Here is a 57,671-nt window from a genome sequence, read left to right as displayed (position 1 = left end):
GCCCGTCCGGCCGCTCGATTTCGCGGCGGTCCAGGACCACGCCGCCCAGGCCCACGCGGGCCGCGACGAGGCGGTCGACGCCGACGCCGAAGGCGAGCACGTACACGCGCTGGGACCGTGCGCGCACCACGAGCGAGGGCCGGCCGCGCCCGCCCGTGTCGCGCGGCTGCTCCTCCAGGACGAGCCCCGCCTCGGTCAGGTCGGTCGTGAGCGCGCCGATGGTGCTGCGGTTGAGGCCCATGCCCGCGGTCAGTTGCGCACGGGATACCGGTCCGAACACGTGGACGCGCCGGAGCAGGGCGCCCAGGTTCTGTCTGCGGATGTCTTCTTGGGTCGGTGCTGCGCGCATGCGGCTGCGGTCCTGTCTCTTCCTGCCCGTCGCTCGGGCGTTCCCCCCGGGGTCACCGCAGACCCGTGGCCTCCGCCCGTTTCCGTGACAGCGCGTCGACGCCGGCCGCCAGGAGCAGCACGGATCCGGTGACAACGTACTTGACGCCCGCGCTGTATCCCATGAGCCCCATCCCGTTGTCGATCACGGCGACCACCGCGCCGCCGATCACCGCGTCGACGAGGCGGCCCTTGCCGCCGAAGAGGCTCGTGCCGCCGATCACCGCGGCGCCCACCGCGTAGAGCAGGACGTTGCTTCCGCCGGTGTTGGGATCGACGGAGTTGGCCCGGGATGCGGCGACGATCCCGCCGACCGCGGCCAGGGTGGAGCAGATGACGAACGCCGATATGCGGACCAGGTCGACGTTGATGCCGGCCCGGCGGGCGGCCTCGCGGTTGCCGCCGACGGCGTAGAGGCTGAGGCCGTACGCGGTGCGCCGCAGCACGAACGTGCCCACCACCAGCAGGACCGCGAGGATCGGCACCACGATCGGCACGCCCTTGAGCGAGACGATCGCGGCGTTGCGGCTGCGCTCCAGGTTGAGCACGTACACGCCGCCGCCCAGGATCGCCGCGAGGACCCCGATCCGGAACGCCGCGACGGCTGCCGGGACGGTGGCCAGGCCGCGCCGCACGCGGCCGCGCGCCCAGGCGAGTTGCACGGCGGCGTACGCGGCGACCGCGGCGCCGGCGATGAGCCACCCCAGCCACGGCGCGACGTTCTTGTTGGCGATCGCGAGGATCGTGCTGTCGCGCACCGGCACGTTCTTGCCGTTCTGCACGATCATCAGCAGGACGCCCTGGAAGGCCAGGAATCCGCCGAGGGTCACGACGAAGGACGGGATCCCGAGTTTCGCCACCAGCACGCCGATGGTGAGGCCGATGACCAGGCCGGTCAGCAGTGCCGCGCCGACCGCGAGGTACCAGGGCGTCCCGTGACGGTCCATCAGGGTGGCGCAGACCGCCGCGCACACGCCGCTGGCGAAGCCGGCCGAGAGGTCGATCTCGCCGAGCACCAGCACGAAGATGAGGCCCATGGCGATGACCGTCACGGCGGCGCCCTGGGTGAACAGGTTCGCGAAGTTCCCCGCGGTCAGGAACCGCGGGCGCATGATCGAGAAGGCGGTGCACAGTGCGAACAGGCCGAACAGCGCGGGCAGGACGCCCATGTCGCCGCCGCGCAGGCGCGCGAGGTAGTCCCGCACGTGCGCGGCGACGGGCGACGACGGTGCGGCCCCGGCACCGGCGGCCGTGCCCAGCGTGCTGGTCGTCATGCGAGGGCCCTACTTTCTCGACGGGGGCGGGTCGGAGTGTTTCGGGTCGGGGTGCCCCGGGTCGGCGCGCGGGGTGTCCGGGATGCCGCCGGGTTCGCCGGAGGGGTCGTGCAGCGAGGCGCCGCGTCCGGTGGTGATGAGCTCGACGACCTGCGAGTGCGTGACGTCGCAGGTGCGGACCTGGGCGGTCATGCGGCCGAGGTAGAGCACGGCGATGCGGTCCGCGACGGCGAACACGTCGTTCATGTTGTGCGACACGAGCAGCACCGCGAGGCCGTTGTCGGCGAGCCTGCGCACCAGTTCGAGCACCTGGGCGGTCTGTGCGACGCCGAGGGCCGCGGTGGGTTCGTCGAGGACGACGACCTTGCTGTTCCACAGGACGGCCTTGGCGATGGCGACGGTCTGGCGCTGCCCGCCGGACAGGCTCGCGACCCGTTGGCGGACCGAGGCGACCGTACGCACCGACAGGCCCGCCAGTGTCTCCGCGGCCATCTGCTCCATCGTGGCGTCGTCCAGCACCATGCGCCGGGTGATCTCGCGGCCCAGGAACATGTTCTGCACGATGTCGAGGTTGTCGCACAGCGCGAGGTCCTGGTAGACGATCTCGACGCCGAGCGCCGCGGCGTCTCTCGGGCTGTCGACCTTCACCTCGGATCCCTCGAAGAGGTAGGTCCCCGAGTCGGTGCCGTAGATGCCGCCGATGCACTTGACGAGGGTCGACTTGCCCGCGCCGTTGTCCCCGACGAGGGCGGTCACCTCCCCCGGCATGACGGTCAGGCCGACATCGCGCAGCACGTGCACCGGACCGAAGCTCTTGTTGACGCCGCGGAGTTCGAGGATCGGGAGCGGGGAGCCGGGTGGACCTGATGACACTGCTGACACAAGCGGATCCTCCTCGCGGGTTTCCGTCGGCCCGGTGCCGCGGGCGGGCACCATCCTGCGGCACCGGGCCGATGCCGTGGAACCGTCTTGCCGTTCACGGGGCTTCGTCGGACGTGGGGGCGTGGTGCGGTCAGGTGATGCCGGCTTCGGTGCACTTGGCGGCGAAGTCCCCTGCGGTGCACAGCTCCTGCTTGGTCACGAAGCCGTCGTCCACCACGTGCTTGACGTTCGCCTTGAAGATCGACTGCGGTTCCAGCAGCACGGACGGGACGTCGCGGTTGCCCTCGGGGTCGCGCACGGTGGCGGGGGCCGGGGGCTTCTCACCCTTGGCAAGGGCGATGGCCAACTGCGCGGCGGCGTCCGCCTCCTGCTTGATCGGCTTGTAGACGGTCATGCACTGGTCGCCCAGCAGGACGTTCTGCAGGCCCTGGGTGGTGGCGTCCTGCCCGGTGACCGGCACGCGGCCGTTGAGCTTCTGCTTCTTCAGGATGGAGATGGCGGAATTGGCGAGGCCGTCGTTGGCCGCGACGACGCCGCCGATGTCCGGGCGCTGCACGAGCATCTGCTCGAAGATGGTGACGGCCTCGGTGTTGCTCCAGCCGGGCACCGACTGGTCGGGGCCCTTGACGTACTCGCCGGCGTCGAACTTCGGCTTGAGGGCCGCGTCGTAGCCCTGCTTGAGCAGGGTGGCGTTGTTGTCGGTGGGCCCGCCGTGCAGTTGCGCGACGACCGGCTTGGCGGCGTTCATGTCGGTGAGGCACTTGACCAGGCCTTCGCCGAGCAGTGTGCCGACCTTCACGTTGTCGAAGCTCACGTAGTACTGCGCGCTGCCGCCCAGGGTGAGGCGGTCGTAGTCGATTGTCGCGACGCCCTGGGACTTGGCCTTGTCGAGCACGGCCTTGCCGGTGCCGCTGTCGAGGTTGACGATGACAAGGACGTCGACGCCGTTGGTGATCATCTGGTCGGCGATGGTCTGGAACTGGGCTTTATCGTCCTGGGCGTTCTGGATGTCGTAGTCGACACCCGCGGCCTCGAACGCCTCGCTCAGATAGCGCCGGTCGGCGGTCTCCCACCGGGCGGACGTCTTGCTGTCGGGCAGGATGACGCCGATCTTCGGTTTGTCGCTGCCGGAGTCCGAGTCGTCGCCGCACGCCGTCAGGACGGGTGCGGCGGTCAGGAGCAGCGCGGCGGCCAAGAGTCTTTTGCGCATCATGCAACGTCCCTTCTGGACGTGCCGGTTCGGCGCGGCACGGGTGAGGGTGGAACGTCGGACTGTGCGAAGCAGGCGTGGCGGCGTACTGCGTACGGGGGCCCGCAGGATCGGCCCGTCCGCCTTATGTTGCTTGCGACAACGTATTGGCTCCGGGCGTGAGAAACCAGCCCTCGCCACCCCACCCTGCGGTCAACTTGGCAACAATCAGGCAACGCTGGGTTGTTGGCGAGGACTGGCTCGGCAGGTCTCGGGCGACTCCTTTCCGGACGGTCGCGCAGGTGTTTACCGGTTATGTTGCTGGCCAGCCCAAATTAGGTACGCCGCAGCGGCGGTTCCGCGTCAGGCATCGCGTCGGGCACCGCGCCCGGCCCGGGCGGCCGCGTGGCGGCCCGCGAGGTAGCCGAAGGTCAGCGCCGGTCCGATGGTCGCGCCGCCGCCGGGGTACATGGGCCCGAAGACGTTCGCCGCCGCGTTGCCGGCCGCGTACAGGCCTTCGACGACCCCGCCGTCCCAGCGGCGTACGCGCGCGTCGGCGTCGACGAGCGGGCCGCCGTTGGTGCCGAGCACGCCGTCGTGGATCGGCAGTGCGTAGAACGGCCCCTTTCGCACCGGCCCGAGGTTGACGCGCGGGTTGCCGCCGCTGCCCATGAAGTTCTCCCACCACACCGTGCCGCGCGCGAAGTCCGGGTCGGCGCCCGCGTCCGCGTGCTCGTTGAAGCGCGCGACGGTCTCCTCCAGCGCGTCGGCGTCGATCCCGACGAGCTCCGCAAGTCCGCGCAGCGTCGGGGAGTTCGCGAGCCAGTCGGGCGTCTCCTGGCCCGGCATGACGGACAGGATCGGGGTGCGGTCGCGCAGCTTCTGGTCGAAGACCAGCCACGCGGGGCCCTGGTTCGGGTAGTCGATGGCGACCGGGTCGAAGGCCGCGAACGCCTTCGTCATGTCGTTGTACGTCACGCCCTCGTTGGTGAAGCGCCGCCCGTGCCGGTTCACCATCAGGGTCCCGGCCAGGTTGCGCAGCGTCTCGTACTGGTAGAGCTGACGGCCCTCGTAGACCACGCCGGGGTCGGTGACCGCCGGCTGGCCCCACACCTGGTTCATGTTGGCCATCCGCGCGCCGAGCGCCATTGCCATGCGGTGCCCGTCGCCCTCGTTGTACGGCGGGCTCAGCGGCACCACGTCCCGCCCCACGAACGCCCGCACCATGTCCGGGTTCCACTCGAAGCCGCCGCACGCCAGCACGACGCCGCCCCGGGCGCGGACGCGCAGCGGCCCGGCGGCCGTCTCGGCGACGACCCCGAGCACCGATCCGTCCGGCCCGGTGACCAGTTCGCGCGCCGGCGACCGGTCGAGCACCGGCACGCCGCGGTCGAGCAGGCCCTTGAAGAGCATCGCGACCAGTCCGGGGCCGAGCACCCGGATGTCCTTGGCCTCGCGTTCGGCGAGGATGGACAGGTCGGGCGCGTCCGGCGTGCCGAACTTGGCGCCTTCCGCCATGGTCAGCCGAGGCATGAACGGGCTGGTGCGCAACTTTGGTGCCCAGTCCCCCAGTTCGGTGCGCGCGTCGAACGGCTCCACCTCCAGCGACCGGCCGCGCCGCTTGCCGCCGACCTGGTCGGCGTAGTAGTCGGAGAAGGTCGGCGGCGCCGCGAAGCGGACCGGCGTGTGCGCTTCGAGGTACGCGACCATCTCGGCGGCGGTGTCGACGTACGTCTCCACGAGCGCCGGGTCCGACTCACGCCCCATCGTGAGGCGGCGGATGTACGCCAGCGCCTCGTCGCGCGAATCGGTCTCGTCGACGTCGGCGAGATGGTGGTTGCACGGCACCCAAGGCATGCCGCCGGAGACCCCGGTGGTGCCGCCGATCATCGCGGCCTTCTCCAGGACCAGCACCTGCGCTCCGCCGTCGGCCGCCAGGGTGGCCGCGGACAAGCCGGCGGCCCCGGTGCCCAGGACGACGACGTCGACGGTACGGTCCCAGCCTTCTTCCGGAGCCGGCGCGCCTCCCTGGATGCCGGCGGTGTCGGGGGTCTCGGGCGTTCCGGCTGCGGTGGATGCCATGACTTCCTCCTGAGGTCGGTCATGCGCATCAAAAGGGAGATCGCCGCAAGGTTCCAGAGGCACCGCACCTATTCCTTGACGCTGTCAATGACCACGCCTATCGTTCCGATGGCCGGTCCGACGGCCTGCCGGCCGATCCGCCGGCCGGGGATCGCCGGGGAGATTGCCGAGGAGGGCGTGATCACGTGACCGTGGGGACTATCGCCGACGCCGGGACGATTGGGACGCCCGACGGGCACCAGGTGCACGGCCAGGACATTCCCTGGCTGCTGCGGCACTGGGCCGAGCACCGGCCCGAGCACCCCGCGCTGGTGTGGGAGCCGGCCGAGGGTTCCGTGCGCAGCTGGACGTACGCCGAACTGCTGCGTGACACCCGGCGGGTCGCCGCCGGACTGGTCGGCCGCGGCATCGGGCGCGGCGACAAGGTCCTCGTGCACTCCGAGAACTGCCCCGAGATGGTCCTCGCGTGGCTTGCCTGCGCGACCGTCGGCGCGGTCGCGGTGACCACCAACACGCGGGCGACGCCGAGCGAGATCGCGTACTTCGCGGCGCAGACGGGCAGCGTGGCGGCGGTCACGCAGCCGCGCTTCACCGAGGCGCTGGCGGAGTCCGGCGCCGAACTGGCCTGGACCGCGGTGATCGGCGCCGAGCGCGACGGGGCGGAGGACGACGCGGCAGGCGGCAGCAACCGCACGCTGGCCTTCGACGCGCTGTACGGCGACGCCGACGCGCTGCCGGAGCGCCCGATCGAGCCGATGCTGCCGTTCGGGATCATGTTCACGTCCGGAACGACCAGCCGCCCCAAGGGTGTCGTGCACACGCACGCCAACGCCATCTGGGCCAGCCGGTCGGGCCCCCGCAGCATCGACCTCGGTCCGGACGACCGCTACCTGATCTACCTGCCGTTCTTCCACGTCAACGCGCAGAGCTGGTCGTTCTTCTCGGTCCTGGGCGTCGGCGCGACCGCGGTGCTCATGCCGAAGTGGTCCACCAGCCGCTTTTGGGACGTCGTGGTCCGCCACGAGATCACGCACATCTCACTGATGCCGTTCGCGATGGGCACGCTGGCCGCCAAGGACCGCCCGGCGTCGAAGCTGCGGGTCGGCGTCTTCGGCCAGGTGGCCGCCGCCCTCGACAGCATGCTCGGGGTGAAGGTGTACGCCGCCTTCGGCATGACCGAGACCGTCACCCACGCGGTCACCGGCAAACCGTCGGAGTATCTGCCGGCCAGGTCGATGGGCCGCCCGGCGCCCGGCTACGGGTTCGTCGTCGTCGACCCCGACACCGGCCGCGCCTGCGCGGAGGGCGAGGTCGGCGAGCTGTGGCTGCGCGGCGAGCGCGGCGTGCAGTTGTTCCTGGAGTACTACGGCAACGCCGAGGCCACCGAGAAGGCCTTCGTGGGCGACTGGTTCCGCACCGGCGACATGGTCGTGCTGGGCGCCGGCGGCAACATCTTCTACCGCGAGCGCGACAAGGACCTGCTCAAGGTCGGCGGCGAGAACGTCTCGGCGCGCGAGGTCGAGGACGTCGTCGGCACCGTGCCGGGTGTCGGATCCGTGGCGGTGGTCGGCAAGAAACACGACTTCCTCGACGAGGTCGTGGTCGCGTTCGTGATCCGGGCGGCGGGGGCGCCGGAGCCGGACGAGCTGGAGAAGAACATCCTGGAGCTGTGCCGTACGCGCCTGTCCGACTACAAGGTGCCGCGCGCGGTGTACTGCGTCGACGCGTTCCCGCTCGGCACGCTCGACAAGATCCTCAAGAAGCGGCTGCGGGAAATGGCCGACGAGCGTCCCCCGGTGTGAGCCGGGCGCTCGGGCACCACAAAGGGGCGCCACGAAGAGCACCACAAGGGGCACCACGAAGGGCGCCCCGAAAGGCGCCCACCAGGTGCCCCGCGAGGCGCACCGAAAATGAGGCGGGGCCGCGCGTCGGTCTCTGCTAGCGTGCGGAGCATGAAGCGCGCCGCATTGAGCACGACGACGCCGGAGAGTGTCCCGGCGCGCTGAATGACGACCATTCCGAAGCCCCGGGGCAAGTGCCCCGGGGCTTCGGCTTGTGGTCCCGGGGGTCCCGCGACTGCGAGGAGACCGCCGTGCACGACCACCGCCGACTCGGCCGCGAACTGGACCTGTTCGACACCGACCCCCTGATCGGCGCGGGGCTGCCGTACTGGCTGCCCGACGGCGCCGTGGTGCGCCACGCTCTCGAGGAGTACATCCGCGGCGAGGAGCGCCGGGCCGGCTACCGCCACGTGTACTCGCCGGTGCTCGGCAAACGCGAGCTGTACGAGATCTCGGGCCACTGGTCGCACTACAGCGACGACATGTTCCCACCCATGGACCTCGGCGGTGAGCAGGTCGTGCTGCGGCCGAGCCTGTGTCCGCATCACGCGCTCATCTACCGCTCCCGTGGCCGCAGTTACCGCGATCTGCCGCTGCGCATGGCCGAGCTCGGCGGCATGTACCGGGCGGAACTGTCGGGCGTGCTGGGCGGGTTGACCCGGGTCCGGGCCATCCAGCTGAACGACGCGCACATCTTCTGCACCATCGACCAGGTGGCCGACGAAGCGGCCGAAGCGCTGGCGATGATCGGCCGGGCGTACGAGGCGATGGGCATCGTCCCGGCACGCCACCGCCTTTCGCTGCCCGGGCCGGGTGGGAAGTACGTCGCGGCGCCCGAACTGTGGGACCGTTCGACCGCGTTGCTCACCGAGGTCCTGGAGCGTGCCGGACTGGAGTACGAACGGGCCGAGGGCGAGGCCGCGTTCTACGGCCCGAAGATCGACGTACAGGTGGCCGACGGCGCCGGGCGCGAGTCGACCCTGTCCACCGTGCAGGTCGACTTCCACCAGCCGGAGCAGTTCGGCCTCGAGTACGTCGGGCGCGACGGGGGCCGGCACCGGCCGGTCATGGTGCACCGCAGCATCATCGGCAGTGTCGAGCGCGCGGTGGCGTACCTCGTCGAGTGGCACGGCGGCGCCTTCCCGGCATGGCTGGCGCCGCGGCAGATCGCGGTGTTGCCCGTCTCCGACACCGAACTGCCTGTCGCCGAGGCGGTCGTCCGGCGCTGCGCGGAGCTGGGGCTGCGTGCCGAGGTCGCCGATCCGGTGCGCGGCAGCCTGGGCGCGCGGGTGCGCGAGGCGCGGCTCGTGCCGTACCAGGCCGTCGTCGGGCCGAAGGAGGCGGCGAACGGCGAAGTGGCCCTGCGGCTGCGCGACGGGCGCCGCCTCGACCCGCTGCCCGTCGACGAGGCCCTGTCGCGTATCGCGGCTTCCGTCGGTGCCTGTTGCACCGATCTGTGGGATTCTCACGGCGGTTCCTGAGCGACCGCGACGGATCCTGATCGCCCCGACTCCGAGGAGGACCGTATGGGCCGGGACATACTGCGAGTGGCCGCCGACAGTACGCCGGGGGTCGTGGTGGTGACGGTCGACAACCCGCCGCACCAACTCGTCGACGCGGTGTTCTTCGGTGCGCTCGTACGCCTCCTGGACCGCCTCGACGCGGATCGCGGCGTGCGCGCCGTCGTCTGGGAGAGCGCGGACCCGGACTTCTTCCTGATGCACGGCGACGTCGCGGCGCTGACCCGCGTCCCTGCGGGCGAGCGGCCCCCGGCCGGGCGCCCCAACGTCGCCGCGGCGGCGCTGGACCGGCTGCGCCGGGCGCGTTACGTCACCGTCGGCGCGCTCGACGGCGCGGCGCGCGGCGGCGGCGCGGAGTTCCTCACCGCCCTGGACCTGCGGTACGGCACCGGGCGGTCGGTGATCGGCTGGCCCGAAGTCGCGCTGGGCATCCTGCCGGGCTCGGGGGCGACGGCACGGCTGCCGCAGGTGCTCGGGCGCGCCCGGACGCTGGACATCCTGCTCACCGGCCGCGACGTGCGGGCGGCGGAGGCGTACGCGCTGGGCTGGCTCCAGGACGTCGTGGAGGCCGGCGAACTCGCCGAGCGGGTACGCGCGGTGGCCCGCCGTATCGCGGCGATGCCGCCCGCGTCCGTGGCCGCGGTGAAGCAGGTCGTGGAGGTGGCCGGGCGCGACCCCGAGGGCGCTCTGCTGGCCGAGACGCGCGCCCTGGACGCCTTGATGGGCGCAGGGGCGCACCTCGGGCCGATGGCGGCCTTCCTCGCGGCCGGCGGTCAGACGCGCGAGGCCGAGGCCGACCCGGAGCGGTGGGCCTCGGTCATCGACGCCGTCGTCCGTGCGGGCGGGGACGGCCCGGCTCCCGCGGGCGCCTGAACGGCAGCACCACGGCCCCGGAGGGCAGCGGCTCCGGCTCCGGCGACGGGTCCGGCCTCGGGTCCGGGGCCGGGTCCGGCAGCGGGCCGGGATGCGGGGGCGGCTGCGGCTCCGGGTCGGGCAGCACCGGGTCCGGGTCGGGCAGCGGCGAGGGTGCGGGCGGGCGGGTGTCCGGCTCGACGGGGTACGGGATCGTCATGGTCGTGCCTGCCTTCCTCCGGCCTCCGGCGGTCTCCCGACCTCTTGGAGGCAGCGTGCAGCGTCACGGGCGATCAACGCCCGTGACCGGCGGCTGCCCGGTTCCGGCGGTTTGACGCACATGAGTCCCGCCCGGATTGCGCGGGCCCCGAGCCCCGGTCAGATCGCATCCGACCCGGTGCCCGGAGCCCCCGATCCGCCGCCGCGGCGCCCCCGGTTCGCCGCGTCGCACAAGATGACACCACGGGCTACCTGCGGCCGCGCGGTTTATGGCCGACATGCCACCCTCCGCAGTGGACGCACTTGTACACATGCAGGCGGATACCCCCGGAGCGTCTGAGCGCCCATAAGTGGTCCTCCGCCGCGGCGCGGGTGGCGTGCCGCCTCTTACCCGTGCACCCCCGGTTCTTGCCGACGGCCCACCTCCCCAGCACCGGTTGCCCTGCGAACACGTTTCGTCCTGCTCGTCACGGTAAGGGTCGCCACAACGCGCGGTCAGGCGGATCGACGGTGAAATCAACGGTGGTATCAACGACGGAACCGACAGTGCGGGAGGCCCGATATGCGCCAGGCGACCCGGCGGCGGCTGCGGCTGTCCGGAGGCACCGAGTTGTCGTACATCACCGCCGGTGAACCGTCGGATCCGGCGCTGCTCTTGCTGCACGGATTCCCGACCTCCGCACGCACGTTCCGCGACGTCGTGCCCGAACTGGCCGAGGCCTCCTACGTCATCGCGCCCGACCTGCCCGGCTTCGGGGAGTCCGACGTCCTGCCGGACCCGTCGTTCACCGCCTTCGGCCACGCCGTTGCCGAGTTGCTGGACCGCCTCGGGGTCGGCCCCCGCCACATCTACCTCCACGACTTCGGCGCGCCGGTGGGGTTCCACCTCGCGATGCGGGAACCGGACCAGGTCCTCGGCCTCGTCGTCCAGAACGCCAACGCCCACCGAAGCGGCCTCGGTCCGGAATGGGCCGAGACGCAGGCCTTCTGGTCGCACCCCACCCCCGACAACGAGGCGGCGGCCACCGCGCATCTGACGTTGGAGGGCACGCGGGCTCAGTACGTCGCGAACGTGCCCCCGGACGTGGCCGCGCGCATCAAGGGCCGGGAGTGGGAGGAGGATTGGCGGGTGATGTGCCTGCCGGGACGGCTGGCGACCCAGCGGGCGCTCATCGCGGACTACGCCCACCACGTCGCGCGCTTCGACGCCATCGGCGAGCACCTCGCCGCCCGGCAGCCCCCGGCCCTGATGGTCTGGGGAAGGCACGACGCGTTCTTCGACATCGCCGAGACCCTGTCGTGGATGCGGGACCTGCCGCGTATGGAGTCCCACGTCTTCGACGGCGGCCACTTGCTGCTGGAGACACACGCCCCCGAAGTCGCCTCCCTCGTGCTCGACTTCATCCGGCGGACCGGGCGCGCGGAGCCGTGAGTGTCCGCACGGGTGGAGTCGGCGGCCGCGGCGCGTTCCTGCCCGGAGACGGCGAGGTGCGCACCCTAATGTCGTACCGGACGGTTCGGTTCGACGACGGGAGCGCGGCATGCAGCACAGGACACTCGGCACCCAGGGCCTGGAGGTCTCGGCGATCGGCTACGGGGCGATGGGCCTGACGATGGCGTACGGCCCCGGCGACGAGCAGGCGGGCCTGGCCGCCATCCGGCGCGCGTACGACCTGGGCGTCGACTTCTTCGACACCGCCGAGTTGTACGGCCTCGGCACCGGCTCCAACGAGATCCTGGTCGGGCGGGCCGTCAAGGACTTCCGCGACGACGTGGTGCTGGCGACCAAGTTCGGCTTCGACCTGTCGACCGGGCAGCTCGGTGCCTTCGACAGCCGCCCGGAGAACATCCGCAGGGTCGCCGAGAACAGCCTGCGCTACCTCGGTACCGACCACATCGACGTCCTCTACCAGCACCGCGTCGACCCCGACGTGCCGATCGAGGACGTCGCCGGGGCCGTCAAGGAGCTGATCGACGCGGGCAAGGTCAGGTACTTCGGCCTCAGCGAGGCCGGGCCGCAGACGATCCGGCGCGCCCACGCCGTCCAGCCGGTGTCCGTCCTGCAGACCGAGTACTCGCTGTTCGAGCGGGACGCCGAGCAGCTGTTCGCGACCCTGGACGAGCTGGGCGTCGGTTTCGTCGCGTACTCCCCTCTCGGGCGCGGCTTCATCACCGGCACCGCGAAGCCGGCCGGCGAGTACGACGCCACCGACATGCGCAACACGGACCCGCGCTGGCAGCCCGGCAACTTCGAGAGGAACGTCAAGGCCGTCGAGCGGCTGGGCGAGTTCGCCGCGGCCAAGGGCATCACCGTCCCCCAACTGGCCCTGTCCTGGCTGCTCGCGCAGAGCGAGCACATCGTCCCCATCCCCGGCACCCGCTCGGCGGCACGGATCGAGGAGAACGCAGCGGCGGCCGATGTCACGCTGACCGAGGCCGACCTCGCCGCGGTCCACGACATCCTCCCGGACGGCGGCTTCGGCGCGCGGTACGCCGGCGGGCACACGCCCACCTGGGTCTGACCCCCTTCATCCGCACCCCGCCCGGCGGGCACCCCCCGGAGCCGGTTTGGGCGCGGGGGCCCGGACCCTACTTCGCGATGCCGAAGCGCTCCAGGCCGAAGGCCTTGATCGCATTCCCGCGCAGGAACCGGTAGGTGTCGTCGGCGTCCATCCCCGCGTTCGCGCACAGTCGGTGCGCGACCTCGCGGGAGTGCGGCCATGTGCCGTCCGAGTGGGGGTAGTCCGTCTCGAAGACGATGTTGCCCATGCCGACGGCCTCGCGCGAGATCAGGCCGTGCTGGTCGTCGAACACGCATCCGTAGACGCGGCCGGGCACGTAGGTGCTCGGCGGCTGGGGCAGGTCGACGCCGCCGACACCGTCGCGCCATACGAGGTCGGCACGTTCGAGCAGGTAGGGCATCCAGCCGACCTGGCTCTCCGCGTAGGCGACGGTCAGCGCCGGGAAGCGCGCGAGCGTGCCGGAGAAGATCCAGTCCATCAGCGAGCCCTGCGCGTTCTGCGAGCTGAGCGCCATGCTGACCGCGAGCGGCGCGTCCGGGGACGTGCTCGGCATGTGCGACGACGAGCCGATGTGCATCGTGACGACGGTGCCGGTCTCCTGGCACGCCTCCCACAGCGGGTCCCACGCGCCCGAGTGCATGGACGCGAAGCCGAGGCGGCTGGGGTTCTCGGAGAACGCGATGGCGTACGAGCCCTTCGCCGCGCACCGCCGCACCTCGACGGCGGCCAGCTCCGGGTCCCACAGCGGTACCAGCGTCAGCGGGAGCAGACGGCCGCGGCCTGCGCCACCGGACCAGTCGTCGATCATCCAGTCGTTGTAGATGCGTATGCAGCGGTACGCGAGTTCCTTGTCGCCGCGCTCGGCGAAGCCCTGGCCGCAGAACCGCGGGAAGGTGTTGGGGAAGTTGACGGCGGCCTCGACGTGGTTGACGTCCATGTCGGCGAGGCGTGCGGCCTGGTCGTACACGCCGGGGCGGAAGTCCTCGTAGATGGCCGGGACGTTGGAGACCTCGTCCTCGGGGAAGCCGGCCGGGGCGTGCAGCAGTCCGGTGGGGAAGACGAGGTCGTCGTAGACCCACACGTCGCACCACCGGCCGTCGGGCACGTCGCGCTGGAACCCGTAGTTGCCGCCGGAAAACTCCAGCTTCACCTTTTCCCGCACCACGCGCGGGCCGCGCTCACGCACTCCGGCGGGCAGTTGGTCCCACCACAGGGTCCGGGGTTCGAGCACGTGGTCGTCGACGGAGATGATCAGCGGCATCTCCTCGAGCGCCGGGGTGGGACCGGCGGGGTTCGCCTGGGTCACGGTGCTGCCTCCTGTGCTCGGTGCCGGAGCCGGGCCTGTCCGGTCGCTCCGGCGCCACTCCGGCGTCGGTCCGCATTCCTCGCGCGCAAGTTACTTCGCACGAAGATGCCTTACAAGGGGCATGGCCGGGTAGCGCGTGCCGCAGCACCGGTCAGGCGCGCGGCCGTGAGCGGACCGCGCGGACGCGAGGGAGGGGCTGTGTCCGACCCAGCGAACCCGGCATCGACGCGGATGCCGCCGGCACCACGGACGCCACCGGAACCCCCGGCGAGTGCGGTGCCCGCGCCGATCGTCCCCGATGCGGTGGCCGACGGCGGCATCGGAGCCGCCGTGGTGGCCGATCCGCGCGGGACGGTGGACGTCCTGGTGCCGTACGTGACGGAGCGTCAGCCCGGGGACTTCGTCCGGCTGTTCTGGGGCGCTTCGGCCCGGCCGGTCGCGGAGGCGCTCGTCGAGGACGACGGCGACCTGCTCGTTCCGGTGCCGTGCAAGGCGGTCGTGGAGGCTGGCGAGGGCGAATTGACCGTCTTCTACGACCTGCGCGCGGCGAGCACCCAGGAATGGGTGAGGTCCGCGGAGACGTACGTGCGCGTCAAGTTCTCGGTGCCCGGCGAACCGCCGCCCGTGTCCGACGAACCGGAACTGAACTCCGAGCTGCCCGGCCCGCACGTGTCCTCGGGCATCGGCGGAGGGTGGCGCGCGGTGGGCGAGGGCGTCGAGGTGCGGATCGAGCCGTACGTCAACATGGCCGGCGGCGACACCATCACCCTCGCGTGGGGCTCCCGCGAACTCACCGGCACTCTCGGCCCCGACGAGGTCGGCCGCGCGATGGTCTTCCGCGTCGACGACGAGACCATCGCCGAAGCGGGCTACGGCGGCATTCCGGTCCGCTACAGCATCCGCGACCTCGCGGGCAACTGGTCGCTGTGGTCCACGCCCACAGTCGTCGCCGTCGACGCGCCCTGAGCCGACGACGGACGAAACCGAGACCAGAACGCAGACGACGGCAGAGACGACAGAGACGACGGCAGAACCGTGCCGCATGACGGCGCCCTTGTTTCCCGCGGCACCGACGGCAAGGTGGCGCAGGACGGCAAACTCATGTCTCGCTACGGTATGTCGTACGTCTTTTTCCGGCGCTGGTGCGGATTCGCGGAAGCGGAGTTCTCCGGAGTCTGCGTTTGTGCGACCGCACGGCCGTACCCCGTCTGTTTTTGCCGACGTCGGACCGGGTTTGTTTGAAACGGCGTGGTGGGACGGCAGACTTGGTCGCCTTGCCCGACCGATGAAGGCGTGTCGTCCGAGGGTGCGTCCCTGACCCTGCCGTAAGGAGCCGATCCGTGGTGCTGAAGGTCGCGCATCGGGGTGATCCGCTGCGACTGCGGGAGAACACCCTCCCGTCCCTCGAATCGGCGATCGAAGGCGGTGCGGACTGTGTCGAGGTGGACATCAGGCTCACCCGGGACGGTGTGGCGGTGCTTCTGCACGACGACACGCTGCGACGACTCTGGGGCGTGCGGCGGCCGCTTTCCTCGGTACGCGAGGACGAGTTGGAGCAGCTGGTCGGCCGCGGCGAGTGGCGTATCCCGACCCTCGGCGACGCCCTCGGTCTCGTCGTCGGACGCGGTGTCTCGCTCATGGTCGACGTGCGGGGCCGTCCGGAGGGCCGCGCGGCCGTCGAGGCGGTGCGGGCGCACGGGCACATCGGCAAGGTGCTGTTCACCGGCGATCCGATGGCCCTCGGCGAGATCCGGGCCGTCCTGCCCGACGCCCTCATTGCGATGACGTGGAAGAAGCCGTGGCCGCCCGGCTCCGACCTGGTCGACCACGTGCGCCCGCAGTATCTGAACCAGCGTCACGTCTGGGTGACCGCGCGCGGCGTACGCGCCGCGCACGCCTTGGGCCTCAAGGTGTGCGCCTGGACGGTCGACCGCCCCCGCAGGATGGCCGCGTTGGCGTCGTACGGCGTCGACGCGATCATCAGCAACGACATCCGCGCTCTCACCGCGACGCTGGCGAGTCGGGCCCCGGCGCCGTGAGCAGGAGTCCGGCCACCAGGGCGAGCGGCGGCCAGTCGCGGCGGCCATGCCGGGCGACCGCGTACGCCCGCAGTTCGACCGGCGGCGAGTCCAGTGGGAGCAGCCGGACGCCCGGCCGGGTCGGCTGCGAGACCGGCAGCAGCCCGACGCCGAGGCCCGCCGCGATGAGGTCCTGGACCAGGTCGAGGCTGTCGGCCTGGTGGGTGATCCGCGCCCGGAACCCGGCGATGGAGGCGAGCACGGCGATCACCCGCTCGTCGGCGGTGTTGCGGGAGTTGCCGATCCACGCGTGGGTGCGGTGGCGGGCGAAGACATCGGCGCTCGAACCGGTCGCGCTCGAACCGGTCGCTGCCGCCGGCGGCCCGTAGTCGTCCGGCACGCCGAGGCCCCAGCGCGAGGACCACAGCGACGTCGACCACAGAACGGGGTCGTCCTCTGCCGGGGCCAGGTTGTAGTCGTAGACCAGGCCGAGGTCCGCCTCGTCCGCGTTCAGCAGGGCGCGTACCTCGGCGGGCTCGTGCTCGCGGACCAGGACTCGTACGCGCGGATGGCTCACCGCGAGCGACGCGACCACCGGCAGCAGCGAGGTGCGGACGGCCGTCGCGAACCCGGCCACCCGCACCGAGCCGTTCGGCTCCGCATCCGGCCCCACGTCGAGCCGGGCCGCCTCGACGGCCGCGACGATCGCGGTCGCGTGCTCGGCCAGCCGCCGCCCTGCCGGAGTCAGGCGTACGCGGCGCCCGTCCGGCTCGATCAGCGGCGTGCCGGTCTCCTGGGCCAGCGCCGCGATCTGCTGCGACACCGTGGATGTCGTCGTGCCGAGGGTCTCCGCGACCGCGCGCATGGAACCGAGCCGCGACAACTCCGCGAGCATCTCCAGTCGCCGTGTCTCCATGAGGGCCATTGTTCAGGATTCCCGAACGGAACATCCAGGATTGGCAAGTGGACGCCAACGGTTGTCCGGGCGTCTACTGGGTCGCATGACCTTGGACGCCCCGTCGACGCAGCCGGCCCGGCACGCGCGCAGCACCGCCGAGACCGGTGCCGCGATGGCCCTCGCGGCGATGTTCTGCGTGCAGCTCGGCCTCGCCGTCTCCGTGCACATGTTCGACCGCCTCGGCCCGCTGGGTGCCGCCTGGATGCGGCTGTTCTGGGCCGCCGCGATCCTGCTCGTACTGGTCCGCCCGCGCCGCTCCGACTTCACCCGCCGTGACCTCGTGGCGTGCGGGCTCCTGGGCGTCGCGACCGCCGGCATGATGCTGCTGTTCATGAGCGCGGCCGCGCGCATCCCCCTCGGCACGGCCAGCGCGCTGGAGTTCCTGGGCCCGCTGGGCGTCGCGATGTACGCCGCCAGGGGCCGGCACCGGCTCTGGGCGCTGCCCGCCGCGCTCGGGGTGCTGCTGCTGACCGAGCCATGGCACGGCGGCGTGGACCTCCTCGGGGTGGCGTTCGCGCTCGCCGCGGCGGCGGGGTGGGCGGCGTACATCGTCCTGACCCAGCGGGTCGGCGACCAGGTCACCGGTCTGAAGGGGCTCGCGGTGTCGATGCCGGTCGCGGCGCTGGTCGCGACGGCCGTCGCGGCGCCCACCGAGGCCGGGAGCCTGTCGTGGCCGCTGCTGCTGGTCGGGCTCGGGCTCGCCGTGCTGCACCCGGTGCTGCCGTTCAGCCTGGAGTTCCTGGCCCTGCGCAGGCTCACCACAACGGCCTTCGGGGTGCTGATGAGCCTGGAGCCGGCCATCGCCCTGCTGATCGGGCTCGTCGTGCTCGGCCAGGTGCCGGGCCCGGCGTCGGCGATCGGCGTGGTGTGCGTCGTCGTCGCGGGTGTCGGAGCGACGCGGACCGGGGCACGGCTCCCGGAAGCGGAAGCCGAAGCAGAAGCCCCGCAGGACGAACGCGGGCTCCCCGACGATCGGCCGCTCCCGCAGGCAGCCGGACTCCCCGCGCGGCGTACCGGGAACGACGAGCCGGACCCGTCCGCGGAAAAGCGCGTCGGCACACCGTGCGCGACGGCGAATTCCCCGCGCTGAGTTGTGCGACATCCCGCCGGGAACAGCGGATCGGGAAAAAGGGGCACCGACACGCCCCCGCCCGGAGTAATTGGGTCGGCGGGAACTCCCGTCGGGATATTTCTTGGTGCAGGCAATGTCCCCGCGCCAAAAGGAGCCCTTATGAACATCCGCCGTATTTGCGCCGCCGCCGTGATTGCCGTCGCCGGCCTCGCCATCGCCGCGCCGGTCGCTTCGGCCGATGTGGTCGTCTACCACCACACGTCCGACCACGTGAGCGTGTGGCCGATCGAGGTCGACCACGAGACCCACTCCATCGTCCACGTCGACTGACCCACGGCGGCATTCCCGGGTGCGGTCACGGCCTTCGGGCCGTGGCCGCACCCTTGTGTCTCCGTCGAGGTGCCGCCGTCGAGTGTCTCGTTTGCGGCGCCTCCGTCGACGTGCTTCCGTCCACGTGTCCCGTCCGCGGGCCGTCAGCGTGTGCGCAGGTTGCGCGCCGATCCCCTCTCGAAGCGCGATGCCACGGGGAAGTACTCGGCGAGGAAGGCACAGCGTATGCGGGCCTGCTCCGCGTACGGCACATCGCCGACGGCCGAGGCCGCGCCGGCCAGGCAGAAGGCGTCGTACGCGCGCGAGGCCAGAAGCCGTGTCAGCAAGCGGTGTTGCGCACGATCGCCCAGGTCGACGTGCTCGTGCGCGATCTCCCCCGGCACCCCCTGCCCCGTGACGTACGCATACGCGGGGTGCAGCCACGTCGCAGCCGCCACGTCCGTGTGCGAACGCTCCGCGGCGCGTCCGGTCCCCGACACCTCCGCGGCGAACTCACGCTCGATCTCCCGGAGCACACCGCGCCGCAGCGCGTGCGGGGCCCGGCGGTAGAGCTGAGTAGCGGTGCGCCCGAAGCGCGCTTCCAGCAGCGCGCGCCCGTTCTTCGCCGCACGCACCTCGAACGGGTCGTCGGCGGACACCGGGGTCGGCGGCAACGCGTCCCGTGCCGCGAAGTGCCGGGTGATGCCGTTGGCGTGGAAGAACCGTCCCGGCCGGGACTCGCGGCCCAGGAACATGTCGTCCGTGAGATGCAGGAAGTGCTCGGCGAGGCCCGGCACTTGGTGCAGCCTCGTCTCGACCGCGAGCGGATTGCCCCGCGGCGGCGACGGCCACTCCGGCGCGGGGAACAGGTCGCCGTGCCGGACCACCGCGACGCGGCCGGTGTCGAGCCACGCCGGGGCCGGGCGGTCGGTGACGAGGTGGATCGTGCGCACCCAGGGGGCGTACATGTCGAGCGACCGCAGCGAGTACCGCAGCGCCTCGGAGTCGAGCGACTCGGATGAGCTCGGCGAGTCCGGCGAGTCCGGCGAGCTCGGCGAGCCCGGTGCGTCGGTCGCCTCGGTCTCGGACGCCGCCCCCGGCCACGTGTAGACCACGTCCACCGGGAAGTCGAAACCGCCCACCCGGGCCCGCTCGAACGGCGCCAGGGTGGTGACCTCTCGCCCGGCCACCCGCCTACGGACCGGTGTCATGGCACCGGCGGGCAACACCTGGCCGATCGTCGTACGCACCGGCAGTTCCAGGTCGCGGCCGTGCTCCGACTCGCGCCAGAACGAGACGTTCGCGCCGTGCGCACCGGCGAGCCGCGGCAGTCCGCCCGAGGTCACCACGGGCTGGAACACCCGGACCGTGTCCGGCGCGGCCACCAGCCCCCACGCCCCCAGGACCCCCGCGACGGCGGTCCTGGTCAGGATGCCCTCGGGTGAGACCACCGCGACGTAGACGGCGTCGTCGGCATAGGCGTCGGCGACCGCGTCGAGGAAGTCGGCGCGCCGGTCCGCCGCGACCACGACGGTGTGCCGGTGGACCACGTCGTCGGCGGCGGTGTCGTCCGGTGTGTCCACGTAGACGTACGGAATCCCGGCGCCTTCCAGCACGTCCACGACCAGGCCCAGGTTGCGGTCCGCGACGTCGGCCGGCGTCAGGTCGTCCGCGACCAGGCAGACCTGCCCGCCGCCGCGCCGCAGGCCGGGGTGCAGGGCCTCGATGCGGACCTCGTGGGCCTTGTGCGCGAGATCGGTGGCGACGCGCCGGCCAGGCGCTGCGGGCACTGTCAGGACCGCGTCGCCGCCCTGGGTGCGCGCCTCGTACTCGGCCACCCGGTCCGCCTTCGCGTCCGCCGCGCCCGGCCGCGCGGCGCCGGACCGCAGTTGCCCGAGCAGTTCCTCCCACATCGCGCCTGCCGGGTCCGCGACGGGCGAGCCGACGGCCTCCAGGGCGGCGTCCCCGAGACGGTTCCGCAGCGCCCCGTCGGCGAGCAGCTTGCCGAGCGCGGCGGTCAGCCCGTCGAGGTCGCCGGGGGTCACGAGGAAGCCGTCCACGCCGTCGCGGATCAGCGCGGAGGGGCCGTCGGGGCAGTCGAACGCCACACACGGCAGCGCGGCCGCCCGCGCCTCGGCCAGCACCAGCGGGTACGCCTCCGCGCGCGAGGTCAGCAGGCACACCGACGCGCGCGCCCACTCCTCGTCCATGCGCGGGGCCGCGCCCAGCAGGTGCACGTTGTCGTTGAGCTCCAACTCGTCGACCAGGGTGCGCAGTCGGGGCAGCTCGGGGCCGTCGCCGTAGACCCGCAACGTCCACTCCGGGTGCTCGTCGACCAGCCGGCCGAAGGCCCGGATCGCGTGGTCGACCTGCTTGTCCGGGACCAGCCGCGCGGCGACCGCGACAACCGGGTTGAGGCGTGCCGAGCGCGGCCGGAAACCGGTGGGGAGCGAGCGCGGGACGACGGCCAGGTACGGCCCAGAGGCGCCGAACGCGTCCGCGTACCAGGCGCGGGCGGCGTCGGTGCCGACCACCAGGGCGTCCAGGGCGGGGCCGTGGCGCAGCAGTGGTTCGGCGCCCAGGCCGCGCCGTTCGTCCGCGGCGTGCTCCTGATGCACCGTCACCACGCCGGCCGGCACGAGCTGTACGGCGAGCGCCGCGAGCACCGGGGACGACGTGACCACCACGTCCGCGTCCGTCCCGCGCAGGGCCCGGGCGAGTTCGAGGTCGGAGAGGCGGTGGAACGCGTCGTCCCAGGCGGGTTCGACGTACCGGCTCGGCTGCGCGGCCAGGACCCGGCAGACCTCGGCGGCCTGCGGGCGCCGGGCCGGGCGGGGCGAGGCCGGGTCGGTGGCATCGACAAGGTAGCGCGTCGACACCCCCTCGGGCACCGCGAAGAACGGCTCGGCGCGGGTGCGGAAGACGCTCACTACCTCGACCTCGTGGCGATGCGCCGCCGAGGCCGCCGAGGCCAGTACGGCTCGCTGCGTACCGCCCATTTCGTCGGCATGGGTGAGCAGGTACTTGATCTTCACGCGGTGACTCCGGGGCGGGCGTGGTGGACGGCGGTGCAGCCGAGACGGAATTGGCGGCGGGCGTTGTAGTGCGGTCGGACGCGGACCAGGGCACCCCCTTCGGTGGCCACCAGGCGCGTGCGCATCCGGAAGACACGGCGCGGCATGCGCGGGACGTCCAGTTCACGGCCCAGCGGGTGGCGGCTGCCGTCGCGCATGCGCACGACCATCTGCCAGTCCTGCTCGGGCCCTTCGGCCGGTCGGGCAGCCGTGCCGAGCACATGCCGCTCGGCCTGCTCGTCGCCCTCCGCCCGTACGAGCCCCTCCCCCGTCGCGGGCCGTTCCGCACCGGCGGCACCGGCGTGCGGGGCCTCCGCGCTGCCGACCGGGGACCCGACCGGGGACCCGACCGCGGACCGGAGCATTGCGTCGAACGGCACGGCGAACGCCAGGATGTCGCCGTCTCCCGCGGTCGGCACGACCTCCACCAGCCCGGAGCCGCAGGCGATTTCGACCGCCACCGGCCGCGCGCGCGTCACACCGACCATGCGGAACGCCACCACCGCACCCTCGGGGCGGAGTTCGAACCGCACCATCTCGGCGTGCGGCTGAGGCCGCCGGACGGTGATGCGGCACAGTCCCAGCGGCGTGACGCGTATCTGGTAGCGGAAGCCGGTGAGCGGGCTCGCGGGCGGGGTCTGGGTCGGCCCGCCCGCCGCGCTCGGGCCGAGCGGGCCCTCCAGGTCGAACAACCGCGCCGGGCGCCCGGCGGAGCCCAGCACGATGCGCAGGCCCCAGCGGCCGGGCTCCAGGTCGAGGCCACCGGGCAGCGGGCCGAGCGGCACGGTCGCGTCGGCGTGGAGTTCGGCCCGGCTGACGCGATTCAGTCGCACCGGTACGCGCTGCTGACGGCGGCCGCGTACAAAGCTCAGGAAGCCCTCGTCCCCGCCCGCGGCCTCGTCCGACGGGAGCACCGCGTGCAGGTTCAGCGTGTGGCCGTCGAGCAGCGAGGCGTGCAGGACGCGGGCACGCCCACCGACCGCGACCTGGCGCACGACACTGTCCACGACGGTGGTGCGCATCTGGGCGACGTGCGGGCGTACCCGACGGTCCAGGAACTGCTGGGACCTGACCGGAAGTACGTCCATGGCGATCCGGGCGGAGTCTCGTGTCACACGCAGCGCGTGCCGGGGTCTCACCTGGTCGTCCTCGCCGTTCTCGGGCCGGGTCGGATCCGCGTCGGATTCCGGCCAAACCGTGGGTTTGCGCGTGTGCCGTGTGCCACGCGCGTTGGGGAATATCCGGCCCCCGGACGCGCAACGGGCATGCGTGATTTCGGTCGCCTATAGGGGGTTTCCGCAGGTTTGCGAGGGCCGTGGAAGGCCGTCAACTAGTCCTTCGGTTGCGAGAGATGGTAAACAACGGATGGCTAATTGCGGAAGCCGGGCGACATGCGACGCAGCCGCCAGGGAAAGAGCCCGATTTGTCTTCGGCGCCGCGTAGTTGAGGCGCCACGCTAGGTGAGCCCGTTCGCGTTTAGGGAGTGGTGTCCTCTGTCCGGAGGATCAGCGGCGTCCGGAGGATCGGCGGTATTCGTCACCACACCGACTCCGGCGGAAGCCGGAGAGCGTGTCGTCGCCGATCTCACCGCGCTCGGCCTCACGATATCCGGCGGCGTCGCCGACGTGTCCCGGGCCGCCTCCGGTGGCGACAACACACGGGTTGCCCTCGTCGACGCACGCGTGGTGGCCCACCGCCACGCGCTCCGGCGCATCCTCGCGGACGACCGCTACGAGGCCTCGCATATACCCGGCGTGCTGAGCGTCCGCGGCGACGCCGCCCGGGCCCTGCACGACCTGCTCGCCGCCCGCCTCGCCGCGACCACGCCCGGCGCACCGGCCCCGACGCCCGACGAACTCGCGGGCGACCTGGCCGCCGCCGGCGTCCAGGTCCACCGCATCCCCCTCGGCGACCTGGTGGCCGTCGTCCCCGCCACCGCCGCCGAGCGCGCCGAGGCGGAGGCGGCGCTGCACACCGTCGACGAGGAGGGCATCCGCCTCAACTCGGCGGTGAAGGCGCGCGACGGCTTCTTCACGACCTTCTTCGTCAGCTCGTGGTCGCGGTACGTGGCCCGCTGGTGCGCCCGGCGTGGCCTGACGCCCAATCAGGTCACCGTCGCCTCCCTTTGTGTCGCACTCGCCGGCGCCGCGGCCGCGGCATCGGGCACCCGCGCCGGATACGTCGGCGCCGCCGTGGCGCTCTACCTGTCGTTCGTCCTCGACTGCGTCGACGGCCAGGTGGCCCGCTACACCGTCAACTACTCGCAGATCGGCGCGTGGCTCGACGCGACCTTCGACCGGGTCAAGGAGTACGCGGTCTACGCGGGCCTCGCACTCGGCGCGGCACGCTCGGGCGACGACGTGTGGCTGCTCGCCTCGATCGCGATGGCGGTCCAGATCGTGCGGCACCAGCTCGACTTCGCGTTCCACGAGTGCCACGAGGAGCAGGGCGGCGGCGGGTCGGGCAGCGCCCGCCTGTCGAACCGCCTCGACTCGGTGGGCTGGACCGTGTGGGCCCGCCGCATGATCATCCTGCCGATCGGCGAGCGCTGGGCGCTCATCGCCGTGCTGGCCGCGACCACCTCGCCCCGCACGACCTTTGTCGTGCTGCTCGCGGCCGGCGGCTTCGCGGGGTGCTACTCGCTCGCCGGACGCGTGCTGCGCTCGCTGCCGCACCGCGGCCGCGCCCGCGCGGGTGCCGCCGTACGGCTGCGCTCGCTGTGCGACGGCGGCGTGCTCGCGGACCTGATCGGCCGGCACTATCCGCGCGGCGCGGTCTGGGTCCTGGCCGTGCTCGCGCTGCCGATCGCGGCGGCCGTCGACGCGGCGCCGGGCGTGCTGGTCGGCTGCGCCGTCGCGTACGTCGCGGCGGCCGGGGCCGCGGCCCGGCTCACCGACGCCGGTCCGCTGATGTGGCTGGTGCCGCCGCTGTTCCGCGCGGCCGAGTACGCCACCGTGATCGCAGTGGTCGCACGGCACGGGGCGGACGCGCTCCCGGCGGCGTTCGGGCTGGTCGCGGCCGCCGCGTACCATCACTACGACATCGTGTACCGGCTACGCGGCGGGCATGCCGCGCCGCCGCGGTGGCTCACCTGGTCGCTCGGCGGTCACGACGGGCGCGTGCTGGTCCTGGCGGTCCTCGCGGCCGCGGGCCCGGACGTGCTCTCCGCCGGCACCGCCGCCCTCGCCGTCGCGGTGGCCCTCGTCGCGCTCGCCGAAAGCATCGGCTTCTGGGCGCGCGGGGCCCGCGTGGGCGACGACCTCGAGTCGGACACGGTGATCCACCCCCCTGCGGCTCCGCCCGTCGGTGCCGGCAACCCAGCGCGGATGCCCGAGGCATCCGTCACCACGCACGTCGGGCCCGCGCCCGTCGGCGCGCCGTCGAACGGAGAACAGCAATGATCGGGCTCGTGTTGGCCGCCGGAGCCGGACGCAGACTTCGGCCTTGGACCGACACCCTGCCCAAGGCCCTCGTGCCGGTCCGGGACGAGCGGTCGGTGCTGGACTTCACCCTCGAGAACTTCGCGAAGGCCGGCCTGACCGACGCGGCCGTGGTGATCGGGTACGCCGCCGAGGCCGTGCGCGAGCGGCGTGCCGACCTGGAGCGGGCGTACGGCGTCAAGCTCCACCTCGTCGACAACGACAAGGCCGAGGAGTGGAACAACGCGTACTCGCTGTGGTGCGCCCGCGACTTCCTCGACGAGGGCGTGCTGCTGGCGAACGGCGACACGCTGCACCCGCTGTCCGTGCAGGAGGCCATGCTCGACGGCGGCACCGGCGACCTCGACGTGGTGCTGGCGTTGGACGACGTGAAGCCGCTGGCCGAGGAGGAGATGAAGGTCCGCCTGGGTGCGGACGGCCTCCTCGCGCGCATCACCAAGCTCATGGAGCCGGCCGAGGCCGTCGGCGAGTACATCGGTGTGACGCTCGTCGCCCCGGGCGCCGGATCGGGCCTGGTCGCGGCCCTCGCCGCGACGTGGGAAGCCGACCCGCAGCAGTACTACGAGGACGCCTTCCAGCTCTACGCCGAGCGCGGCGGCCGGGTCGGCGTGCGGTCGATCGGCGGCGCCGAATGGACCGAGATCGACACGACCGAGGACCTGCTCAAGGCGAGGGACATAGCGTGCCGGTACTGACGCGCCTGGTCCCCGCGCCGCTCAGCGTGGAGGTCCGCGCCGGGGCCCTCGACCGACTCACCGACATCCTCGCCGAAGGCCGCATCTCCGCGAGCGGCAGCCTCGCCCTGGTGGTGAGCACCGGGACCGACGAGCGCCTGCGTGCCCGGGTGGCCCCGCAACTGCCCGGCGCCGACTGGTTCCCGGTCGAGGGCGGCACGCTCAACGCAGCGGTGGACCTCGCCGACCGGCTGCGTGCGGGGACGTACGACGCCGTGGTGGGGATCGGCGGCGGACGTACGCTCGACTCCACCAAGTACGCCGCGGCGCGCGTGGGCCTGCCGATGGTGGCGGTCGCGACCAATCTGGCGCACGACGGCATCGCGTCGCCGGTCAGCATCCTCGACAACGACGCGGGGCGCGGTTCGTACGGCGTGCCCGCCCCGATCGCCCTCGTGGTCGACCTCGACGTGATCCGGGGCGCCCCGGCCCGCTATGTGCGGGCCGGCATCGGCGAGGTCCTGTCGAACCTGTCCGCCCTCGCCGACTGGGAGTTGGCCGAGGCGGTCGCGGGTCAGCCGGTCGACGGTCTGTCCGCGGCGTTCGCCCGGACCGCCGCGGAGTCACTCCTGCACCGGCCCGGCGGCATCGCCGACGACGCGTTCCTGGTGGCGCTCGTCGACAGCCTCGTGATGTCCGGCCTCGCCATGACGGTGGCCGGCACGTCGCATCCGTGCAGCGGGGCTTGCCACGAGATCTCGCACGCCCTGGACCTGCTGTACCCGGAGCTGCGCGGCCTGCACGGCGAACAGGTCGGCGTCGGCGCGGTCTTCGCGTCGTTCCTGCGCGACGACCTGGTCACGGCCGAAACCCTGGCGACCAGCCTGCGCCGGCACGGGCTGCCCGTGGTACCCCCCGAACTCGGCATCAGCACGGCGCAGTTCAGGGCGGCCGTGGAGTACGCGCCGAGCACCCGGCCCGGCCGCTACACGATTCTCGAGCACCTCGCGTTCCCCCCGGCCCGACTCACAGACGCGGTGGAGAAATATGTCCATGCCTTCGGTGGCTGAGCTCCGGACGGTCGTCCATCCGGCCGGACTGCTTGACCGTCGCAGTGGGGAGCACTGGGCGGGCCGCCTGTACATGCGGCGCATATCCGTACGGATCACGCGCGTGCTGGTGGGCACCCGCATCAGCCCCAACCAACTCACGTACCTGATGATCCTCGCGGGGATCGCGGCCGGCGCGTCGCTGATGCTGCCCGGTCTGGCCGGCCCGGTCGTGGCGGTCGTCCTCGTGCAGGTGTACCTCCTGCTGGACTGCGTCGACGGCGAGGTGGCCCGCTGGCGGCGGCAGACCTCGGTGACCGGCGTCTACCTCGACCGGGTCGGGCACTACCTCAGCGAGGCGGCGCTGCTGACCGGGGCCGGCCTGCACGCCGCGGGCATCCTGGACGGTGGGCACCTCGACGGCTGGGCGTACCTCGGCGTCGTGGCGGCGCTGGGCGCGATTCTGATCAAGTCCGAGACCGACCTCGTGGACGGTGCCCGGGCCCGCGCGGGGCTGCCGATCGTCAACGACGGCGCCGCGGTGCCGCGGTCCTCGGGCGCGGCGTCGCTGCGCAAGGTCGCCGCGTCGCTCAAGTTCCACCGTCTGGTCGGCGCGGTCGAGGCGTCCTTGTTCCTGCTGGTCGCGGGTGTCGCCGACGCGGTGCGCGGCGAAGGTCTCGCGTTCAGCCGTGCGGCGGTGGCCGTCCTGGCCGCGATCGCGCTGCTGCAGACCGTTCTCCACCTGGTGAGCGTCCTGCTGTCGAGTCGACTGCGATGAGCATGATCCCCCGGCCTGTGCCCCCGCCTCGGACGACCACCGAGGGCCCCGTCCCCGCCGACGTGCGCATCGGCGCGGTCGTGCTCACCATGGGCGACCGCCCGATGGAGCTGACCGCGCTGCTCGACTCGGTGGCCGCCCAGTACGGCCCGCCGATCGAGGTCGTGCTCGTGGTGAACGGCGGCAAGTCCCCCACCGACCTGCCCGATTTCGTGCGGATCATCGAACTCGACGACAACATCGGCATCCCCGCGGGCCGCAACGTGGGCGCGGCGGCGCTGGACTGCGACGTCGTGATGTTCCTCGACGACGACGGCCTGATCCGCGACCCGGGCATCGCCAACCGGCTGCGCTCGGCCTTCGCGCACAACCCCGACCTCGGGATCGTGACGTTCCGGATCGTCGACCCGGTGACCAAGACCACGCAGCGGCGCCACGTGCCGCGGCTGGGCAGCGGCGCGCCGCTGCGGTCCGGTGCGGTGACCACCTTCCTGGGCGGCGCGTGCGCGATACGCGCCGAGGTCCTGCGCGAGGTCGGCGGCCTGCCGGACCAGTTCTTCTACGCCCATGAGGAGACCGACCTCGCCTGGCGCGCGCTCGACGCCGGCTGGACCGTCGACTACCGGGCGGACGTCGTCCTGGAGCACCCGGCCACCAGCCCGGCCCGGCACGCGCACTATCACCGCATGAACGCACGGAACCGCGTCTGGCTGGCGCGCCGCAACCTGCCCTGGCCGATCGTCCCGGCGTACCTGGCCTCGTGGGTGGTGATCACCGCGGCGCGGCGTCCGAACCGGGAGGGCTTCCAGGCGTGGACGCTAGGGTTTCGCGAAGGCTGGCACGAATCCTGCGGACCGCGGAACCCGATCTCGTGGCGCACCGTCTGGCATATGACAAGGCTCAGACGGCCCCCGCTGATCTGACGCCTCTCGACCTGTCCCCGCGTCCGGCTCCGTTCGTCGGACGCCGCTGTCCGGACGGCGTCCGTGCGACGCCGCCCGGACCGCCGTTTCCCGCACGTCCGCCCCTTTGTCAACCTCGACGGAAAGTCTCCCCGTGGTTCACAGCGCAACCGCCGGAACGGGCTCGCCCGCAGCCGCTCCGGCACCCCCCGGCAAGAGCGAGACGCTCGCCGAATACGCCGCCAGGCACCAGCTGAGCGTCAGCGGTGCCCGGCCCGGCTTGCGCGACTACCTGCGCCAGCTCTGGGGCCGCCGCCACTTCATCGTGGCGTTCGCCAACGCCAAGACCCGTGCCTCGTACAGCACGGCACGGCTCGGCCAGGTGTGGCAGGTCCTCACCCCGCTGCTCAACGCCGCGATCTACTATCTGATCTTCGGCATGATGCTGAAGACCGACCGGGGCATCGACAACTACGTCGCGTTCCTGGTCACCGGCATCTTCGTCTTCAGCTTCACGCAGACCGCCGTTCTGGCGGGCGCGCGCTCGATCAGCAGTCAGCTCAACCTCATCCGCGCGCTGCACTTCCCGCGCGCGAGCCTGCCCATCTCGTTCACCATCGTGCAGTTGCAGCAGCTGCTGATCTCGATGGTGGTGCTGTTCGCGATCGTGCTGGCGAAGGGCGAGCCGCTGACCCTGAAGTGGCTGCTGGTGGTCCCCGCACTCCTGTGCCAGTTCGTGTTCAACGTGGGTCTGAGCATGATCGTCGCGCGCTTCGGCGCCACGGTCACCGACATCAACCAGCTGATCCCGTTCCTGATGCGGACCTGGCTGTACGTCTCCGGCGTGTTCTACAGCATCGCGACCTTCACCGAGGACGCCCCGGCCTGGGTGCGGCACGCCCTGGAGTCGAATCCCGCGGCGGTCTACATCGAACTGATCCGCGACTCGCTGATCGAGAGCCATGTGACGATCCCCGCGCACACGTGGCTGCTCGGCGTGGGCTGGGCGCTCCTCGTCGGCATCGGCGGCTTCATCTACTTCTGGCGCGCGGAAGAGAGGTACGGCCGTGGCTGAGACCATCCCGGCGCAGGGCAACGCCGCACAGACCGGAACCGCGACGGACACGGCCGCGGCCGGCGCCGCGCCGACCGACCAGGCGGCAGTCGGCACGGCGGCAGCCAGCACGGCGACGGGCGGTGCGGCCGACGTGGCCGCGGAAGCCGCCCGGGTGCCGACGGTCGTCGTCGACAACGTCAAGCTCACGTACCGCGTACACGGCGCGGGCGCGGGCAAGGGCAACGCCACCTCGGCGCTGTCGCGCATCATCGCCCGCAAGGGCGCCGCGGGCGTCACCGAGGTGCATGCCGTCAAGGGCGTCAGCTTCGTGGCGTACAAGGGCGAGGCCATCGGGCTGATCGGACGCAACGGCTCCGGCAAGAGCACGCTGCTGCGCTGCGTCGCGGGGCTGCTGCCGCCCACCAGCGGCAAGATCTACACGCACGGCCAGCCGTCGCTGCTCGGCGTCAACGCGGCGATGATGAGCGAGCTGACCGGCGAGCGGAACATCATCCTCGGCTGCCTCGCGATGGGCATGACGCAGGCCGAGGCCCGGGCGAGCTACGAGTCGATCGCCGAGTTCTCCGGCCTGGAGAAGATGAGCAAGGGCATCCTGAACCGGCCCATGCGCACCTACTCGTCCGGCCAGGGGGCGCGCCTGCGGTTCGCCATCGCCGCGGCGCGCAGCCACGACGTGCTGATGATCGACGAGGCGCTGGCCACCGGCGACCGGGAGTTCCAGCAGCGCAGCGAGGCCCGGATCCGCGAGCTCCGCGAGGAGGCCGGCACGGTTTTCCTGGTGAGCCACAGCATGAAGTCGATCCGCGACACGTGTGAGCGGGTCATCTGGCTGCACGACGGGGTCATCCTGCAGGACGGCCCGACCGCGGAGGTCGTGGCGGCGTACGAGAAGGGCGCGTAACCCGTACGCAGTTGGTCCGTACATCCGTTCCGGAGGGGCCGGGGGCACACCGCCCCCGGCCCCTCCGGCATGCCGTCACGGGCCCGTTCGCGGGCCCGCGGTGCGCCCGTCGGCGCGGTCGCCTGCCGGGCCCGCAGTCGAACGGCGCTTCGACGGCTGCCACCACGAGGGTGAAAGTCCGCAACCATTCCGTCTCCCGAGGTGTTGGACAGGCTGCCGCGGCGGCACGTACCCCTCCAGCCCCAACACCTAAGGAACTTCTGATGGCGAACCTCCTCCAGCGCGTGTCGGCCTCTGCCGCGATCGCGACCTCGGTCTTCGGCCTCACCGCCGTCGCCGCGCCGCAGGCCGTCGCCGGCAACAACGACGACGGCAACGTCGCCCTCCAGGCCGGCAACGAGTCGGCCCAGGCCATCGCCAACTCGAGCAGCAACGGCTACATGAGCCCGAACATGGCGGTCATCCAGGGTGGCGTCATCAACTGCTTCGGCGTGAACAAGATCCCGCTCCAGGGCGCGGTCGGCGTCCTCGGCGCCGGCGTCGGTGTCCAGGACATCCTGACCGACCAGGTCAGCCAGGTCTGCAGCCCGAACGCGATGCAGCAGACCGGCGACGACCCGCTGGCGCACGTGCTGTCCAGCGTCCTGTCGGAGAACGGCTGACCCAACCCGCCGGGCCGGACCGCGCGGGGCCGCCTCCACCCCGCCTGACCGCCCCAGCGACCACCGGCGCGGTGCCGGCCCTCCCGGCCCCCCGGCGGCCCCCCGTATGCACGGGCAGCGCGCACTCGCGCGTTCGTCGGCGCCGATCGGTAACGTGACCGCGCATGACCACGGGACACGACTTCTTCTCGGACGCATTCGTACGGGCCGCAGGGCCGCATGGAGCCTGGGTCGGCGAGCAGTTGGAGGCGTTCAACGCCTTCATGCCGATGGGCGAGTGGAGCGTCAACCTCAACGACCGGGTGTACCGGCAGAGCGGCCGCGAGGTCGCCGTCTCGGTGCTCGGAAGTTTCTCGACCGGTGACGACTCCTGGCTCTGGGGCTGGGCGAACCCCTCCTGGGGCGATCCCGAGGTCACCTCGGCGGCGCGGGCGCTGCGCGCGATCGGAGAGCGCGACGGCATCCCCGAGTTCACCACCGACCTCGTGCCCCTGTCGGGCTTCGCCGACCCGCGCATGGCCGCGGAGACGATCGCGTTCGCGGCGATGGGCCTGCTCGGCTCCGACGGCTACATCGGCGTCACCGCGAACGCGACCGGACGCCTGTACATGGTCGTCGACGACAAGCAGGTGCCGCGCGCCCGCCCGGACGCGATCACCCTCCCCCGCATGCTCCTGACCGGCACCGGGTTCCTTCCGGTGCCGCACGAGGCCGTGGTGTCCGGGTACTTCGCCCACCACGGCCTGGCGACCCGGCGAGTGGGCGACGGCGTCCACGCGACGCTCGACAGCGGCGACACCGTCGAGGTGGACTTCGACTCCGCGGGCCGCGTCGGACAGGTGCGGATCTCGGCCGCGCCGCGCTCGGTGCCGTCCGGCGCCTGGTGGCACGTCGCGGGCGCGGGCGTGGCCCAGGCGCTGGAGCAGGACGGCGAGTTCACCGGGTTCGTCGGGCAGTTCCCGTACCAGGGCCACGATCTGACCCGACGGGTGCTGATTTGCGGGCCGCACGAGGTGCGCGTGCGGGTGCTGGGCACCGTCGATGCCGCGCGAACCCGTTGGACCTGGGACGCGGACACGCACGCTCGGCTCACCGCGCTGCCGGGCCTGGCCCAGGCACCCGAGGCGGACCGCGAGGTGGACGTGAGCGAATGCGCCGACACCGACGCCGTGCTCATGCTGCTCAGCCACGGGGCCGCCGGCCTGCTCGGCGGCGGCTGCGTGGTGGACTTCGCCGATCAGGACGGGCGCAACGCGTACGTGTGCGTCGACGACCCGGTCGTCCCACGCGCGACCTCGCCGGACGCGGTCGCCGAAGCGGTGCGCGGCGCGGCCGACATGACGGTCCGCCTGGTCCCGGAGCCCCGCCGCGGCACGGTCGCCGCCGCGCTCGTCGAGAACTACCTCGCGGCCCGCGGCGAGGTGGGCCGCGAGGACACCCCGCAGGGCACGACCTTGCGCGCCCGGGCGGCCGGTGCGGCGCTGACGGTCCGCGTCGACTCAGGGGGCGGCACTGTCGTCGACGTGGCCCGGTGACGGGGCCGTTGACCCGGGCCCGCGACGGGCCCGCGACGAGTCCCGCGACAGGGTGCGAGTACGCCGCCACGGGCGTTCCTGCGCGGAGCTGACGCGCCGCCAAGTCGGCTGTAGCGGCCGGGAGTTCAAGACGTCCGATGTCGGTAGGCAATGGAACAATGGTTGTCATGAGCCCCTGTTGCCCAATGGAACAGGGCAAATCGGCGTAGCCAGAAGCGGAGTTCGATATGACCCTGACTCGGAATCCCGCTCCCGTCCGCATGACGACCGCCCGCCGCGCGCTGGGCCGTATCTCGACCGGCGCGATCCGCACGCACGTCGGCGAGCGCGGTGGCGCCCCCGGCATCTCCGCCCGCACCCTGCACACCCTCGACACCCGCAACCTCGTCCGGTACGGCGACCCCGTCCCGGGCCTCGGCCGCCCGATCCGCCCCACCAGCGCGGGCGCCCGGGCGCTCATCGCGCGCGGGCCGGCGGGCACCGGCGCCTGGCGCTGGCTGCTCGACCAGGACCGGGTGTGGGTCGCCGCCGACGGCAGCACCATCGCGATCGCCGAGATGCCGCCCGCGTACTGCGGCAACGCCGCCGCGTGGCTCCAGCGCCACGCGTCGCTGATCCGCCGGTACGCCGCCCCGCGGCGCCGCACCGACGCGCTGACCTGGATCGACTCGACGCCGCTCATGCGCGCCCTGATGGAGTCCGCCGCCGACTGACGCGGTGCCCGAACGGCCCGCCGGCGCCCGGTTCCCGAAACACAGTTGCGGGAACCGGGCGCCGTCTGCGGATCATGGGCACATGGCCCCACCTGCGGAGAACGCTGCCGAGTCCCCCATCGAAACCACTCGCGGAGCCCTCGGCGCGAACCCCGCCGAGGGCTCCGCCCTCGTCCCGGCCGAGGTGTCTGCCGCGGTCGGCGCCGACGTCCCCGCCGTCGTCGCGGCGATCGCCGCCCGTTCCGCCGCGACGGACGTCGTGCCCGTGTGGCGCAACGAGCTGGGCGGCCTGACCTTCCGCCTGACCGGCGGGCCCGACGGCGTCCGCTATGCGAAGTGGGTGGCCGCGGGCACCCCCGAGATCGATCTGCCCGGCGAAGCCGTGCGCCTTGCCTGGGCGGGGCGTTGGGCCGCCGTACCGTCCGTCGTCGAGCACGGCAGCGACGCCGACGGAGCCTGGCTGGTGACCCGCGAAGTGGCCGGCGTCTCCGCGGTGGATCCCCGGTGGGCCGCGGCCCCGGCGGTCGCGGCGGCGGCCATCGGCCGGGGCCTGCGCCTGCTGCACGACGCCCTGCCGGTCGACGACTGCCCCTTCGACTGGAGCGTGGCGCGGCGCCTGGTACGCGCCGACGAGCGCATCGCCGAGGGCGAGGGCCAGGAGGAACGCTTCCCCGAGCACCGGCACCTGGCGACGGCCGAGGCACGCGCCCGGCTCGCCGATCCGCCGCCGGTGGACCGGCTCGTGGTGTGCCACGGCGACGCGTGCGTGCCCAACACCCTTGTCCACGACGACGGCACCTTCGCCGCGCACGTCGACCTCGGCTCGCTCGGTATTGCCGACCGGTGGGCGGATCTCGCGGTCGCCGCATGGAGTCTCACCGAGGACTTCGGCCCGGGCTTCGAGGACGTGCTGCTCGACGCGTACGGCGTCGTGCCGGACGCCGAACGCCTGGCGTACTACCGGCTGTTGTGGGACATGGCCTGACCGGCCGGGTCGTCCGGAGCGGTGTCGGCCTCGTGCCCCGGCCACCACATGCGTCGGCCGACCAGCGCGGTCAGGGCGGGCGTGAGCAGCATCGCCATGACGAACGCGGTCACCGCGATGCCGAAGGCGAGCGTGAACCCCAACTGCACGAGGGTGACGTTGCCGCCGAGCAGCAGCGTCGCGAAGGTGCCGGTGAGGATCAGCCCGGCCGAGGCGATCGCCGGTCCGCTCGCGGCCACCGCACCCGCGGTCGCCTCTCGCGGTGCGCGTCCCGCACGGCTCTCCTCGCGAAGCCGCGACACCATCAGGATGTTGTAGTCGGTGCCCAGTGCGACGACGAACAGGTACATGACGATGGGCAGCACGAAGACCAGCCCGGCCTGGTCGGCGAACTGCCGGAACGCGATGGTGCTCGCGCCGAGCGTCGCACCGAACCCGAGCGCGACGGAGAGCATGAGCAGCCAGGGCGCGACGAGGCTGTGCAGCAGGAGGCCGAGGATCACCAGGATGCAGGCGGCCGCGACCGGGAAGACGACGGCGTAGTCGTGGTCGACGGCCGAACTGGTGTCCACGCTCACCGCGGTGGCGCCGCCGACCAGGGCCTTGGTGCCAGGCGGCGCGGCCTGCCGGGCGGCGGGGCGCAGTTCGTCGCTCAGGACGTCCATCGCGGCGGCGGATGACGGCGCGTCGGCCTGCACGACGGCGAACTCGGCGGTCCGGCCGTTCCCGCTCACCCGGGGCTTCTCGACGGCGACGACCCCGGGGACCCGGAGCGCGTCGCCGTACGCGGCCAACTGCTCCGGCGTCGGAGCCGCGGCCCCGGTGGCCGTCAGGTAGACCTCGGTCGGCGCTGTGACGCCCGCCGGGAACCCCTCCTCGAGGTCGCGCGTCGCGACCTGCGAGGGCGCATCCGAGGGGGTCGCCATCCCGGCAAGGTCGAAGTCCGGTTTGTAGCCCAGGGAGCCGAGCGCGAGCAGCGCCATCAGCAGGGCCGACCCCGCCGCCCAGCGGGCCGGGCGGCGGGCGACGGCTTGCCCCAGACGGGTGAAGGCCCCGCCCTCGGCCGGCCGGTGCTGCGCCGAGCGCGACGGCCAGAACACCTTCGGCCCGAGCAGCGAGACGATCGCCGGGATCAGGGTGAGGCCGGCGAGGAGCATGACGAGGACCGCGAGGGCCAGTGCCGGACCGAGTGAACGCAGCAGTCCCAACGACGACAGCGTCAAGGCCGCGAAGGCGACGACGACGACTCCGGCGGCCGAGGCGATGGCTTCGCCCACCCGGGTGACGGCGTGGCGTACCGCGGTGTCCGAGTCGGCCCCGTCCCGCAGTGCCTCCCGGTAGCGGAAGAGCAGGAACAGCGTGTAGTCCGTGCCGACGCCGAACAGCACGACGGTGAGCAGTTCGGTGGTGATGGTGCCCGCGGTCAGGTCGAAGGCGTCGTCGACGGACGCGATCAGGCCTCGCGCGACGGGGTAGACGCCGGCGATCACGACCACCGGCAGGAGCGCGGCGACCGGACTGCGGAACACCAGCAGGAGCAGCGCCAGGATGATGACGACGGTCGCGACGGCCACCGTACGCGCGGCGTCCTCGTCGGCCTCGTCCTCGTCGACGGAGGTCGCGGACGGGCCCGCGACGCCCGCGGTGAGACCGGTTCCGCGGGCGGCGTCCGCCAGCGCGCCGCGCAGGCCCCTGATCGCGTCCTTGCTGCTCTCCGCGCCCGGATCCCCGGCCGTGGGGATCACGACCTTCGCGACCTGCACGAGGCGGTCGGGCGAGGTCGGGCCGGGCGTCATCGAGGCGATACCGGGGATGTGCGCCGCGGTCAGGTCACCCGAAATGCGCTGCACCGTCGCGTTGTCCGCGTCGGTCAGGAAGCCGCCGTCCGCGCGCTGGAAGACGACGACCGCGCCGCCGTGGTGGACGGGGAACGCGGAGCTCTGCAGGCGCTGGGCCTTGACCGACTCGTAGGAGCCGGGCAGGAAGTCGGCCTGGTTCGTGGTCGTCTTCAGACTCGGCGCGAACACCACGACGAGGGCCCCCGCCACCACCCAGAGCGCCACGACCCACCAGGCGCGCCGCACCACGAATCGGCCGATCGCCGCAAACATCGCCTGACCTCCGGTGGGGCGCTCCGGGCGGCCCCTGCCCCGGTGGACCGGGCCCTTCCGCCAGGATCGGCCCGCGCACCGCCGACCGCGACCGCAGTGGACCGGACGGCGGAGCGCGGTCCCCCGAGTGCATCGGCTTCGTAACAGCGGCGCGCTCGGACTCCGCCGCCAACTACCGTGCTCTGCGGGGCGCCTCGCGCGACACCTGCGCCAAATGGCCGGACCAGGGGGGTACGGCCGGCAGGGAGGGCGCGGCGCCGCACCACATCACACCGAAACTGGGGGGTTCACGGTGCGTTCCACCATGTCCCGGCGGGCGGCGAAGCATGCCGTCGTGCCCATGATCCTCGTCGCGCTCGCCGGTCTGACGACGGCCTGCCAGAAGGACGGCTCCGACTCGCTGCTCGGCGAGAAGCCGGGCTTCTCGGCCGAGGCTCAGCCCTCGGACAAGGCGCCCGACACATCATCCGACAAACCGTCGGGCAAGGCGTCCGACAAACCATCCGGCGGCGCGTCCGACGGTCCGGCCAAGGGCGACACGCCCCGCGGCGGGCTCGCGACCACCGAGCAGCTGACCGCGGTCCTGCTGGACGACGGCGAGATCGGCGGTGACTACAAGGTCGAGCGGACCAACCGACCGCTGGAGGAGGACAATTCGATCGGCAAGGCCGACGACCCACGGTGCCAGGTGCTCCTCGACCACCCGGTCGGCGACAAGCCGCCGCCCTTCGCGAGCCGCGAGTACACGCCGGATTCGCTCGCGACCGGGCCGCTGCCGGACATCACGTTCCTCCTGATGAGCAAGCCGCACGCCGAACACCTGCAGTGGCTCGCGGACCTGCAGGAGTCGTACCAGAAGTGCGAGCACTTCAACGCGCTCATCGAAGGGAAGACGTACGAGGTCGAGACGGGGATGGAGGACTACGAGATGTACGGCCTCGACAGCTTCGAGTACCGCATGACCATCACGACCGATGCCGGCAACGTCGAGGTCCTGTTCGTCTACATCATCGAAGGCGACACCATGATCGCGGTGAACGCGGTGAACGCCGCCGGGGCGGGCGAGCCCGAGGCGCCGATCGACCTCATCCAGGCCCAGATCGGCAACCTGCGGGAACTCGCCGACTGACGCGCGCCGTCCGGCCGGCGCAACACGCGCCCCGGGCCACCGAGCCCGCCGGCAGGCGAGCTGCCGGGCCCGCGAGTCCCCCTTCACCGGGCGGATCCGCGGGCTCGGCGGCGAGCTTGGCCGGCGTGGTCCGAACTACGGGTTCGATGCCGCGACCAGTTCCCTGGCCTCCTCCTCGGTCGCCACCGAAGGCGGCGAGCCCATCAGCGGTTTGCTCGCGGTCTCGTCCATCTTCCAGGCGGCCACGATGCCGACCGCCGCCGCGAGCATCATGTAGAACGCCGGCATGTAGTCGTTGCCGGTGCCGCTCACCAGCGCCTCGGCGACGAACGGTGTCGTACCGCCGAATGCCGACACCGAGATGTTGAACGAGACGGACAGCGCACCGGAGCGGACCTCGGTCGGGAACAGCGCGGGCAGCGCGGCCGACATGGTGGCGAGGAAGCAGACCAGCACCAGGCCGAGGATCATCAGGCCGAGGAAGATGGTCACCAGGCCGCCCGCCTGGATCAGGGCGAAGCATGGCAGCGGCAGCACGATGAACCCCGCGCACCCGCCGATGATGACCGGGCGCCGTCCGATGCGGTCGGTGAGCCCGCCGAGCGGGTGGATGAGGGCGAGCAGCACGACCATGACGACGACGATCTGCAGCAGGCCGTGCGTCTCGTCGTAGTCGAGCGTGTCCGAGAGGTACGTCGGCATGTAGGACAGCAGCATGTAGTCGTTGATGTTGTACGCCGCCACCAGCGCGATGCACAGGATCATCGGCGTGCGCTGCTCGGTGAAGATGCGGCGGAACTCGCGGAACGAGCCGGCCTCCGGGTTCTTGTCCGGCGTACCGTCCGATCCACCGCCGGATCTGCCGTTCGCCTTCCCGTCCGCGTTGCCGCCGCTGCCGCCTTCCCCGGCGCCGTCCGACTTCGCGCCGCTCGCCGCCTGCGCCTCCAGGACCTTGGTGAACGCCGGGGACTCCTCCAGCCGCAGCCGCAGGTACAGCCCGACGATGCCGATCGGGGCGGCGAGCAGGAAGGGGATGCGCCAGCCCCAACCCTCCATCTGGTTGTCGTCGAGCAGCGCGGTGAGCAGCGTGACCAGGCTCGCCGCGCTGATGTAGCCGATGAGCGTGCCGAATTCGAGGTAGCTGCCGTAGAAGCCGCGGCGCCGGTCGGGCGCGTACTCCGCGATGAAGGTGCTGGCGCCGCCGTATTCGCCGCCCGCCGAGAAGCCCTGGACCATCCGGAACAGCACCAGGAGGGTGGGCGCCGCGAAGCCGATCGTGGAGTAGCTCGGGATGAGGCCGATGCTCAGGGTCCCGCCGGCCATCATCAGCATGGTGGTGGCGAGCACCTTCTTGCGCCCGATGCGGTCGCCGAGCGGGCCGAAGAAGAAGCCGCCGAGCGGACGCACGACGAACGCGGCGGCGAACGTCGCGAAGGACGACAGCACTTGCGCGGTGTCGTTGCCGGACGGGAAGAACACGTGGCCGATGGTGACGGCCATGTAGGCGTAGATGCCGAAGTCGTACCACTCCATCGCGTTGCCGAGCATGGTGGCCCGGACCGCGGTGTCCACGGTCTTCGTGTCGACGACGGTGATGTCCTCCTGGCGCAGCGCGTCGGTGCCCACCGTTCTCCTCACGTCCGACGATCTCTTGACGTCGTATCGGACAAACAGGATGAATCTATACATCCCAACCAAGGCATGCTTGCAATGACGCTGTAATTACGGTGTTATTCATCCCCGGCGCGAGTCGTTGACCGAAGGGGGCAGGCATGGCGTGGGACTTCGAGACCGAACCGGAGTTCGAGGAACACCTCGTCTGGATGCGCGCGTTCGTCGACGACGAGCTGATCCCCCTGGAACCGGTGTTCGACGGACTCCCCGCCGACGAATGGCGTGTCGTACGCGAGCACCTCCGCGACCGCGTCAAGGCGCGCGGCCTGTGGGGGGCGTTCCTCGACCCCCGCCTGGGCGGGGCGGGCTTCGGGCAGCTCAAGCTCGCCCTCATGTCGGAGATCATCGGGCGCTGCATGATGTCGATGACTGTCTTCGGCGTCCAGGCCCCCGACAGCGGCAACATGGAACTGCTCGCCCACGGTGCGACGGACGCGCAGAAGGAGCGCTGGCTCTGGCCCAACCTGCGCGGCGAGATATCGAGCGCCTTCGCCCTGACCGAACCGTTCCTGGCCGGCGCCGACCCGACCGTCATCGGCACCACCGCGGTGCGCGACGGCGAGGACTGGGTCCTCAACGGCCGCAAGTGGTTCATCACCAACGCGTCGGTGGCCGACATCGTCCTGGTCTTCGCCGAGACGACGCCGGAGGGGCGCCCGCACCGGCACGCGTCGGTCTTCGTCGTCCCGGCCGGCACCCCGGGCATGGAGATCGTGCGCGACATCGGCACCATGGCGCATCCGGACGTCGCGTACGGCCGACCGGGCAACCACGCGGAAATCGTCTTCCGCGACTGCCGGGTGCCCGGCGACCACCTGATCGGCGCACCCGGCGACGGCTTCGTGCTGGCCCAACAGCGGCTCGGCGGGGGACGGATCCACCACGCGATGCGGTGGCTCGGGCAGGCACAGCGGGCGCTGGACATCATGTGCGAGCGCGCGGTCTCGCGTACCTCGCACGGCCAAATCCTCGGCCGCCACCAGATGGTCCAGGACTACATCGCGCTCTCCCACATGGAGATCCAGGCGGCCCGGCTGCTCACGTTCCAGACCGCATGGCGCATGGACCGGCACGGCCCCGGCCCGGTGCGCGCCGAACTCGGCATGGTCAAGGCCCACGTGTCCAAGGTCGTGCTGGCCGTGCTCGACCGCACGATCCAGGTCTGCGGCGCACTCGGCTACTCCTCGGACCTGCCCGTCGAGGCGTGGTACCGCTCGACGCGCTTCGGCCCCATCGGGGACGGCCCCGACGAGCTCCACAAGTCCGTCCTCGCCCGTACGCTGCTCGCCCGCCACACGCCCGTCGAGGGCTGGCCGTCCGAGCACATCCCGTCCCGCCGCCCGGCCGCCGAGCTCAAGTGGGCCGAACTCCGGGCGGCGGCAGGCATCGCGTGACGCCACGGCATCCACGGAGGCATCCGATGAGTGAACGCACGGACCCGCGGCAGTCCCCCGCGGTCGGCACTCCCCCGGCCGATTCCCCCGCCGCCGGTCCCCCGGCGGTCTGCCCTGCTCCCCCGGTGTTGTCGCTGGCCGGGCGCACGGCGCTGGTCACAGGCGGCGGTACGGGCATCGGCAAGGCAATCGCCGCCGCCCTCGCGGCGGCCGGGGCGCGCGTGACGATCTGCGGTCCCGACGCCGGCGTCCTGGACGCGGCATGCGCGGAACTTGCGGCGGCCGGACTCCCCGGAGTGCGGGCCGTGGACGCGGACGTCACCGACGAGTCGCGCATAGCGGCGGCGGCCGAGGCCGCCGCCGCGGAAGACGGCCATCTCGACATCGCGGTCGCGAACGCCGGTACCGCGATGCCGGGTTCGCTGCTGCACCTGACCACCGAGCACTGGATGGTGCCACTGGGTGTGAACGTGCTCGGCACGGCGCACACCGTCAAGCACGCCGCCCGCCTGATGCGTACCCGCGGCGGCGCGATCGTCACGGTGTCGTCGATCTCCGCCGCGCGCCCCGCCGCGTTCATGAACGGCTATTCGGTGTCGAAGGCCGCGGTGGACGAACTCACCCGGTGCGCGGCCGCCGAGTTGGGCCGCTTCGGGATCCGCGTCAACGGCGTACGCCCGGGCTGGATGGCCACCGAGTCCGCCGCGGCGGCCACCACGCCCGAGAACCTGGCCATCATGCGGGCGGGGACACCGCTGGCCGCCGGCGCGGACAGCCCGCTCGGCGACCCGGCCGACGTGGGCCGCGCCGTGGTGTTCCTCGCCTCGGACCAGGCTTCGTGGATCACCGGCCAACTGCTCGGCGTGTGCGGCGGCTCGTCATTGCCACCGCCTTCGGGCGACTTCGCGCACGCCGCCCGGTTCTTGTTCGCCGACGAGATGGACCGGGACTTCGGCCCGGCGGACGGTGGTGCTTCTCCCGATGCCTCTTCCGATGCCGCCACCGGTGCCCCGACGACCGGTGCCGCATCCGGAGTCGGGGCCGACAGCGTGTCGAGGGGGCAGTGATGCGCGCCTGGCAGGTCGTGTCCCACGGAGAGCCGGTCGACGCCTTGCGGCTGGTGACTGTCGACGAGCCGCGGCCCGGTCCCGGCCAGGTCCGGATCCGGGTCGCGGCGGCCGGCATCGGTCTGCCGGACGTCCTGATGTGCCGGGGCAGCTATCCCCTCACGCCCGCCCTGCCGTTCACCCCGGGGCAGGAGGTCGCCGGGACGGTCACCGCGGTCGGCACCGGTGTGGCGGTCCCGCTCGGCAGCCGGGTGATGGCGGTGACCGCGTTCACGGAGGGGTACGGGTCGTTCGCCGAGGAGTGCCTCGCCCCGGCGGGCTCGGTACTCCCGGTGCCGGACGGGCTCGGCGACGCCGACGCGGCCGGGTTCTGGATCCCGCACCTGACCGGCTGGACCGGCCTCGTGCACCGGGGCCGCGTCGCCGCCGGGGAGTGGCTCGTGGTGCTCGGCGCCGCGGGCGGCAGCGGCATCGCCGCCGTGCAGTTGGGTGCCGCCCTCGGCGCCCGGGTCGTCGCCGTGGTCGGGGACGCCGAACGCGCGGCGTACTGCCGTCGTCTGGGGGCCGAGGCGGCACTCGACCACCGGGCCGGGCCGATCGCCCCGGCGCTGCGCGAACTCACCGGCGGACACGGCGTCGACGCGGTCTACGACCCCGTCGGCGGTGCCCTGGCCGCGGATGCGGCGAGCGTGCTGGCCCGGGACGGCCGCCACCTCGCGGTCGGGTTCGCCGGCGGCTCCTGGGCGCAGATTCCGACCCACCAGCTCGTCGTCGCCAACGCCTCCCTGGTGGGGGTGTTCGCCGGCGGCTACACGCGCGCGGAACTGGAGGCCGTGCACGGCGAGTTGTCCGCGCTGCTCGGCGCCGGAAAGCTGCGGAGCGCGGTGACCGGCACCATACCCTTCGACGACCTCCCCGACGGCCTCCGGCGCGTCGCCGACCGGGGCGTCGTCGGCAAGCTCGTTCTCGGAGGCACCTGAACCATGGCGAAACCGTCCGACCTCGACCTCGACGCGGACCGCATCGTCGCGGCGGCGATCGAGATCCTCGGCGAGCAGGGCCTCGACGCGGTCAGCATGCGCAGTGTCTCGGCGCGCCTCGGGGTGTCGCCCGTGCCGCTCTACAGCCGGATCGGCAACAAGGAGGCGCTGGTGGAGGCGATCGCGGACCGGCTGCTGGCCGACGTGGCGCCGCAGGTGGCGGCCGACGAGCGGTGGGCCGCGTACGCGGTGCGCTGGGCCGCCGAACTCCGGGCCCGGCTCAGGCAGGTGCGCGACAGCCGGCTGATCGTGTCGCCGCGGCGGCAGGCGTACGTCGAGGCCTCCCGGCCTCTGGTCGAGGTGATGCGCCGCGACGGGCTGCCGGGCGACACCGCCGTTCGTGCCTGCCGGCTGATCATGTGGGCGACGGTCGGCTTCGTGGCCCTGGAGTCGGGCGCGTCGCCTCCGCCGGAAGGCCGTCCGCGCCGCGCGGCCCGGGCGGGAGGCGATCCGGGTGGCGTGTCGGCGGAGGACGCCGACATCCTCTTCGGCCTGCACATCCGCTACCTCGTCGAAGGCATCGACCGCGACGCGGGGGCGGACGGGCGGACGGGGCCGACCGGGACCGGGACGGACTCGCTCTCGACCGGCACGACAGCGACGGATGCCTCGGCCGAGTCGACTGACCCGACTGGCCTGACTGACCCGACCGGCCCGACCGGCCCGACCGGCCCGACAACTGGAGCGAATTGATGGACATCCCCACACTCCGCGCGGACGACAAGGTCGTCGTGGTCACCGGGGGCAGCAAGGGCCTCGGCCGTGCGATGGCTCTCGGCTTCGCGGCGGCCGGTGCGCATGTCGTGGTGGCGAGTCGCAAGCAGGAGGCGTGCGAGGAGGTCGCCGCCGAGGTACGCGCCCTGGGGCGCAAGGCCCTCGCCGTCGCGTGCCATGTGGGCGACTGGGCGCAGTGCGAAGCGCTGGTGGCGGCGGTGGTCGCGGAGTTCGGACGCATCGACGTCCTGGTCAACAACGCCGGCATCGCCCCCGTCCCGCCGTCGCTCGACGCGGTCACCGAGGACCTGTTCGACAAGACGATGGCCGTCAACCTGAAGGGGCCGCTGCGGCTGACCGCGCTCGCCGCCGCGCACATGCCGCGCGGCGGGTCGGTGGTGAACATCAGTTCCAAGGCGTCGCTGCACCCCTCGCCGTTCACCGTCGTGTACGCCGCCGCGAAGGCCGGGCAGAACGCGCTCACCAAGGCCGCCGCACAGGAGTTCGGCCCGCGCGGCATCCGCGTGAACAGCATCGTGTGCGGCATGTTCCACACCGACAGCCTGCACAAGTCGTTGCCGACCGAGCCGATGCAGGCGGACATGGCGGCGCGCGTCAGCCTGGGCCGGATCGCCTCGCCGGAGGAGATCGTGGGCACCGCGCTCTACCTCGCGAGCGACGCGTCGTCGTACCTGAACGGGGAGCTGATCACCCTCGACGGCGGCTGACCGGGGCAGCCGCGGCGGCGCTGCGGCCGGGTTCCGACGCTGCACACGTGCCCACCTGGCTCCCAAAGGCATCGCCTGATAGACCTGACGATCCGTCAGTGAGAGAGGACGTCCCGTGCCGGAGGCAAGTGTGCCCGTGCCCCACCCCTTCCCGGTCCGCCGCGTGGTCACCGGTCACCGGGACGGCCTGCCGGTCGTCGCGGCCGACGGCACGCCGCCGGTCACCGTGGCGTCGCCGACGGGCCACGGCCTTTCCGAACTGCTGTGGCTGACCGGGGCGCCGGGCACCGCGGACGACGGCGGGGAGCCCGATGCCGCGCTGCGCGGGTCGTTCCCCTCGGAAGGTGCGGTCGCGTGCCGCCTGATCCGCTTCCCGGCGGCCGCGCCGGGGACCCCGCTCGACGAGACGTGGCTGCGCGTTCCCGGCGACGATCCCGGGCAGCCGGGCATGCACCGGACCGAGACGCTCGACCTCATGGTGGTCCTCGACGGGCACATCGTCCTGGGCCTGGACGACGGCGAGCACGCCCTCGGCAGCGGTGACGCGGTCGTCCAGCGCGGCACCCGGCACCGCTGGCGGGTGGTCGGCGACAGGCCGTGCACCTTCCTGTCCGTACTTCTGTCGCCGAACCCCAAGGCCGCGGCGTCCGACCGGCCGACCGCGGACGCCCCCGCGGACGCCCACATCGCCCCCACGGCCGAGCCGCGCGACGGCGCGCCCCGACTCCTGGTCACCGGCGCGGACGCGGACGGGCGTTCTTTTGCCGCGCTGTCCGGCGCCGCGGCCCCCGCCTTCCCGCCCGCCGGCGTGGCGTTGTACGACCTGTGGCAGACCGGCGGCCCGCTCGGCAACCCTGGGCAGGGCTTCGCCGGGGTACCCGAGGGTGTGCCGTGGGCGCTCGAACCCCTCGGCGGCGGAGCGGCGTTCCGGAGGGTGGAGCTCGCGGCCGGGCACGATCCCGGCGAGGCGGGGTGGCACACGACCGAGACGATCGACGTCGGCGTGGTGGTGTCCGGTTCACTCGAACTGGCCCTGGGGGCCGAGGAATCCGACGCAACGTCCGCCGTCGTCCTGGGTGCGGGCGATACCGTGGTCCAGCGCGGCACCCGGCATCGCTGGCGCCCGGTCGGCGCCGAACCCGCCGTGCTGGTCTCGGTGATGCTCGCCGTCACGAGCGGGTGACACAGGCCGCGGGGTGACAGGGCCCGAGGGTGAGCAGCGGTCGCGCGCGGGCGGTCGTCCCGCGCGCGGCCCTCACCAGCGCATGTAGACGTCCTCGGCCCAGCCGAGCAGGTTGTCGACGACGACGTACTCGCCGTGGTCGGTGCGCACGCTGCCCGAGTAGCGGCCGAAGCACTGGTCGGTGCGGTTCGCGAACAGCCCGATCTCGGTACGCGCCCTACGGTCGTGGAACGGCGTGAACACCAGGTCGACCTGGTCGGATCCCGGAGTGCGGACAGTCCAAGGCGCCAAAAAGTCGGCCGTGGAGTACTGCCAGTCCAGTTCCTGGTCGATCTTCGTGACGCGGCCGTCCACGCACAGGGCGTTCTCGGTGGCGCCGGTACCGATGGTCCACTTGCCGCCGAGTTGGAGGCCGACCGTACGCCCGCCGCAACGCCCCGCCGCCGCACCCCAGTTCCATCCGACCCGGCGCGGCCAGCGGCCCCGGCCGTGGTCGAGCGTGCCCCACGCGTCGTCGCCGAACGCGTACACGTCGCGGCCCACCCGGACCTGGCCGGTCGCGGGCAGTGCCACGTGCTTCGAGGTGTACTGGAACCGCCGTGGGCTCCAGGGCACCACGACGCTCATCGTCTCGTGGCCTTCCGGGTGCGCGACCAGCAGGTCGGCTTCCAGCGGTTGCCGCTCCGGGGTGACGCACCGCGCCCGCAGCCGTGTTCCGGCCTCCTCGCGGCGGATCTCGATCCGCACCCGGCCGCCCGTCGGGCGCTCGGGGCCGACGACCACATCGGTGTCCTGTTGCAAGGCGTCGGGTGTCGCGCCGGGCGCTGCGTGCAACAGGGGTGCGCCGGCGATGGTCTCGGGCAGGCGGGCGGCTCCACCCACCGGCGGGACGACGTCGGTGCGCTCGATCTCGTACCCGCCGTAGGCCAGGAAGTGGACGGCATGCACGCGGAAGTAGTCCAGGTCGCCGACCGTGAGCGCGATCAGGTGCGTCGGTGTCGTGACGCACCAGTACTCCCAGCGCTTGGTGCGCCCCCAGCCGCGCAGGTTCGCGCGGTGCAGCGGCGTCCGGGACCAGCCCACGGCCCCGGGATTCAGCCGGCCGTCCGCCAGGCACAGGTCGACCGGGCCGGTGATCTCTCGTTCCCCCGATGTCATCGGGTCAGGCTACCCACCGGCATGTCGGGGGCAAGGCGCGGCACCGATCCGCCAGGGTGTCCCGGCTCCTGTCCTTCCCGCCGGACCGGATGGGACAGTTGGCCGTGCCGGGGCTCACCGGCCGGGGCTGCCACCTGCCGCTGCGCCGACCACCGCGCGGTACGCCGCCTCGACCTCCCGGGTGACCTCGTCCGCCGAACCCAGCTCCCGCAGACGCCGATGCCCCGAGCGGCCGAGCCGGGCCCGCTCGCAGCCGTCGGCGAGCAGGCCGTCCAGCGCCTCGGCGAGGGCACTGACGTCGCCCGGCGGCACCAGGATCCCGGCCCGGCCGCCGTCGAGCTGGTCGGGCACGGCACCGACCGCGCTGGCGATCACCGGCACTCCGGCGGCCATCGCCTCCAGGACCACGAGCGGCGCGCCTTCGGTGAGCGAGGGCACGCACAGGACGTCGGCGGCGGCCACCGCCCTGGCCCCGTCGGCGCGTTCCCCGTGGAAGCGCATCCGGCCGCCGAGTCCCAGCCCGGCCGCGAGGCCTTCGAGGCGGTGCCGCTGGTCGCCGTCGCCGACGACGCTGAAGGTCACGTCGGGGTGGGCGTCGGCGACGAGCGAGGCGGCGCGTACGAAGAACTCCACGCCCTTCTCCGGCCGCAGGCGCGCGACCACGCCGACCACCGGACCTCCGGGCCGCCCGGATGTGCACTCGGGTGTGCGCTCGGGGCCAGGGGCGGCGGCCCGCGCCGACCCGAACAGCGCCGTGCCCACGACGCGCACGCGGCCGCGCAGCACCCGGTCGCTCGTACACAGGCGGTTCCGGATCTGCGGCGACACGGCCAGCACCAGTGCGCATCTGCGGTACAGCAGGCGGCTGTACGCGCAGGCGATCCGGCCGCGCCACGACGCCATGCTGTGCTCGGTCACCACCACCGGGACCCCGACCAGCGGTCCGCCGAGCGCGGCCGCCATCGATGCGGCGTGCACATGGGCGTGCACCACGTCGAAGCCGCCCGCCCTCGCCATGCGCGCGATGCGCACCGCGAAGGAGACGCTCAGCCGTTTGGCGACATGACGCCGCCCCAGCACCACCACCGGCACGCCCGCCCGGGCGAGCCGTTCCGCGGACCGGCCCCCGCCTTCCGTGCAGGCCAGAACCACACGGTGGCCGCGTTCCGCCAAGGCCACCGCCAACCCCACCACTTGGTCCTGCGCGCCGCCGATCCGCAGATCGTCCACCGCGAGCAGAACGCGCAGCCGCGCTCGGTCGTGCACCCCACCCACCCCACCAACCTGTCAGACGCCCTCATGCTGCACGAGTCCCGGAGGGGGGACAGCGCCGGGCAGCGGACGCGCCCTCGATCGGATGGCCGCACTCCACCCGCGCGTGTGGTTCCACGTCGCGGTGGCGCCCTCCCCCCGGGGCGGCGTACGGCTCAAGGCTCGATGAGCCCGACACGGATTGCGTAGCGGGTCAGTTCGAGCCGGTCCTTGAGGCCGAGCTTCTGCAGCATGTTGGAGCGGTGCCGCTCGACGGTCTTGGCGCTGATGACCAGGAGTTCGGCGATCTCCTTGGAGGTGTGGCCCTCGGCGACGAGCTTGAGCACCTCCTCCTCGCGGTCGGTGATCGCGCGCTCGGGCAGCGCGCCGCCGTCTCCGCCGCGGTCGAGGTAGTGCCGGACCAGGGTGTTGAGCGCGCCCGGGTAGACGAACGGCTCGTCGCGCACGGCGGCCCGGCAGGCCTGGACGAGGTCGCGGTCGGCGACGGACTTGAGGACGTACCCGCTGGCGCCGACCTTGAGTGCCTCGAAGAAGTACTGCTCGTTGTCGTACATGGTCAGGAACAGCACGCGCGGCGCGGGTCGCAGCCGGGCCAGTTCGCGGGCCGCCTGGAGCCCCGTCTTGCGGGGCATGGCGATGTCCAGGACGGCCAGGTCGACGCCGCCGCCGCGGACCGCCGCGACGGCCTCGGCACCGTCCGCGGCCTCCGCGACCACCGTCAGATCCGGCTCGTTGTCGAGGATGAGCCGCACGCCACGGCGTACCAGCGCGTGGTCGTCGGCGAGGAGGATGCGAGTGGGCCGTTCCGTCACGCCCGGCTCCCGGCTGTACGCCCCGACGCGGCCCGCGCCCCCGCCGCGCGCAACTCCGCGGGCGGCGGCACCGACAGGCGCAGGACCGTCCCGCCCGAGGGCCGCGTCCCGACCCCGAGGCGGGCGCCGATGAGCAGCGCGCGCTCCCGCATGCCGCGCAGTCCCGCGCCCTCGGCCGCGCCGCCGGGTCCCCGCCCGTTGTCGCGGAGGACCAGGTCCACACCGCCGGAAGCGGTGCGCGCCAGCGCGAGCACCGCCTCGTCCGCCCCGGAGTGCCGAGCCACGTTCGTCAGTCCTTCCTGTGCCACGCGGTACAGCACGAGTTCGGCGTCGGCGCCCAGCGGGGGCATGTCGGCGCCGATCTCGTGCCGGATGACAAGGCCTTTCGTGGTGAAGTCGGCGGCCAGCGCCCGCAGCGCGCTGGGCAGCCCCAGTTCCTCCAGTACGCCCGGTCGCAGCCGCCGGGCGATCCGCCGGACCTCGTCGAGGCCGTCCCGGCAGGTCTCCTGGGCCACGACCAGGTCGCCGCGCGTCGCCTCGGGGGCGTGGTCCGCGGCGTGCTTCAGCTGGAGCAGCACCGCGGTGAGCGTCTGCCCGACCTCGTCGTGCAGCTCGCGCGCGATCCGGCGGCGCTCGTCCTCCAGCGCGGACAGCACGCGTGCGCTGCTGCCCGCCCGCTCCGCCTCCAGGCGGTCGAGCATGCTGTTGAAGGTAATGGTGAGATCGGCCATCTCGGCGGGGCCGGTCGCGGTGGGGCGGGCACCCGGGCGCAGGAGGTCGGCGGCCGTCATGGCGCGCGTCAGGCGGCGCATCGGGGCGAGCGCCATACGCAGGATGAGGGCGTTGGCCACCAGCATCGCGATCAGTCCGGCGACGATGACCAGGGCCTCGACCAGGTGCACCGGCGTCGAGACGGTCACCGGGCCGAGCAGCAGCAGGGCCGCGGTGACCAGGACCACGGCGTTGAGCAGGAAGATCCGCCAGAACAGCGACACGGTCTCGCCTTTCCCGGTGGTTCTCGGAAGGCCGCGGCCGACCTTGCGGGCGGGCCGTCCGGCCCGGCGTACGGGAGGCGCGGCCCGGCGCCGCGGACCGGCTCCGGTACGGACCCGGCCTGCGGGAACAGCGTCGCGACCATACCTCCCGGGGCATTTTTCCGGATCATCGGAGCAGGTGTCCATCCGTGCCGGCACCCATGTCCCCCGCACCTCGGCGGATGGCAGCATGACGCGTCGTCCACCCGGACGGCCACTCGGAGAGTAAGGAGAACATCCGTGCCTGCCCCGCGGATGAGCACCACGCCTTTGCCCGGCATCGGCGTTCAGTACGACCTCACCACGCGCGAACACCGGCACCTCTCGGTGGTGGCCCATCGGGACGGCGCTCGCACGGTGAGCGTGTACCGCGCGGACGACCCGGACGCGTGCGCGCAGTCGCTGCGCCTGACCGCCGCCGAGGCGGCGTCGCTGATCGACGCGCTGATGCCGGCCCACCACAGCCCGAACATGCTGCACACCACCGACCTCGGGCTGGTGGCCGAGCGGATCGAACTGTCGGGGCACAGCCACTGGAACGGCCGGACGCTCGGGGACACGCGGATGCGGACCGAGACCGGCGCGTCGATAGTCGCGGTATTGCGGCGTTCGGGGGCGGTGCCGTCCCCCACCCCGGACTTCCGGTTGGCCGGGGGCGACACCCTGATCGTGATCGGCACCCGCGAGGGCGTGGACACGGCGGCCTCGATCCTCGGACGGGAGTGACCCGGTGCATTCCGCGGTCTTCCTGATCGAGTTCGGAGCCATCATCCTCGCGCTCGGCCTGCTGGGCCGGGTCGCGGGCCGCCTCAAGTTCTCTCCCATCCCGCTGTACCTGCTCGCCGGACTGGCGTTCGGCGAGGGCGGCCTGCTCCCGCTGGGCGCCAGCGAGGAGTTCGTCGCCATCGGCGCCGAGATCGGCGTCATTCTGCTGCTGCTCATGCTCGGTCTGGAGTACACCGCCAGCGACCTGGTGTCGAACCTGCGGACGCAATACCCGGCAGGTCTGGTGGACTTCGCGCTCAACGCGATTCCGGGCGCGCTCGCCGCGTTCCTGCTGGGCTGGGGCCCGGTCGCGGCGGTGGTGCTCGCTGGCGTCACGTGGATCTCGTCGTCCGGCGTCATCGCCAAGGTGCTCGGTGACCTCGGCTGGGTCGGCAACCGCGAGACGCCGGTCATCCTGAGCATCCTGGTCCTGGAGGACCTGGCGATGGCGGTCTACCTGCCGATCGTCACCGCGCTGGTGGCCGGGGTCGGCATCGCGCAGGGCAGCCTGACCCTGGCGATCGCCCTCGGCGTGGCGGCCCTCGTGCTGTTCGTGGCCGTCCGGTACGGGCGGCTCATCTCGCGCTTCGTCTCCAGCGACGACCCGGAGAAGCTGCTCCTGGTGGTCCTCGGCCTGACGCTGCTGGTCGCGGGCGTCGCGCAGCAGCTCCAGGTGTCGGCCGCGGTCGGCGCGTTCCTGGTCGGCATCGCCCTGTCCGGCGAGGTGGCCGAGGGTACGCACACGCTGCTGAGCCCGCTGCGGGACCTGTTCGCCGCGGTGTTCTTCGTCTTCTTCGGCCTGCACACCGATCCGGCGAGCATTCCGCCGGTGCTGCTGCCCGCGCTCGCCCTGGCGCTGGTCACCGCGGCGACCAAGGTGGCGACCGGCTACTGGGCCGCGAAACGAGCCGGTGTCGGGGTCAAGGGGCGCTGGCGCGCGGGCGGCACGCTCGTCGCGCGCGGCGAGTTCTCGATCGTGATCGCCGGTCTCGCGGTCACCGCGGGCATCGAGCCGAAGCTCGGCCCGCTGGCCACCGCGTACGTACTGATCCTGGTGGTCATCGGCCCCCTGACGGCCCGTTACAGCGAGGTCGTCGGCACCAGGTTCGCGGACCGCACCGCAGAGAATCGTTCCGTCGTCGCCCCGCGCACCGCCCTCGACGACGTCCCGCCCACCCCGGTCTCCACGACCCCGGACCCGGACAAGGACGGCACCCAGGACTGATCCCCCGGTTCCGGCGCCGGCCACGCCACGTCGCCACAGCGCCCCCGTCGTCGGCCCCCCGGACGGCGGGCGAAGCCGTCGCGGCGCGGCCGCGAACTCGTGCCTACGGCGTCATCGACCGTGTCGACTGCTCCGGCACCGGAGTACGCGTGCACGCCCCATCACCATGTGCGGAGCGATCACGATCGTCCTGGCCGTCGCCTGTCACCGCCGTCGTCGGCAAGGCGCGACCGCAGGCCCCCGACCGACCGCCGTTCGGGTGCTCTCCGCGAGTCGTGCCGCCGGGCCCGTCCGGGCGCGTGGGTTGCGCGCGTGCACCTGGTCGTCGGCCTACAGTGTTGCCGGGGTGTGCAAAGTTCGACGCAAAAGCCTTGTGCGGTTCGGTCATTGGTCCCCGGTGAGCCGCGGCGGAGGATCGTGGCATGGATCTTCTGGACAGGCTCGTGGACAAGGGGACGCGCGGCGCTTCCGCGGACCGCGCCGACGCACTGGCCGTGCTGGCGACCGCGGACGACGAACTCCTGGACGTGGTGGCCGCCGCCGGGCGGGTCCGGCGCCGCTGGTTCGGGCGGCGGGTCAAGCTGAACTACCTGGTCAACCTGAAGTCGGGCCTGTGCCCGGAGGATTGCACGTACTGCTCGCAGCGCCTCGGCTCGGAGACCGGCATCCTCAAGTACACGTGGCTGAGCCCCGAGGAGGCGGCCGCCGCGGCCGCCGCGGGGACCGCCGGGGGCGCCAAGCGGGTGTGCCTGGTCGCGAGCGGCCGCGGGCCCACCGATCGGGACGTCGAGCGCGTCGCCTCGACCGTCGCCGCCATCAAGGCGCAGAGCCCGGGCGTGGAGGTGTGCGCGTGTCTGGGACTGCTGTCGGGCGGCCAGGCGGAGCGGCTGCGCGAGGCGGGCGTGCATGCGTACAACCACAACCTCAACACCTCGGAGGAGGTCTATTCCGACATCTGCTCCACCCACGGGTTCGCCGACCGCGTCGATACCGTGCGGCGCGCCCACGACGCGGGGCTGTCGGCCTGTTCGGGGCTGATCGCCGGTATGGGCGAGTCGGACGACGACCTGGCCGACGTGGCCTTCGCGCTGCGCGGGCTGGGCGTGGACTCGGTGCCGGTGAACTTCCTGATCCCGTTCGAGGGAACGCCGCAGGAGGGGCGCTGGGACCTGACCCCGCAGCGCTGCCTGCGGATCCTGGCGATGGTGCGCTTCGTGTGTCCCGACGTCGAGGTACGCCTCGCCGGCGGCCGCGAGATCCACCTGCGGACCCTTCAGCCGCTCGCGCTGCACATCGCCAACTCGATCTTCCTGGGCGACTACCTGACCAGCGAGGGCCAGTCGGGCCGGGCCGACCTCGACATGATCGCGGACGCCGGGTTCGAGGTGGAGGGGACGGGCGCCGCGACGCTCCCGGGACGTCGTGACGAGGACACGTCCGAGGCGGCGGGGCGCGCCGACCTCGTTGCGCTGCGACTGCGCGGTGCGGGAACCGAGGCACCGCCGAACGCGTGACCGCAAGCCGCGGGCCCGGCGGCGACACGGGCGCCGGCGGGCCGGGCGGCACCGGCGCCGTTCAGCAGCCGTGCCCGCTCAGCAGTGGTAGGGGTACGACGCCGCCTCCGCCGCCGCCCGCTCCGCGTCTCCCGCGTGGATCGCCTCGACCAGCCGCGTGTGGTCCATCGGTTCGTCGGTGGCCAGGTCCGTGCCCACGTCGTCGCGCAGCCAGTCGCGGAGCAGGGCGCCGAGGTCGGCGTACAGCTCGGTGAGGACGTCGTTGTGGCCTGCGGCGACGACGGCCATGTGCAGGCTCGCGTCCGCGGTGACGAACGCCTCGGCGTCGCCCGACGACCACGCGGTGGCCCGGCGGGCCAGCCAGGTGTCCAGTTGCCGGAGGTCCTTGTCGGTACGCCGGGTCGCGGCGAGCCGGGCCGCCGTCGACTCCAGCGTGGCGCGTACCTCGGCGACGTGGCGCGGATCGGCGTCGGCGAACCGCCTGTGCATGACGCCGGACAGCTCGCTGGTGGCGAGCACGTAGGTGCCCGACCCCTGCCGGATGTCCAGGAGCCCGGTGTGCGCGAGGGCCCGGACGGCCTCGCGGACCGTGTTGCGCGCGACGCCGAGTTGCTCCACGAGCTCCGGCTCGGTCGGGATGCGCGACCCGACCGGCCACTCGCCCGAGGTGATCTGCGCCCGCAACTGTGCCGCCACCTGGTCGGAGAGGGCCGCGCGTCGCGGTGAGGTCAGGGGCATGCCACTCCTTCGGTGCGACACCGAAGCAAGCCGGGGTCAACTGGACAGCCAATCATCCCATGATTCTATGATGGCAGTCATGTCCCACCACGAGAGCCCGTCGCCGCGCCGCGCCCAGGAGCCGGACGCGCGGGCGCGCCGGCCCGAGAGCATACGCACCGACCACGCTCCGGCAGACCTTCAGGACTCCGGCCCGGGCCCCGCCGCGGCCGCCTCCGTGCTGCCGCGCCAGGGCGGCGTACGGGCCCCGCAACCGCCCGGGACTTCCGCCAGGCCGCAAGACTCGCCGCTCCCCACCTGGTTCGCCGGGGTCCTCACCGTCGGCATCGTGCTCGCGGCCCTCAACCTGCGGCCCGCGATCACCAGCCTCGGCGCGCTCCTCGAGGAGACCCGCGACGGCCTCGGCATGAGCGGGACGGTCGCCGGTGTGCTGACTTCCGTGCCGCCGCTGTGCTTCGCGGTGTTCGGCATCACCGCGCCGCGCCTCGCCCGCCGCTTCGGCCCCGCCGCCGTGGTGTGCGCCGGCATGGTCGCGGTCACCGCCGGCATGGTGATCCGCCCCTTCGCGGGCGGCACGGTCGCATTCCTCGCCGCGAGCGCGTTGTCGCTGGCGGGCATCGCGCTCACCAACGTCCTGCTGCCGGTGATCGTCAAGCGCTGGTTCCCGGACCGGGTCGGCAGCATGACGGGCCTGTACTCGATGGCGCTGGCCATCGGCACCTCGGTGGCCGCCGCCGCGACGGTGCCCATGACCGATGCCCTCGGCGGCAGTTGGCGGGCCGGCCTGGGCGTGTGGGCGGCGCTCGCCGCCGTCGCGGTGGTGCCGTGGGTGCCCGTGGTACGCGCGGCCCGACGTGACCGCCGCGAAGCGCCCGCGCCCGCAACCGCTGCCGCATCCGGCACGACTCCCGCCGGCGCAACCACCTCCGGCGCCTCCGGCGACGGCAAATCCGTCGGCGGCAAATCCGTCGACGGCACGTCCACCGACGGCGACGCACCGGCGGAGCGGGCTCCCGGGGTCGCACGCAGCCGTACCGCGTGGGCGCTCGCCTGCTACTTCGGCTTCCAGGCCACCGCCGCCTACATCACGATGGGCTGGATGCCGCAGATCTTCCGGGACGCCGGGGTCTCGGCCGGTCAGGCGGGCGTACTGCTCGCGGTCACCATGGTCATGGGCGTACCGCTCGCGTTCGTCATCCCGCGTCTGGCAAGCCGCCTGCCCCACCAGGGAGTTCTGGTCGCCGCCCTGGGCGCGTTCGGGCTCGCGGGGTACGCCGGGCTCTACTTCGCCCCCGCCGGTGGCGCCTGGGCCTGGGCCGTCCTGCTCGGCATATCGAACTGCGCGTTCCCGCTGGCGATCACGATGATCGGCCTCCGGGCGCGGTCGGCGGCCGGCATGGTCGGGCTGTCGGCGTTCGCGCAGAGCGTCGGCTATCTCATCTCGATCCCGGGCCCGCTGCTGGTCGGCGTGCTCTACCAGCACACCGACTCGTGGGACCTGCCGATCGCGCTCATGGCGGCCCTGATGGTCCCTCAGATCCTCTTCGGCGTACGCGCCGGCCGCAACCGCCAGATCGAGGACGAACTGCGGCCGGTCGTGACCGCCTGACGGAGGGCGGCGAGGCCGCGGCCTACCGCAGGATGCCGGTCGGCCGCGGCAGTCCGGCGGCCTCGCAACTCTCGTAGTACGCGCGCAGGTTCGCGGCGGCGTCGGAGACCGCGACGACGTTGCCGTCCGCGTCCAGGTACTCGGTGATGCCGTGCACGATCGTCAGCGTCTCGGTGACCTCGGCGTTGTCGGCCGGCACGAAAAGCGTGTGCGTCGAGCCCGGCGGCTCGTACAGATAGGAGCCCGCGCGGTTGACGAAGCCGTGCTCGCGGTAGCCCCACGCCCCGGACAGCGTGAACATGTGCACGGCGCCGATGTGCCGGTGGGTGCCCACCTCCAAGCCGGCGGGCAGGCGTCCGGCCATGACGTATGTGCCCTCGGCCAAGTCCGCGCGCAGGAGCCGCATCATGGTCCCCGGGTACGCGACGTTCTCGACCCAGGGGACGTCCTCCACACCCACGTGTGCCGCTTCGGGTATCACCGTTAAGCCCCTCGTCTCCGCGCCGCCCCGCGTCCGACTCTAGAACGGCCGCACACGCGCCGGTTCAGCCGGTCCGGCCGACTCAGCCGACGCGGCCCTGTGCACCCGACGCGCCCGAGACGCCCGAGGCGCCCGACGCTCGCGGCGACGCCTGCGGGAGATGAGGTGCCAAGTGGTGCCCCGGTGCCGCGGAGAGGATCCCCGGCCAACGCCGCCGGGCGCCCTGTCTCGTGATGCGGCACGCGTTGCCCAACTGCGGGTACCCCGCGCCCGCGTCGGCGGCCAGCGCGGCGGCGTCCTGCATATGCTCCTCGACGGCACGCTGGATGTGCATCAGGACGCGGAGTTCGGCGAGCGCGTCGCGGCGGACCGCCTCGTCGTGCGGCGCGTCCGGGTCCCGGGGATCCCGGAAAGCGGACCGGGTCAGGCGGTGCGCCAGGTCGGCAACGGCCGCATGCGCCACCGCGGCGATCTCGTCCTCCGAAAGGACGGACATGAAGGGTGTGCCGGGCATAGCGAACACCATAGATCGGCCGCGTCGCGACAACAACGACACGAGGGCGCTCGGCGGTCCGCGCTTCGTCGTCCCCGCGGCGTGGCGCGCGACGCGGCGGCGAGGGGACGAATCGCCTTCAACCACGCAGGTATTCGTCCAGTTTCCGCAATGCGCCCTCTGGGGCTTGCGGTGCGCGCGTGACACGGAATAATCCGGTGCGCTGAGCGGACGGCCGTTTCCGGCCACGTTGCCACCCCCCGGACCCGCACCGGTGCGGCGTTCGCTCTTCGTCGAGCGCCCGCCGATCCCCGGAGTTTCCTGTGCGACGCAGCACTAAAAAGTACATATCGAGCGCGGCCGGCATCGGAGCCGTCGCCCTCGGCCTGCCGGTCGTCGCGACCGCCCCCGCCTACGCGACCGGCGAACACTGCGAGAAGGCCGCCGTCGAATACTCGCTCGACGGCGGAGACACCTGGACCAGCGACGGCCGCATAAACCGGGCCACCCCGGTCACCAAGATCCAGGTCCGCCTCAAGACCGAGGTCAAGAACTCCTGCGAGTACGCGGTTTCGCTCGCGTCCTACTCCGCCGAGGGCCCCACCTGGGCCACGTCCGGCACCCAGGCCTTCCTCGGCTGGGACACGACGACGCTGCGGAAGGGGAAGAAGCAGGCGGAGCTCGACGTCTCCAAGTACGCCCCGGAGTGCTTCGGCCAGATCGACCTGTACGGCAACGGCAAGAAGTACGACGGCGTCCAGGAGCCCCTGCCGCGCTACCCCCACGCCAAGTTCCCCAAGGACCTGATCACGGCGTGGAACGGCGGCGACAAGTGCGAGACGCCGCCGACCACTCCGCCCGCCACCACCCCGCCGGCCACCACGGCGCCGCCCGCCACCACGACGCCGCCGACCACCGCGCCGGCCACCACCACGCCGCCCGCGACGAGCAAGCCTCCGACCTCCGCGAGCGCTTCGCCGAGCACCTCGACCAGCAAGCCGCCGACGTCGACCGCTCCGGTGCCGACGACGACGGACACCGAGGCTCCGGTGGGTCAGCCCGAGGTTCCGCCGACGACCGAGACCGCCCCGCCCGCCCTCGCGGACACCGGCGGTGACAACAACGCCGCCGTCATGATCGGCGCGTCCGCCGGCGTCCTGCTCGTCGGTGGCGCGGGGGTCCTGTTCTGGAACCGTCGCCGCAACAACGGTGGTACGCCCGCCTGAACAGGCAACGCCCGGTGAACCGGCGGCGCGCGCGTGACGCGTGGCCGCCGGGACACCGCGTCGGCCCGGTCGGAATCACCCG

Annotated in this window: 50 protein-coding genes (1 of these 50 running past the window's edge); 32 read left to right on the top strand and 18 right to left on the bottom strand. The window is 72.6% G+C overall.

The features are described from left to right. From AB0C36_RS18150 to AB0C36_RS18130, 5 genes are all read right to left on the bottom strand, one after another. Window positions 1-349, bottom strand: the 5' end (the start) of a protein-coding gene (locus tag AB0C36_RS18150; RefSeq protein WP_358355169.1) for an ROK family protein. Its footprint begins 836 nt before the window's first position; the window shows 349 of its 1,185 coding nt (coding positions 1-349); its start codon is at window positions 347-349; its stop codon lies off the left edge, out of view. A gap of 52 nt (window positions 350-401) precedes the next feature. Continuing rightward, window positions 402-1,661 carry a sugar ABC transporter permease gene (locus tag AB0C36_RS18145; RefSeq protein WP_358355167.1) on the bottom strand — a complete coding sequence of 420 codons (1,260 nt, stop codon included), beginning with the start codon at window positions 1,659-1,661 and terminating at the stop codon, window positions 402-404. Between the two features lie 9 nt (window positions 1,662-1,670). Further along, window positions 1,671-2,543, bottom strand: a complete 873-nt coding sequence (locus AB0C36_RS18140) for an ATP-binding cassette domain-containing protein (RefSeq protein ID WP_358355165.1) — start codon at window positions 2,541-2,543, stop codon at window positions 1,671-1,673. Window positions 2,544-2,673: 130 nt separating this feature from the next. After that, window positions 2,674-3,756, bottom strand: a complete 1,083-nt coding sequence (locus tag AB0C36_RS18135; RefSeq protein WP_358355163.1) for a sugar ABC transporter substrate-binding protein — start codon at window positions 3,754-3,756, stop codon at window positions 2,674-2,676. 339 nt (window positions 3,757-4,095) lie between these two features. Next, entirely contained in the window at window positions 4,096-5,814 is a 1,719-nt protein-coding gene (locus AB0C36_RS18130) for an FAD-dependent oxidoreductase (RefSeq protein WP_358355161.1), read from the bottom strand. A 185-nt stretch (window positions 5,815-5,999) separates the two neighbouring features. Here AB0C36_RS18130 and AB0C36_RS18125 point away from each other — a divergent pair, with 185 nt between their 5' ends. The 5 genes from AB0C36_RS18125 (at window position 6,000) to AB0C36_RS18105 (ending at window position 12,768) form a co-directional block, all read left to right on the top strand. Next, entirely contained in the window at window positions 6,000-7,616 is a 1,617-nt protein-coding gene (locus AB0C36_RS18125; RefSeq protein WP_358355159.1) for a class I adenylate-forming enzyme family protein, read from the top strand. 233 nt (window positions 7,617-7,849) lie between these two features. Further along, entirely contained in the window at window positions 7,850-9,136 is a 1,287-nt protein-coding gene (thrS, locus tag AB0C36_RS18120) for a threonine--tRNA ligase (protein WP_435839066.1), read from the top strand. Window positions 9,137-9,181: 45 nt separating this feature from the next. Then, entirely contained in the window at window positions 9,182-10,048 is an 867-nt protein-coding gene (locus tag AB0C36_RS18115) for an enoyl-CoA hydratase/isomerase family protein (protein WP_358355157.1), read from the top strand. Window positions 10,049-10,808: 760 nt separating this feature from the next. Beyond that, complete coding sequence (locus tag AB0C36_RS18110) at window positions 10,809-11,678, top strand: alpha/beta fold hydrolase (RefSeq protein WP_358355156.1); 870 nt, start codon at window positions 10,809-10,811, stop codon at window positions 11,676-11,678. A gap of 109 nt (window positions 11,679-11,787) precedes the next feature. After that, complete coding sequence (locus AB0C36_RS18105; RefSeq protein WP_358355155.1) at window positions 11,788-12,768, top strand: aldo/keto reductase; 981 nt, start codon at window positions 11,788-11,790, stop codon at window positions 12,766-12,768. A gap of 67 nt (window positions 12,769-12,835) precedes the next feature. On the opposite strand, the gene AB0C36_RS18100 is transcribed toward AB0C36_RS18105, so the two are convergent. Further along, on the bottom strand, window positions 12,836-14,074 hold the full coding sequence (locus AB0C36_RS18100; protein ID WP_358355153.1) for an amidohydrolase family protein: 1,239 nt from the start codon (window positions 14,072-14,074) through the stop codon (window positions 12,836-12,838). 198 nt (window positions 14,075-14,272) lie between these two features. Between AB0C36_RS18100 and AB0C36_RS18095 the strand changes: the two genes are divergently transcribed. Then, window positions 14,273-15,040 (top strand): hypothetical protein, encoded by a 768-nt coding sequence (locus AB0C36_RS18095; RefSeq protein WP_358355151.1) that lies wholly within the window; start codon window positions 14,273-14,275, stop codon window positions 15,038-15,040. A gap of 374 nt (window positions 15,041-15,414) precedes the next feature. Further along, window positions 15,415-16,113: a glycerophosphodiester phosphodiesterase gene (locus tag AB0C36_RS18090; protein WP_358355150.1), complete on the top strand. Its 699-nt coding sequence runs from the start codon at window positions 15,415-15,417 to the stop codon at window positions 16,111-16,113. On the opposite strand, the gene AB0C36_RS18085 is transcribed toward AB0C36_RS18090, so the two are convergent. Continuing rightward, complete coding sequence (locus tag AB0C36_RS18085) at window positions 16,076-17,008, bottom strand: LysR family transcriptional regulator (protein WP_358355147.1); 933 nt, start codon at window positions 17,006-17,008, stop codon at window positions 16,076-16,078. The two genes, AB0C36_RS18090 and AB0C36_RS18085, sit on opposite strands and share 38 nt — an antisense overlap. An 85-nt stretch (window positions 17,009-17,093) precedes the next feature. On the opposite strand from AB0C36_RS18085, the gene AB0C36_RS18080 reads away from it, so the two are divergent. Beyond that, window positions 17,094-18,140, top strand: a complete 1,047-nt coding sequence (locus tag AB0C36_RS18080) for an EamA family transporter (RefSeq protein WP_358355145.1) — start codon at window positions 17,094-17,096, stop codon at window positions 18,138-18,140. Window positions 18,141-18,281: 141 nt separating this feature from the next. Next, the gene (locus tag AB0C36_RS18075; RefSeq protein WP_358355143.1) at window positions 18,282-18,452 is read left to right on the top strand and encodes a hypothetical protein; all 171 of its coding nucleotides are present in this window, start codon (window positions 18,282-18,284) and stop codon (window positions 18,450-18,452) included. A 143-nt stretch (window positions 18,453-18,595) separates the two neighbouring features. On the opposite strand, the gene AB0C36_RS18070 is transcribed toward AB0C36_RS18075, so the two are convergent. Next, entirely contained in the window at window positions 18,596-21,466 is a 2,871-nt protein-coding gene (locus AB0C36_RS18070) for a stealth conserved region 3 domain-containing protein (RefSeq protein ID WP_358355141.1), read from the bottom strand. Next, on the bottom strand, window positions 21,463-22,620 hold the full coding sequence (locus tag AB0C36_RS18065; protein ID WP_358355140.1) for a hypothetical protein: 1,158 nt from the start codon (window positions 22,618-22,620) through the stop codon (window positions 21,463-21,465). Before AB0C36_RS18065 ends, AB0C36_RS18070 begins: the two co-directional genes overlap by 4 nt. Window positions 22,621-23,190: 570 nt before the next feature. Between AB0C36_RS18065 and AB0C36_RS18060 the strand changes: the two genes are divergently transcribed. The 11 genes from AB0C36_RS18060 (at window position 23,191) to AB0C36_RS18010 (ending at window position 34,222) form a co-directional block, all read left to right on the top strand. Further along, complete coding sequence (locus tag AB0C36_RS18060; protein WP_358355138.1) at window positions 23,191-24,906, top strand: DUF5941 domain-containing protein; 1,716 nt, start codon at window positions 23,191-23,193, stop codon at window positions 24,904-24,906. After that, on the top strand, window positions 24,903-25,640 hold the full coding sequence (locus AB0C36_RS18055; RefSeq protein WP_358355136.1) for a phosphocholine cytidylyltransferase family protein: 738 nt from the start codon (window positions 24,903-24,905) through the stop codon (window positions 25,638-25,640). Before AB0C36_RS18060 ends, AB0C36_RS18055 begins: the two co-directional genes overlap by 4 nt. Continuing rightward, window positions 25,628-26,689: an iron-containing alcohol dehydrogenase family protein gene (locus AB0C36_RS18050; protein WP_358355134.1), complete on the top strand. Its 1,062-nt coding sequence runs from the start codon at window positions 25,628-25,630 to the stop codon at window positions 26,687-26,689. The genes AB0C36_RS18055 and AB0C36_RS18050 overlap by 13 nt, the downstream gene beginning before the upstream one ends. Beyond that, a complete protein-coding gene (locus AB0C36_RS18045) occupies window positions 26,667-27,446 on the top strand; it encodes a CDP-alcohol phosphatidyltransferase family protein (RefSeq protein WP_358355132.1) in 780 nt (259 codons plus the stop codon). The genes AB0C36_RS18050 and AB0C36_RS18045 overlap by 23 nt, the downstream gene beginning before the upstream one ends. 2 nt (window positions 27,447-27,448) lie before the next feature. Continuing rightward, a complete protein-coding gene (locus AB0C36_RS18040; protein ID WP_358355184.1) occupies window positions 27,449-28,369 on the top strand; it encodes a glycosyltransferase family 2 protein in 921 nt (306 codons plus the stop codon). Between the two features lie 133 nt (window positions 28,370-28,502). Beyond that, window positions 28,503-29,423, top strand: a complete 921-nt coding sequence (locus AB0C36_RS18035; protein WP_358355130.1) for an ABC transporter permease — start codon at window positions 28,503-28,505, stop codon at window positions 29,421-29,423. A 133-nt stretch (window positions 29,424-29,556) separates the two neighbouring features. Next, window positions 29,557-30,327 (top strand): ABC transporter ATP-binding protein, encoded by a 771-nt coding sequence (locus AB0C36_RS18030; protein ID WP_358355182.1) that lies wholly within the window; start codon window positions 29,557-29,559, stop codon window positions 30,325-30,327. 263 nt (window positions 30,328-30,590) lie between these two features. Then, the gene (locus AB0C36_RS18025; RefSeq protein ID WP_358355129.1) at window positions 30,591-30,989 is read left to right on the top strand and encodes a rodlin; all 399 of its coding nucleotides are present in this window, start codon (window positions 30,591-30,593) and stop codon (window positions 30,987-30,989) included. 164 nt (window positions 30,990-31,153) lie between these two features. Continuing rightward, window positions 31,154-32,524, top strand: coding sequence for a DUF6882 domain-containing protein (locus AB0C36_RS18020; RefSeq protein WP_358355127.1), 1,371 nt, complete (start codon window positions 31,154-31,156; stop codon window positions 32,522-32,524). 227 nt (window positions 32,525-32,751) lie between these two features. Further along, complete coding sequence (locus tag AB0C36_RS18015) at window positions 32,752-33,237, top strand: hypothetical protein (protein ID WP_358355126.1); 486 nt, start codon at window positions 32,752-32,754, stop codon at window positions 33,235-33,237. Between the two features lie 82 nt (window positions 33,238-33,319). Then, window positions 33,320-34,222, top strand: a complete 903-nt coding sequence (locus tag AB0C36_RS18010; RefSeq protein ID WP_358355124.1) for an aminoglycoside 3'-phosphotransferase — start codon at window positions 33,320-33,322, stop codon at window positions 34,220-34,222. Here AB0C36_RS18010 and AB0C36_RS18005 read toward each other — a convergent pair. Beyond that, window positions 34,195-36,333, bottom strand: a complete 2,139-nt coding sequence (locus AB0C36_RS18005) for an MMPL family transporter (protein ID WP_358355122.1) — start codon at window positions 36,331-36,333, stop codon at window positions 34,195-34,197. The genes AB0C36_RS18010 and AB0C36_RS18005 overlap by 28 nt on opposite strands. A 334-nt stretch (window positions 36,334-36,667) precedes the next feature. Between AB0C36_RS18005 and AB0C36_RS18000 the strand changes: the two genes are divergently transcribed. Continuing rightward, window positions 36,668-37,462 carry a hypothetical protein gene (locus tag AB0C36_RS18000; protein ID WP_358355121.1) on the top strand — a complete coding sequence of 265 codons (795 nt, stop codon included), beginning with the start codon at window positions 36,668-36,670 and terminating at the stop codon, window positions 37,460-37,462. Between the two features lie 135 nt (window positions 37,463-37,597). Here the strand turns inward: AB0C36_RS18000 and AB0C36_RS17995 are convergent, their stop codons facing one another. Further along, on the bottom strand, window positions 37,598-39,151 hold the full coding sequence (locus tag AB0C36_RS17995; RefSeq protein ID WP_435839065.1) for an MFS transporter: 1,554 nt from the start codon (window positions 39,149-39,151) through the stop codon (window positions 37,598-37,600). Between the two features lie 83 nt (window positions 39,152-39,234). On the opposite strand from AB0C36_RS17995, the gene AB0C36_RS17990 reads away from it, so the two are divergent. The 6 genes from AB0C36_RS17990 to AB0C36_RS17965 all read left to right on the top strand — a co-directional run bounded on the left by AB0C36_RS17990 (window position 39,235) and on the right by AB0C36_RS17965 (window position 45,262). Further along, entirely contained in the window at window positions 39,235-40,530 is a 1,296-nt protein-coding gene (locus AB0C36_RS17990) for an acyl-CoA dehydrogenase family protein (protein ID WP_358355119.1), read from the top strand. Window positions 40,531-40,556: 26 nt separating this feature from the next. Continuing rightward, a complete protein-coding gene (locus AB0C36_RS17985; RefSeq protein WP_358355117.1) occupies window positions 40,557-41,597 on the top strand; it encodes an SDR family NAD(P)-dependent oxidoreductase in 1,041 nt (346 codons plus the stop codon). After that, window positions 41,597-42,577, top strand: coding sequence for an NADPH:quinone oxidoreductase family protein (locus AB0C36_RS17980; RefSeq protein WP_358355116.1), 981 nt, complete (start codon window positions 41,597-41,599; stop codon window positions 42,575-42,577). Before AB0C36_RS17985 ends, AB0C36_RS17980 begins: the two co-directional genes overlap by 1 nt. A 3-nt stretch (window positions 42,578-42,580) precedes the next feature. Next, window positions 42,581-43,330 (top strand): TetR/AcrR family transcriptional regulator, encoded by a 750-nt coding sequence (locus AB0C36_RS17975; protein WP_358355114.1) that lies wholly within the window; start codon window positions 42,581-42,583, stop codon window positions 43,328-43,330. Continuing rightward, window positions 43,330-44,079, top strand: a complete 750-nt coding sequence (locus tag AB0C36_RS17970; protein ID WP_358355112.1) for an SDR family NAD(P)-dependent oxidoreductase — start codon at window positions 43,330-43,332, stop codon at window positions 44,077-44,079. Before AB0C36_RS17975 ends, AB0C36_RS17970 begins: the two co-directional genes overlap by 1 nt. 130 nt (window positions 44,080-44,209) lie before the next feature. Next, the gene (locus AB0C36_RS17965; protein WP_358355110.1) at window positions 44,210-45,262 is read left to right on the top strand and encodes a cupin domain-containing protein; all 1,053 of its coding nucleotides are present in this window, start codon (window positions 44,210-44,212) and stop codon (window positions 45,260-45,262) included. Between the two features lie 72 nt (window positions 45,263-45,334). On the opposite strand, the gene AB0C36_RS17960 is transcribed toward AB0C36_RS17965, so the two are convergent. The 4 genes from AB0C36_RS17960 to AB0C36_RS17945 form a co-directional block, all read right to left on the bottom strand. Then, a complete protein-coding gene (locus tag AB0C36_RS17960) occupies window positions 45,335-46,420 on the bottom strand; it encodes a DUF2804 domain-containing protein (protein WP_358355109.1) in 1,086 nt (361 codons plus the stop codon). Between the two features lie 114 nt (window positions 46,421-46,534). Next, window positions 46,535-47,686, bottom strand: coding sequence for a glycosyltransferase family 4 protein (locus tag AB0C36_RS17955; protein ID WP_358355108.1), 1,152 nt, complete (start codon window positions 47,684-47,686; stop codon window positions 46,535-46,537). A gap of 161 nt (window positions 47,687-47,847) precedes the next feature. Further along, the gene (locus AB0C36_RS17950; protein WP_358355106.1) at window positions 47,848-48,504 is read right to left on the bottom strand and encodes a response regulator; all 657 of its coding nucleotides are present in this window, start codon (window positions 48,502-48,504) and stop codon (window positions 47,848-47,850) included. Next, complete coding sequence (locus AB0C36_RS17945) at window positions 48,501-49,499, bottom strand: HAMP domain-containing sensor histidine kinase (RefSeq protein ID WP_358355104.1); 999 nt, start codon at window positions 49,497-49,499, stop codon at window positions 48,501-48,503. Before AB0C36_RS17945 ends, AB0C36_RS17950 begins: the two co-directional genes overlap by 4 nt. A 294-nt stretch (window positions 49,500-49,793) precedes the next feature. Between AB0C36_RS17945 and AB0C36_RS17940 the strand changes: the two genes are divergently transcribed. The 3 genes from AB0C36_RS17940 (at window position 49,794) to bioB (ending at window position 53,042) form a co-directional block, all read left to right on the top strand. After that, a complete protein-coding gene (locus tag AB0C36_RS17940; protein WP_358355178.1) occupies window positions 49,794-50,264 on the top strand; it encodes a cation:proton antiporter regulatory subunit in 471 nt (156 codons plus the stop codon). A gap of 4 nt (window positions 50,265-50,268) precedes the next feature. Then, on the top strand, window positions 50,269-51,528 hold the full coding sequence (locus AB0C36_RS17935) for a cation:proton antiporter (RefSeq protein WP_358355102.1): 1,260 nt from the start codon (window positions 50,269-50,271) through the stop codon (window positions 51,526-51,528). A 422-nt stretch (window positions 51,529-51,950) separates the two neighbouring features. Beyond that, window positions 51,951-53,042, top strand: a complete 1,092-nt coding sequence (gene bioB / locus AB0C36_RS17930; RefSeq protein ID WP_358355100.1) for a biotin synthase BioB — start codon at window positions 51,951-51,953, stop codon at window positions 53,040-53,042. Window positions 53,043-53,120: 78 nt separating this feature from the next. On the opposite strand, the gene AB0C36_RS17925 is transcribed toward bioB, so the two are convergent. Continuing rightward, complete coding sequence (locus tag AB0C36_RS17925; RefSeq protein ID WP_358355099.1) at window positions 53,121-53,780, bottom strand: FadR/GntR family transcriptional regulator; 660 nt, start codon at window positions 53,778-53,780, stop codon at window positions 53,121-53,123. A 79-nt stretch (window positions 53,781-53,859) separates the two neighbouring features. On the opposite strand from AB0C36_RS17925, the gene AB0C36_RS17920 reads away from it, so the two are divergent. Then, on the top strand, window positions 53,860-55,389 hold the full coding sequence (locus AB0C36_RS17920; RefSeq protein ID WP_358355098.1) for a CynX/NimT family MFS transporter: 1,530 nt from the start codon (window positions 53,860-53,862) through the stop codon (window positions 55,387-55,389). Window positions 55,390-55,411: 22 nt separating this feature from the next. On the opposite strand, the gene AB0C36_RS17915 is transcribed toward AB0C36_RS17920, so the two are convergent. Beyond that, the gene (locus AB0C36_RS17915; protein ID WP_358355096.1) at window positions 55,412-55,870 is read right to left on the bottom strand and encodes a 2,4'-dihydroxyacetophenone dioxygenase family protein; all 459 of its coding nucleotides are present in this window, start codon (window positions 55,868-55,870) and stop codon (window positions 55,412-55,414) included. 82 nt (window positions 55,871-55,952) lie between these two features. Continuing rightward, window positions 55,953-56,384 (bottom strand): hypothetical protein, encoded by a 432-nt coding sequence (locus AB0C36_RS17910; RefSeq protein WP_358355095.1) that lies wholly within the window; start codon window positions 56,382-56,384, stop codon window positions 55,953-55,955. 302 nt (window positions 56,385-56,686) lie between these two features. On the opposite strand from AB0C36_RS17910, the gene AB0C36_RS17905 reads away from it, so the two are divergent. Further along, entirely contained in the window at window positions 56,687-57,589 is a 903-nt protein-coding gene (locus AB0C36_RS17905) for an LPXTG cell wall anchor domain-containing protein (protein WP_358355094.1), read from the top strand. Window positions 57,590-57,671 lie beyond the last annotated feature (82 nt).

The sequence above is a fragment of the Streptodolium elevatio genome (assembly GCF_040649515.1).
Classification (GTDB): domain Bacteria; phylum Actinomycetota; class Actinomycetes; order Streptomycetales; family Streptomycetaceae; genus Yinghuangia; species Yinghuangia elevatio.
The sequence above is the reverse complement of the archived record's forward strand: the minus strand, read 5'-3'. Positions and strand labels throughout refer to the sequence as shown.

What these genes read in the sequence shown, in the direction of transcription:
- AB0C36_RS17920 (WP_358355098.1), top strand. Translation starts at nt 53,860, where the DNA reads ATGTCCCACCACGAGAGCCCGTCGCCGCGCCGCGCCCAGGAGCCGGAC.
- AB0C36_RS18105 (WP_358355155.1), top strand. Translation starts at nt 11,788, where the DNA reads ATGCAGCACAGGACACTCGGCACCCAGGGCCTGGAGGTCTCGGCGATC.
- AB0C36_RS18045 (WP_358355132.1), top strand. Translation starts at nt 26,667, where the DNA reads ATGTCCATGCCTTCGGTGGCTGAGCTCCGGACGGTCGTCCATCCGGCC.
- AB0C36_RS18040 (WP_358355184.1), top strand. Translation starts at nt 27,449, where the DNA reads ATGATCCCCCGGCCTGTGCCCCCGCCTCGGACGACCACCGAGGGCCCC.
- AB0C36_RS17960 (WP_358355109.1), bottom strand. Translation starts at nt 46,420, where the DNA reads ATGACATCGGGGGAACGAGAGATCACCGGCCCGGTCGACCTGTGCCTG.
- AB0C36_RS18110 (WP_358355156.1), top strand. Translation starts at nt 10,809, where the DNA reads ATGCGCCAGGCGACCCGGCGGCGGCTGCGGCTGTCCGGAGGCACCGAG.
- AB0C36_RS17980 (WP_358355116.1), top strand. Translation starts at nt 41,597, where the DNA reads ATGCGCGCCTGGCAGGTCGTGTCCCACGGAGAGCCGGTCGACGCCTTG.
- AB0C36_RS18115 (WP_358355157.1), top strand. Translation starts at nt 9,182, where the DNA reads ATGGGCCGGGACATACTGCGAGTGGCCGCCGACAGTACGCCGGGGGTC.
- bioB (WP_358355100.1), top strand. Translation starts at nt 51,951, where the DNA reads ATGGATCTTCTGGACAGGCTCGTGGACAAGGGGACGCGCGGCGCTTCC.
- AB0C36_RS17985 (WP_358355117.1), top strand. Translation starts at nt 40,557, where the DNA reads ATGAGTGAACGCACGGACCCGCGGCAGTCCCCCGCGGTCGGCACTCCC.
- AB0C36_RS18005 (WP_358355122.1), bottom strand. Translation starts at nt 36,333, where the DNA reads ATGTTTGCGGCGATCGGCCGATTCGTGGTGCGGCGCGCCTGGTGGGTC.
- AB0C36_RS18130 (WP_358355161.1), bottom strand. Translation starts at nt 5,814, where the DNA reads ATGGCATCCACCGCAGCCGGAACGCCCGAGACCCCCGACACCGCCGGC.
- AB0C36_RS17940 (WP_358355178.1), top strand. Translation starts at nt 49,794, where the DNA reads ATGAGCACCACGCCTTTGCCCGGCATCGGCGTTCAGTACGACCTCACC.
- AB0C36_RS18025 (WP_358355129.1), top strand. Translation starts at nt 30,591, where the DNA reads ATGGCGAACCTCCTCCAGCGCGTGTCGGCCTCTGCCGCGATCGCGACC.
- AB0C36_RS18055 (WP_358355136.1), top strand. Translation starts at nt 24,903, where the DNA reads ATGATCGGGCTCGTGTTGGCCGCCGGAGCCGGACGCAGACTTCGGCCT.
- AB0C36_RS18135 (WP_358355163.1), bottom strand. Translation starts at nt 3,756, where the DNA reads ATGATGCGCAAAAGACTCTTGGCCGCCGCGCTGCTCCTGACCGCCGCA.
- AB0C36_RS18085 (WP_358355147.1), bottom strand. Translation starts at nt 17,008, where the DNA reads ATGGAGACACGGCGACTGGAGATGCTCGCGGAGTTGTCGCGGCTCGGT.
- AB0C36_RS17970 (WP_358355112.1), top strand. Translation starts at nt 43,330, where the DNA reads ATGGACATCCCCACACTCCGCGCGGACGACAAGGTCGTCGTGGTCACC.
- AB0C36_RS18020 (WP_358355127.1), top strand. Translation starts at nt 31,154, where the DNA reads ATGACCACGGGACACGACTTCTTCTCGGACGCATTCGTACGGGCCGCA.
- AB0C36_RS18145 (WP_358355167.1), bottom strand. Translation starts at nt 1,661, where the DNA reads ATGACGACCAGCACGCTGGGCACGGCCGCCGGTGCCGGGGCCGCACCG.
- AB0C36_RS18080 (WP_358355145.1), top strand. Translation starts at nt 17,094, where the DNA reads ATGACCTTGGACGCCCCGTCGACGCAGCCGGCCCGGCACGCGCGCAGC.
- AB0C36_RS17975 (WP_358355114.1), top strand. Translation starts at nt 42,581, where the DNA reads ATGGCGAAACCGTCCGACCTCGACCTCGACGCGGACCGCATCGTCGCG.
- AB0C36_RS18075 (WP_358355143.1), top strand. Translation starts at nt 18,282, where the DNA reads ATGAACATCCGCCGTATTTGCGCCGCCGCCGTGATTGCCGTCGCCGGC.
- AB0C36_RS17995 (WP_435839065.1), bottom strand. Translation starts at nt 39,151, where the DNA reads ATGTATAGATTCATCCTGTTTGTCCGATACGACGTCAAGAGATCGTCG.
- AB0C36_RS17925 (WP_358355099.1), bottom strand. Translation starts at nt 53,780, where the DNA reads ATGCCCCTGACCTCACCGCGACGCGCGGCCCTCTCCGACCAGGTGGCG.
- AB0C36_RS17990 (WP_358355119.1), top strand. Translation starts at nt 39,235, where the DNA reads ATGGCGTGGGACTTCGAGACCGAACCGGAGTTCGAGGAACACCTCGTC.
- AB0C36_RS18015 (WP_358355126.1), top strand. Translation starts at nt 32,752, where the DNA reads ATGACCCTGACTCGGAATCCCGCTCCCGTCCGCATGACGACCGCCCGC.
- AB0C36_RS18010 (WP_358355124.1), top strand. Translation starts at nt 33,320, where the DNA reads ATGGCCCCACCTGCGGAGAACGCTGCCGAGTCCCCCATCGAAACCACT.
- AB0C36_RS17910 (WP_358355095.1), bottom strand. Translation starts at nt 56,384, where the DNA reads ATGCCCGGCACACCCTTCATGTCCGTCCTTTCGGAGGACGAGATCGCC.